63 protein-coding genes and 1 pseudogene (2 of these 64 only partly in view) are annotated in these 54637 nt (G+C 67.4%); 29 read left to right on the top strand and 35 right to left on the bottom strand.

The annotated features are described in order from the left end of the window. Window positions 1–115: the 5' portion of an ATP-binding protein gene (locus HF877_RS01770; RefSeq protein WP_169619398.1), read on the bottom strand. Its footprint begins 1064 nt before the window's first position; only the first 115 of its 1179 coding nucleotides appear in the window; the start codon lies at window positions 113–115; its stop codon lies off the left edge, out of view. 153 nt (window positions 116–268) lie between these two features. Beyond that, window positions 269–1018: a phosphoglyceromutase gene (locus tag HF877_RS01765; RefSeq protein WP_169619396.1), complete on the bottom strand. Its 750-nt coding sequence runs from the start codon at window positions 1016–1018 to the stop codon at window positions 269–271. Between the two features lie 141 nt (window positions 1019–1159). Here HF877_RS01765 and HF877_RS01760 point away from each other — a divergent pair, with 141 nt between their 5' ends. Beyond that, a complete protein-coding gene (locus HF877_RS01760) occupies window positions 1160–2965 on the top strand; it encodes an FAD-dependent oxidoreductase (RefSeq protein WP_169619394.1) in 1806 nt (601 codons plus the stop codon). Between the two features lie 76 nt (window positions 2966–3041). Here HF877_RS01760 and HF877_RS01755 read toward each other — a convergent pair whose 3' ends face one another. From HF877_RS01755 to HF877_RS01730, 6 genes and pseudogenes are all read right to left on the bottom strand, one after another. Continuing rightward, window positions 3042–4628: a 4-coumarate--CoA ligase family protein gene (locus HF877_RS01755; RefSeq protein ID WP_169619392.1), complete on the bottom strand. Its 1587-nt coding sequence runs from the start codon at window positions 4626–4628 to the stop codon at window positions 3042–3044. Between the two features lie 211 nt (window positions 4629–4839). Next, a pseudogene (locus HF877_RS01750) lies at window positions 4840–5166 on the bottom strand (transglycosylase family protein); the annotation flags it as partial. 395 nt (window positions 5167–5561) lie between these two features. Then, the gene (locus HF877_RS01745; protein ID WP_169619388.1) at window positions 5562–6092 is read right to left on the bottom strand and encodes a YbjN domain-containing protein; all 531 of its coding nucleotides are present in this window, start codon (window positions 6090–6092) and stop codon (window positions 5562–5564) included. Beyond that, entirely contained in the window at window positions 6089–7423 is a 1335-nt protein-coding gene (mshA, locus tag HF877_RS01740) for a D-inositol-3-phosphate glycosyltransferase (protein WP_169619386.1), read from the bottom strand. The genes HF877_RS01745 and mshA overlap by 4 nt, the downstream gene beginning before the upstream one ends. 82 nt (window positions 7424–7505) lie before the next feature. Further along, a complete protein-coding gene (locus HF877_RS01735) occupies window positions 7506–8336 on the bottom strand; it encodes an alpha/beta hydrolase (RefSeq protein WP_169619384.1) in 831 nt (276 codons plus the stop codon). 5 nt (window positions 8337–8341) lie between these two features. Next, on the bottom strand, window positions 8342–9523 hold the full coding sequence (locus HF877_RS01730) for an MFS transporter (protein WP_240951929.1): 1182 nt from the start codon (window positions 9521–9523) through the stop codon (window positions 8342–8344). Window positions 9524–9650: 127 nt separating this feature from the next. Between HF877_RS01730 and HF877_RS01725 the strand changes: the two genes are divergently transcribed. Both HF877_RS01725 and HF877_RS01720 read left to right on the top strand, forming a co-directional pair. Then, window positions 9651–10424 (top strand): PIG-L family deacetylase, encoded by a 774-nt coding sequence (locus HF877_RS01725; protein WP_169619380.1) that lies wholly within the window; start codon window positions 9651–9653, stop codon window positions 10422–10424. Between the two features lie 36 nt (window positions 10425–10460). Next, complete coding sequence (locus HF877_RS01720; RefSeq protein WP_169619378.1) at window positions 10461–11531, top strand: tocopherol cyclase family protein; 1071 nt, start codon at window positions 10461–10463, stop codon at window positions 11529–11531. 26 nt (window positions 11532–11557) lie between these two features. On the opposite strand, the gene HF877_RS01715 is transcribed toward HF877_RS01720, so the two are convergent. Next, the gene (locus HF877_RS01715) at window positions 11558–12868 is read right to left on the bottom strand and encodes an ROK family protein (RefSeq protein ID WP_169619377.1); all 1311 of its coding nucleotides are present in this window, start codon (window positions 12866–12868) and stop codon (window positions 11558–11560) included. A 345-nt stretch (window positions 12869–13213) separates the two neighbouring features. Here HF877_RS01715 and HF877_RS01710 point away from each other — a divergent pair, with 345 nt between their 5' ends. Further along, window positions 13214–13951 carry an N-acetyltransferase gene (locus tag HF877_RS01710; RefSeq protein ID WP_169619375.1) on the top strand — a complete coding sequence of 246 codons (738 nt, stop codon included), beginning with the start codon at window positions 13214–13216 and terminating at the stop codon, window positions 13949–13951. Between the two features lie 78 nt (window positions 13952–14029). Next, a complete protein-coding gene (locus tag HF877_RS01705; RefSeq protein WP_169619372.1) occupies window positions 14030–14779 on the top strand; it encodes an SDR family NAD(P)-dependent oxidoreductase in 750 nt (249 codons plus the stop codon). Between the two features lie 20 nt (window positions 14780–14799). Here the strand turns inward: HF877_RS01705 and HF877_RS01700 are convergent, their stop codons facing one another. After that, entirely contained in the window at window positions 14800–15846 is a 1047-nt protein-coding gene (locus tag HF877_RS01700; RefSeq protein ID WP_169619611.1) for a UDP-N-acetylmuramate dehydrogenase, read from the bottom strand. 71 nt (window positions 15847–15917) lie between these two features. On the opposite strand from HF877_RS01700, the gene HF877_RS01695 reads away from it, so the two are divergent. Genes HF877_RS01695 through HF877_RS01685 form a run of 3 tightly spaced genes read left to right on the top strand, consistent with a single transcriptional unit; the run spans window position 15918 to window position 17777 of the window. After that, on the top strand, window positions 15918–16427 hold the full coding sequence (locus tag HF877_RS01695) for a DUF2505 domain-containing protein (protein WP_169619370.1): 510 nt from the start codon (window positions 15918–15920) through the stop codon (window positions 16425–16427). Window positions 16428–16480: 53 nt separating this feature from the next. Next, window positions 16481–16981 (top strand): DUF2505 domain-containing protein, encoded by a 501-nt coding sequence (locus HF877_RS01690; protein WP_169619368.1) that lies wholly within the window; start codon window positions 16481–16483, stop codon window positions 16979–16981. 7 nt (window positions 16982–16988) lie between these two features. Next, window positions 16989–17777 carry a class I SAM-dependent methyltransferase gene (locus tag HF877_RS01685; RefSeq protein WP_169619366.1) on the top strand — a complete coding sequence of 263 codons (789 nt, stop codon included), beginning with the start codon at window positions 16989–16991 and terminating at the stop codon, window positions 17775–17777. 16 nt (window positions 17778–17793) lie between these two features. On the opposite strand, the gene HF877_RS01680 is transcribed toward HF877_RS01685, so the two are convergent. Next, window positions 17794–18411, bottom strand: a complete 618-nt coding sequence (locus HF877_RS01680) for a type IV toxin-antitoxin system AbiEi family antitoxin (RefSeq protein ID WP_169619364.1) — start codon at window positions 18409–18411, stop codon at window positions 17794–17796. Window positions 18412–18514: 103 nt separating this feature from the next. On the opposite strand from HF877_RS01680, the gene HF877_RS01675 reads away from it, so the two are divergent. Next, the gene (locus tag HF877_RS01675) at window positions 18515–19267 is read left to right on the top strand and encodes a DUF2993 domain-containing protein (protein ID WP_169619362.1); all 753 of its coding nucleotides are present in this window, start codon (window positions 18515–18517) and stop codon (window positions 19265–19267) included. 7 nt (window positions 19268–19274) lie between these two features. Here the strand turns inward: HF877_RS01675 and deoC are convergent, their stop codons facing one another. Beyond that, window positions 19275–19940 (bottom strand): deoxyribose-phosphate aldolase, encoded by a 666-nt coding sequence (gene deoC / locus HF877_RS01670; protein ID WP_169619360.1) that lies wholly within the window; start codon window positions 19938–19940, stop codon window positions 19275–19277. Between the two features lie 64 nt (window positions 19941–20004). On the opposite strand from deoC, the gene HF877_RS01665 reads away from it, so the two are divergent. The 3 genes from HF877_RS01665 (at window position 20005) to purU (ending at window position 22382) form a co-directional block, all read left to right on the top strand. Continuing rightward, window positions 20005–20541, top strand: a complete 537-nt coding sequence (locus tag HF877_RS01665) for an N-acetyltransferase (RefSeq protein WP_169619610.1) — start codon at window positions 20005–20007, stop codon at window positions 20539–20541. 104 nt (window positions 20542–20645) lie between these two features. Next, window positions 20646–21437 (top strand): class I SAM-dependent methyltransferase, encoded by a 792-nt coding sequence (locus HF877_RS01660; protein ID WP_296549650.1) that lies wholly within the window; start codon window positions 20646–20648, stop codon window positions 21435–21437. A 57-nt stretch (window positions 21438–21494) separates the two neighbouring features. Further along, window positions 21495–22382, top strand: coding sequence for a formyltetrahydrofolate deformylase (gene purU / locus HF877_RS01655; RefSeq protein ID WP_169619356.1), 888 nt, complete (start codon window positions 21495–21497; stop codon window positions 22380–22382). A gap of 45 nt (window positions 22383–22427) precedes the next feature. Here the strand turns inward: purU and HF877_RS01650 are convergent, their stop codons facing one another. From HF877_RS01650 to HF877_RS01625, 6 genes are all read right to left on the bottom strand, one after another. Beyond that, on the bottom strand, window positions 22428–23468 hold the full coding sequence (locus HF877_RS01650; RefSeq protein WP_169619354.1) for an alpha/beta hydrolase: 1041 nt from the start codon (window positions 23466–23468) through the stop codon (window positions 22428–22430). 95 nt (window positions 23469–23563) lie between these two features. Beyond that, on the bottom strand, window positions 23564–24511 hold the full coding sequence (locus HF877_RS01645) for a diiron oxygenase (protein ID WP_169619352.1): 948 nt from the start codon (window positions 24509–24511) through the stop codon (window positions 23564–23566). Between the two features lie 112 nt (window positions 24512–24623). Next, window positions 24624–24914: a DUF2516 family protein gene (locus HF877_RS01640; protein ID WP_169619351.1), complete on the bottom strand. Its 291-nt coding sequence runs from the start codon at window positions 24912–24914 to the stop codon at window positions 24624–24626. A 67-nt stretch (window positions 24915–24981) separates the two neighbouring features. After that, window positions 24982–25911, bottom strand: coding sequence for a heparin-binding hemagglutinin (locus HF877_RS01635; RefSeq protein WP_169619349.1), 930 nt, complete (start codon window positions 25909–25911; stop codon window positions 24982–24984). Window position 25912: 1 nt separating this feature from the next. Further along, a complete protein-coding gene (locus HF877_RS01630; protein WP_346765044.1) occupies window positions 25913–26335 on the bottom strand; it encodes a helix-turn-helix transcriptional regulator in 423 nt (140 codons plus the stop codon). Window positions 26336–26528: 193 nt separating this feature from the next. Then, window positions 26529–27782, bottom strand: a complete 1254-nt coding sequence (locus HF877_RS01625) for a DUF445 family protein (RefSeq protein ID WP_206036429.1) — start codon at window positions 27780–27782, stop codon at window positions 26529–26531. A gap of 114 nt (window positions 27783–27896) precedes the next feature. On the opposite strand from HF877_RS01625, the gene HF877_RS01620 reads away from it, so the two are divergent. Genes HF877_RS01620 through HF877_RS01610 form a run of 3 tightly spaced genes read left to right on the top strand, consistent with a single transcriptional unit; the run spans window position 27897 to window position 29909 of the window. Then, the gene (locus HF877_RS01620; RefSeq protein WP_169619345.1) at window positions 27897–28637 is read left to right on the top strand and encodes a TetR/AcrR family transcriptional regulator; all 741 of its coding nucleotides are present in this window, start codon (window positions 27897–27899) and stop codon (window positions 28635–28637) included. Window positions 28638–28694: 57 nt separating this feature from the next. Then, a complete protein-coding gene (locus HF877_RS01615) occupies window positions 28695–29021 on the top strand; it encodes a DUF4873 domain-containing protein (protein WP_169619343.1) in 327 nt (108 codons plus the stop codon). 27 nt (window positions 29022–29048) lie between these two features. Next, a complete protein-coding gene (locus tag HF877_RS01610; RefSeq protein WP_169619341.1) occupies window positions 29049–29909 on the top strand; it encodes a polyphosphate kinase 2 family protein in 861 nt (286 codons plus the stop codon). Window positions 29910–29972: 63 nt separating this feature from the next. On the opposite strand, the gene HF877_RS01605 is transcribed toward HF877_RS01610, so the two are convergent. Continuing rightward, a complete protein-coding gene (locus HF877_RS01605; RefSeq protein ID WP_169619340.1) occupies window positions 29973–30194 on the bottom strand; it encodes a hypothetical protein in 222 nt (73 codons plus the stop codon). A 213-nt stretch (window positions 30195–30407) separates the two neighbouring features. Between HF877_RS01605 and HF877_RS01600 the strand changes: the two genes are divergently transcribed. Then, window positions 30408–30869 (top strand): DUF6328 family protein, encoded by a 462-nt coding sequence (locus tag HF877_RS01600; protein ID WP_169619608.1) that lies wholly within the window; start codon window positions 30408–30410, stop codon window positions 30867–30869. 38 nt (window positions 30870–30907) lie between these two features. Here the strand turns inward: HF877_RS01600 and HF877_RS01595 are convergent, their stop codons facing one another. The 3 genes from HF877_RS01595 to HF877_RS01585 all read right to left on the bottom strand — a co-directional run bounded on the left by HF877_RS01595 (window position 30908) and on the right by HF877_RS01585 (window position 33360). After that, entirely contained in the window at window positions 30908–31462 is a 555-nt protein-coding gene (locus tag HF877_RS01595; RefSeq protein ID WP_169619339.1) for a dihydrofolate reductase family protein, read from the bottom strand. After that, window positions 31459–32439, bottom strand: coding sequence for a helix-turn-helix domain-containing protein (locus HF877_RS01590; RefSeq protein ID WP_206036428.1), 981 nt, complete (start codon window positions 32437–32439; stop codon window positions 31459–31461). The genes HF877_RS01595 and HF877_RS01590 overlap by 4 nt, the downstream gene beginning before the upstream one ends. Window positions 32440–32502: 63 nt before the next feature. Beyond that, window positions 32503–33360, bottom strand: a complete 858-nt coding sequence (locus HF877_RS01585; protein ID WP_169619338.1) for an SDR family oxidoreductase — start codon at window positions 33358–33360, stop codon at window positions 32503–32505. 75 nt (window positions 33361–33435) lie between these two features. Between HF877_RS01585 and HF877_RS01580 the strand changes: the two genes are divergently transcribed. Beyond that, window positions 33436–34476: an iron-containing redox enzyme family protein gene (locus tag HF877_RS01580; RefSeq protein ID WP_169619337.1), complete on the top strand. Its 1041-nt coding sequence runs from the start codon at window positions 33436–33438 to the stop codon at window positions 34474–34476. Between the two features lie 31 nt (window positions 34477–34507). Here the strand turns inward: HF877_RS01580 and HF877_RS01575 are convergent, their stop codons facing one another. The 5 genes from HF877_RS01575 to HF877_RS01555 form a co-directional block, all read right to left on the bottom strand. Next, a complete protein-coding gene (locus HF877_RS01575) occupies window positions 34508–34777 on the bottom strand; it encodes a hypothetical protein (protein ID WP_169619336.1) in 270 nt (89 codons plus the stop codon). A 76-nt stretch (window positions 34778–34853) separates the two neighbouring features. After that, the gene (locus tag HF877_RS01570) at window positions 34854–35942 is read right to left on the bottom strand and encodes an NAD-dependent epimerase/dehydratase family protein (RefSeq protein ID WP_346765034.1); all 1089 of its coding nucleotides are present in this window, start codon (window positions 35940–35942) and stop codon (window positions 34854–34856) included. 19 nt (window positions 35943–35961) lie between these two features. Continuing rightward, window positions 35962–36501 carry a DNA starvation/stationary phase protection protein gene (locus HF877_RS01565; RefSeq protein ID WP_169619335.1) on the bottom strand — a complete coding sequence of 180 codons (540 nt, stop codon included), beginning with the start codon at window positions 36499–36501 and terminating at the stop codon, window positions 35962–35964. A 93-nt stretch (window positions 36502–36594) separates the two neighbouring features. Continuing rightward, window positions 36595–37398 carry a cytochrome c oxidase assembly protein gene (locus HF877_RS01560; RefSeq protein ID WP_169619334.1) on the bottom strand — a complete coding sequence of 268 codons (804 nt, stop codon included), beginning with the start codon at window positions 37396–37398 and terminating at the stop codon, window positions 36595–36597. After that, window positions 37395–37889, bottom strand: coding sequence for a DUF2243 domain-containing protein (locus HF877_RS01555; protein WP_169619333.1), 495 nt, complete (start codon window positions 37887–37889; stop codon window positions 37395–37397). The genes HF877_RS01560 and HF877_RS01555 overlap by 4 nt, the downstream gene beginning before the upstream one ends. A gap of 190 nt (window positions 37890–38079) precedes the next feature. Between HF877_RS01555 and HF877_RS01550 the strand changes: the two genes are divergently transcribed. Continuing rightward, window positions 38080–38235, top strand: a complete 156-nt coding sequence (locus tag HF877_RS01550) for a DUF6131 family protein (protein WP_169619332.1) — start codon at window positions 38080–38082, stop codon at window positions 38233–38235. Between the two features lie 138 nt (window positions 38236–38373). On the opposite strand, the gene HF877_RS01545 is transcribed toward HF877_RS01550, so the two are convergent. From HF877_RS01545 to HF877_RS01530, 4 genes are all read right to left on the bottom strand, one after another. Beyond that, window positions 38374–38529, bottom strand: coding sequence for a CDGSH iron-sulfur domain-containing protein (locus tag HF877_RS01545; protein ID WP_169619605.1), 156 nt, complete (start codon window positions 38527–38529; stop codon window positions 38374–38376). A gap of 85 nt (window positions 38530–38614) precedes the next feature. After that, window positions 38615–39232, bottom strand: a complete 618-nt coding sequence (locus HF877_RS01540) for a HemK2/MTQ2 family protein methyltransferase (RefSeq protein WP_169619604.1) — start codon at window positions 39230–39232, stop codon at window positions 38615–38617. Between the two features lie 254 nt (window positions 39233–39486). Next, entirely contained in the window at window positions 39487–41076 is a 1590-nt protein-coding gene (locus tag HF877_RS01535; protein WP_169619331.1) for an NAD(P)/FAD-dependent oxidoreductase, read from the bottom strand. Beyond that, the gene (locus HF877_RS01530; protein WP_169619330.1) at window positions 41073–41531 is read right to left on the bottom strand and encodes an SRPBCC family protein; all 459 of its coding nucleotides are present in this window, start codon (window positions 41529–41531) and stop codon (window positions 41073–41075) included. Before HF877_RS01530 ends, HF877_RS01535 begins: the two co-directional genes overlap by 4 nt. A gap of 180 nt (window positions 41532–41711) precedes the next feature. On the opposite strand from HF877_RS01530, the gene HF877_RS01525 reads away from it, so the two are divergent. Both HF877_RS01525 and HF877_RS01520 read left to right on the top strand, forming a co-directional pair. Continuing rightward, a complete protein-coding gene (locus HF877_RS01525) occupies window positions 41712–42629 on the top strand; it encodes a PfkB family carbohydrate kinase (RefSeq protein ID WP_346765033.1) in 918 nt (305 codons plus the stop codon). Further along, window positions 42626–43435: a 5'/3'-nucleotidase SurE gene (locus tag HF877_RS01520; RefSeq protein ID WP_169619328.1), complete on the top strand. Its 810-nt coding sequence runs from the start codon at window positions 42626–42628 to the stop codon at window positions 43433–43435. Before HF877_RS01525 ends, HF877_RS01520 begins: the two co-directional genes overlap by 4 nt. A gap of 93 nt (window positions 43436–43528) precedes the next feature. Here the strand turns inward: HF877_RS01520 and HF877_RS01515 are convergent, their stop codons facing one another. Continuing rightward, a complete protein-coding gene (locus HF877_RS01515; protein WP_169619327.1) occupies window positions 43529–44710 on the bottom strand; it encodes a zinc-dependent alcohol dehydrogenase in 1182 nt (393 codons plus the stop codon). A 146-nt stretch (window positions 44711–44856) separates the two neighbouring features. Between HF877_RS01515 and HF877_RS01510 the strand changes: the two genes are divergently transcribed. The 5 genes from HF877_RS01510 to HF877_RS01490 all read left to right on the top strand — a co-directional run bounded on the left by HF877_RS01510 (window position 44857) and on the right by HF877_RS01490 (window position 49558). Continuing rightward, complete coding sequence (locus HF877_RS01510; RefSeq protein ID WP_169619326.1) at window positions 44857–46398, top strand: FAD-dependent oxidoreductase; 1542 nt, start codon at window positions 44857–44859, stop codon at window positions 46396–46398. Between the two features lie 64 nt (window positions 46399–46462). After that, window positions 46463–47035: a type 1 glutamine amidotransferase domain-containing protein gene (locus HF877_RS01505; RefSeq protein WP_169619325.1), complete on the top strand. Its 573-nt coding sequence runs from the start codon at window positions 46463–46465 to the stop codon at window positions 47033–47035. A gap of 88 nt (window positions 47036–47123) precedes the next feature. After that, window positions 47124–47276 carry a hypothetical protein gene (locus HF877_RS01500; protein ID WP_169619324.1) on the top strand — a complete coding sequence of 51 codons (153 nt, stop codon included), beginning with the start codon at window positions 47124–47126 and terminating at the stop codon, window positions 47274–47276. Window positions 47277–47330: 54 nt separating this feature from the next. After that, the gene (locus tag HF877_RS01495; RefSeq protein ID WP_169619323.1) at window positions 47331–48749 is read left to right on the top strand and encodes a trehalose-6-phosphate synthase; all 1419 of its coding nucleotides are present in this window, start codon (window positions 47331–47333) and stop codon (window positions 48747–48749) included. A gap of 134 nt (window positions 48750–48883) precedes the next feature. Next, entirely contained in the window at window positions 48884–49558 is a 675-nt protein-coding gene (locus HF877_RS01490; protein WP_169619322.1) for a PAS and ANTAR domain-containing protein, read from the top strand. A gap of 84 nt (window positions 49559–49642) precedes the next feature. Here the strand turns inward: HF877_RS01490 and HF877_RS01485 are convergent, their stop codons facing one another. Beyond that, window positions 49643–49888 (bottom strand): DUF6480 family protein, encoded by a 246-nt coding sequence (locus HF877_RS01485; protein WP_169619321.1) that lies wholly within the window; start codon window positions 49886–49888, stop codon window positions 49643–49645. Window positions 49889–50173: 285 nt separating this feature from the next. Here HF877_RS01485 and HF877_RS01480 point away from each other — a divergent pair, with 285 nt between their 5' ends. Then, on the top strand, window positions 50174–50533 hold the full coding sequence (locus HF877_RS01480; RefSeq protein ID WP_169619320.1) for a hypothetical protein: 360 nt from the start codon (window positions 50174–50176) through the stop codon (window positions 50531–50533). 32 nt (window positions 50534–50565) lie between these two features. Here the strand turns inward: HF877_RS01480 and HF877_RS01475 are convergent, their stop codons facing one another. After that, on the bottom strand, window positions 50566–50931 hold the full coding sequence (locus HF877_RS01475; protein WP_346765032.1) for an anti-sigma factor antagonist: 366 nt from the start codon (window positions 50929–50931) through the stop codon (window positions 50566–50568). Between the two features lie 475 nt (window positions 50932–51406). On the opposite strand from HF877_RS01475, the gene HF877_RS01470 reads away from it, so the two are divergent. The 3 genes from HF877_RS01470 (at window position 51407) to HF877_RS01460 (ending at window position 53314) form a co-directional block, all read left to right on the top strand. After that, on the top strand, window positions 51407–51952 hold the full coding sequence (locus HF877_RS01470) for a GNAT family protein (protein ID WP_169619318.1): 546 nt from the start codon (window positions 51407–51409) through the stop codon (window positions 51950–51952). Window positions 51953–52103: 151 nt separating this feature from the next. After that, entirely contained in the window at window positions 52104–52535 is a 432-nt protein-coding gene (locus HF877_RS01465) for an ATP-binding protein (RefSeq protein ID WP_169619317.1), read from the top strand. After that, on the top strand, window positions 52532–53314 hold the full coding sequence (locus tag HF877_RS01460; RefSeq protein WP_169619316.1) for a SigB/SigF/SigG family RNA polymerase sigma factor: 783 nt from the start codon (window positions 52532–52534) through the stop codon (window positions 53312–53314). The genes HF877_RS01465 and HF877_RS01460 overlap by 4 nt, the downstream gene beginning before the upstream one ends. Window positions 53315–53393: 79 nt before the next feature. On the opposite strand, the gene metE is transcribed toward HF877_RS01460, so the two are convergent. After that, window positions 53394–54637, bottom strand: partial view of a 5-methyltetrahydropteroyltriglutamate--homocysteine S-methyltransferase gene (metE, locus tag HF877_RS01455; protein ID WP_169619315.1) — the 3' portion only. 1048 nt of this gene lie beyond the right edge of the window; the window shows 1244 of its 2292 coding nt (coding positions 1049–2292); the start codon falls outside the window, past its right edge — the gene reads right to left on this strand; the stop codon is at window positions 53394–53396.

The raw sequence follows: 54637 nt of genomic DNA, 5'->3' as shown, positions 1-54637 counted from the left end.
CGTCGTCGCGCTCGGCGGCGCGGCGTCGCCGGGTCGATTGCGACACCGCCAGCGCGAGAACGGCGCCGAGGACCGCGGCAACGATTGCCAGCAGGACCGCCTGCGTAACACTCACGATGAGAATCGTAGTAACACCGGCACGGCGGACGACACCGGGTCGATGACGTTCACTGCACGTCACGCCCTTTTTTGCGGGCATTGTCCGGTTGTTCATCCACCGTTTGCCGTGCCCGCACGAGACGTGTCGCGCGCGGGCACGGCGGCGGCACTACTTCTTCGCGCCCTGGTTGGCGACTGCCGCGGCGCCGGCAGCGGCGGCCTCGGGGTCGAGGTAGGTTCCGCCCGGGTTGAGGGGGCGAAGGTTCTCGTCCAGGTCGTAACGGAGCGGGATGCCGGTGGGGATGTTCAGGCCCGCGATGTCCTGATCGGAAATACCGTCGAGGTGCTTGACGAGCGCACGCAGCGAGTTGCCGTGCGCGGTGACCAGCACCGTCTTTCCGGCGAGCAGGTCCTGCGAGATCGTCGACTCCCAGTACGGGATGAACCGCTCGACGACGTCCTTCAGGCACTCGGTCAGCGGAACCTCGTCGAGATTCGCGTACCGGACATCGGTGTCCTGGCTGTACTTCGAGCCCGGCTCGATCGGCGGCGGCGGCGTGTCGTAGCTGCGGCGCCACAGCATGAACTGCTCTTCACCGAACTCGTCCTTGATCTCGGACTTGTTCTTGCCCTGCAGCGCGCCGTAGTGACGCTCGTTGAGTCGCCAGTCCCGGACGACGGGGATCCAGTGCCGGTCGGCGGCGTCGAGGGCGAAGTTCGCGGTGCTGATCGCACGGCGCAGCAGCGACGTGTAGACGATGTCGGGCAGGACACCCTGTTCCGCGAGCAGCGCGCCGGCACGCTTGCCCTCGGCGACGCCCTTGTCGGTGAGGTGCACGTCCACCCAGCCGGTGAAGAGGTTCATCGCGTTCCATTCGCTCTCGCCGTGGCGGAGCAGAACCAGTGTTCCGATACTCATGGTCCAATCCTGACACGGTGCGACGTCGATTTCGCCCACGGGAGGGCCAATCATCGGCCATATTTGACAACGTGCGTTGCCAATGTCGTCACGGGAACGCACCGCACGGCTGTCGCCGTCGTCGCCGAACTGGGGGGTTCCATGTCCGACGCACGCCTGTCCCGTCGCTCCGTCCTCACCGCCTTGGGTGCGCTCGGCGCCGCCGCCGCGCTGCCACCCGCTGCCGGGGCCGGTCCGCCGGGGGCGGGGGCGCCCCACCCGGTGCGGAGGGCGCCCGCGGTCCATTCGACCGGCCGTCGCGTCGCGATCCTCGGCGGCGGAATGGCCGGACTCACGGCCGCCCACGAACTCGTCGAGCGCGGATTCGACGTCACCGTCTACGAGCCGACGGCACTCGGCGGCAAGGCACGCAGCATCCCGTCCCCCGGCACCGGCAGTGGCGGCCGCCTCGACTTACCGGGAGAGCACGGGTTCCGGTTCTTCCCCGGCTTCTATCAGCACATCCCGGAGACGATGCGGCGAATCCCGTTTCCCGGCAACCCGAACGGAGTGTTCGACAACCTGGTGTCGGGCCCGGCCTTCCGGATGTCGATGCCCGGAGGCCCGGACCTCACCGCACCGGCTTCGATCAGCCCGCTGCGACTCGACGTCTACGATCTCGACTCACTGCAGCAGTCGCTCGGTGCCGCGTTCTCCCTCGGCGGTGCCATCCCCCCACACGAACTCGCGGTGTTCGCACGCAAACTGGTGATGTTCCTGACCAGTTGCCTCGAACGCCGCAACGACGAGTGGGAACACCAGACGTGGTCGCAGACCCTGGAAGCAGACGGCAAGTCGCAGGGCTACCGCGACATCCTCGTCTCCGCGCTGACGCGGCAACTCGTCGCGGCCCGTCCGCAGACGGTGTCGACCCGCACGATCGGCATCATGGGCCAGGCGTTCGTCTGGAACGCGCTGGGGACCGTACCGTCTTACGGGCACCTCGACCGCCTGCTCTCTGCACCGACGAACGAAGCCTGGATCGACCCGTGGGCAGCGCTCCTGCGCGAGCGCGGGGTGAAATTCGAAATGGGCTGGCGTGCAGATCAGTTCGACCTCGCGGGCGGCAGGGTCACCGCGGCCCGGGTTGCGCACTCCTCGGGGAATCGTGCCGTTGCCGACGCCGACTGGTTCGTCGCGGCGATGCCCGTCGAGCGCGCGGTGCCGCTGTGGTCTCCGGCCGTCCTCGACGCCGATCCCCGGCTCGAACTCATGCGCAACCTCACGACGGACTGGATGGTCGGTATCCAGTACTTCCTGCGTGCACCCACCCGAATCGCGCAGGGACACGTGGCCTATCTCGGCACCCCGTGGGCACTCACCTCGATCAGCCAGGCACAGTTCTGGCGAGGGGATTTCGCCGCGCGGTACGGCGACGGGAGCGCCCACGACTGCCTGTCCGTCGACATCTCCGACTGGGACACTCCCGGAATCCTCTACGGGAAAACCGCCAAGGAGTGCACCCCCGACGAGATCGCCCGCGAGACGTGGGTGCAGATGCAGCGCTGCCTCAACGATGTCGGCGAACCCGTGCTGCGCGACGACGACCTCGTCTCGTGGTTCCTCGATCCGGGGGTCCACTGGAACGCCGCGAGCGGACACAACACCAACGACACGCCGTTGCTCATCAACACCGCCGGCTCGTGGAAGAACAGGCCGGACGCCCACACGGCGATTCCCAACCTGTTCCTCGCCGGCGACTACGTGCGGACGGACATCGACCTGGCCACCATGGAATCAGCGAACGAGTCCGCGCGTGCCGCCGTCTCGGCCCTGCTCGTCGCCTCGGGATCCACGGCGCAACCGCCCGCCATGCACCGCCTGCACGAACCTCCGGAACTCGAGCCGTTCCGTCGCGTCGATGCGGACCGCTTTCACGCCGGGTTGCCGCACATCCTCGCAGGGTGACGAAGGTCCCCGGACAGGGCCCGGACGCAGCGACGAGGGGTCGCACGCGCGTCCGGACCCTGTCCCGTTCCGGTTCCTACGCGGACGGGACGCGCAGATCCTTACGGAGAATCTTGCCCGCGGCAGATTTCGGCACCACGTCGATGAACTGCACCTGCCGGACCTTCTTGTGCGGAGACACGCGCTCGGCGACGAACTCGATCACGTCCTGCTCCGTGAGAGACGAATCGGGCTGCCGCACAACGAACGCCTTCGGAATCTCTTCGCCCTCGTCGTCGGTGACACCGATCACGGCAGCATCCGCGATCTGCGGATGGGTCAGCAGCAACGCCTCGAGTTCGGCGGGCGGCACCTGATAGCCCTTGTACTTGATGAGTTCTTTCAGCCGATCGACGATCCTGACGGCCCCCTGCGCATCCACGGTCGCGATGTCCCCGGTGTGCAGGTACCCGTCCGCATCGAGAGTCTCGGCGGTCGCCTCGTCGTTCTTCAGGTATCCGGCCATGATGTTGGGGCCCTTGCACCACAGTTCGCCAGGCTCGGAGACTCCTTCGCCGGTGGGGTACTCGACTTCCTCACCGGTCACGGGATCGACGATCTTGCATTCCATGTTGGCGACCGCCGGCCCGACAGAATCCAGTTCGGTCTCGTTGTCCGAGAACGGGATTGCGTGCGACACCGGACTCATCTCGGACATTCCGTAACCCTGCCGGACGTTGCAGCCGAGCCGCGCCGCGACCGCACCGCCCAGCGCCTTGTCGAGCGGCGCCGCGCCGGAGAACACGGTGTGGATACTCGAGAGGTCGTACTGGTCCACCAGCGGATGCTTCGCGAGCGCCACCGCGACCGGCGGGGCGATGAACACGTAGGTGCATTTGCGGTCGGCGATGAGACCGAGGAACTCGACCAGGTCGAATTTCGGCATCGTCACCAGCGCTGCCCGATTCGACAAGGCCGCATTGAGGAGCACAGTCATGCCGTAGATATGGAAGAACGGCAGCACCGCCAGCACCCTGTCCTGCGGTCCGATCCCCATGCGCGGATTGATCTGGCACACATTGGCGACCAGGTTGCGGTGTGTCAGCATGACGCCCTTGGGGCGGCCGGTGGTGCCGGAGGAATACGGCAGCACAGCAAGATGCGTCGCCGGATCGAAGCTCACGTCGGGAGCCGCAGCGCGCTCGGCGAGCAGGTCCCTGAGCGACGGATGACCCTCTGCGCCATCGAGAACGATGAGCATGTCGTCGGGGATTCCCACAGCCTTCGCCGCTTCCGCTGCCTGCGGCAGGAGCGGCGAGACCGTCACGAGAGCCTTGGCCTCGGAGTCTTCGAGTTGCTTGACGATGTCCGCGGCGGTGTACAGCGCGTTGATCGTAGTGGCGGTGGCACCGGCACGCAGGATGCCGTGGAATACGGAGGCAAACGCCGGAACGTTGGGTGAGAGCAGGCCCACGACGTCTCCGACCGCGATACCCCGGGCGGCGAGCGCACCGGCGATCCCGTCGACCTGGCCGATGAGGGTGCGATAGTCGGTCACGTCCCCGGACGGGCCGTCGATCAGCGCGGGCCGATCGAGATCGGCCTCGTCGATGGACCCGAAGAGGAAGTCGTAGACGCTGAGGTCGGGTATCTCGACGTCGGGAAAAGGGCTGCGGAAACTCATGTGTTCTCCTCCGAGCGGATCTCGAGGGCACGCAGGTGCCGTACCGTCGGGGCAACGATACCGCACGACTGTGAGAGACCTCACAGCAGAATCGTGCCCCTGATCACCGGAAGAGACCGAGCCTGAAAAAGGACGAAAAGCCCTGCACGCGAACTATTTCGCGTGCAGGGCTCGTCACAAGCTGGGTTGTGCGCTCTCGACCCGAGGATCAGAGGTACTGGCCGCAGACCGGCCATGCGCCCGGACCCTGGCCCGCGAGCACGTTCTCCGCGATCCGGATCTGCTCCTCACGAGACGCGTTGTGCGCGTAGCCCGTACCGCCGTAGGCCTCCCAGGTGCTCTGCGAGAACTGCAGACCGCCGTAGTAGCCGTTTCCGGTGTTGATCGCCCAGTTTCCGCCGCTCTCGCACTGCGCGACGGCATCCCAGTTACCGGAGGCTGCGTTCGCCGTTCCGGTACCCAAGGCGAAGGGGGTGGCGACGAGTGCTGCGGTGGCAGCAACGGTACCGAGGGTGCGCTTGATGTCGAACTTTGCCATGTGAAATGAATCCTCTCGTGGCGTTGCTCGCGAGACGGCATATGCCGGGCAATCCGGTCGGTCGGTGCCGCTCCGGTGATCGCGTGTCTCGCTCTGCCCTGAGCTTGTGAATCCGAACAACCCGCGGGGCAGAAAGCTGCGGCGGGGCCGGTGCGTAACGCCCGTTGATTTCGGGCCTACAACGACGGTAAGCGCTCATCACGGAGCGGTCACGTCGCAGTTTTCTTGCACGGACGTTCAGGAAATTCGGACACAGGAAGGTAACTTCCCAGGTCGAGCGGAAAATGCGCGGCCCGAGGAATCGGGTTCACGCCGCCGTTATGTGAGCAGCGTCACATAAAGGACTACCGCATGCCTCGCAAATCGGGCGCGGATCACGGCTCGGTGGAGTCGGTTCAGGCCTCGTTGTTGCGCGATGCGGGGTCGAAAGGAGTACCGGTCTGCTCCTCGATCAGGTGCCGGAACGGCTCCAGATTGCGCAACGGTTCACCGCGCGAGACGCGCCACTCCCACTCCCGCTTGATCGACGAGACGAAACCGAGACCCACGATGATGTTGAAGTCGTAATCCGCGGCTTCGAGGACCTGGCCGAGTACCGCGTCGAGTTCCTCGGGGGTCACGGCGTGCTCGGCGATCCGCCCGACGAGGTAGATGTCGCCCGCTTTGTCGAGCGTGTACGCCACCCCGTAGAGGCGGCGGTTCCGGCGCAGCAGATACCGGAAGACTTCTTCGAAGTTCTCGTCGGGCTTGCGGCAGACGAACGCCTCGACGCGCACACCGTGGTTGCCCGCCGACAGCAGAACCGTGGTCTTGAGTTTGTTCTCGCCCGGCAGGTCGACGACGACGTGACCACCTTCTTTCCGGGAGAACTCGATTTCCCGGTCCCGCAAGGTGGATTCGATGCGTTCGATCAACTGCTCGGTCATGCCTTGACTCCCCCGGTGCGCCGCAACTTCCACAGCCCGCGCTGCCGTCGCAGTGCGTGCTCGCTCGTCCCGAACGCCCGGTTTCGTCTCATGCCTGCCTTCCGGTAGCTGTCGATCAATCCTTCTGCCGTGTGTTCCCAGGAAAAGCCCTCGGCATGCTTCGGCGCTGCGGCCGCGAGAGTTCGCAACCGCCCGGGGTCGCTCACGAGCGACCGTAGGGCCGCCGCCCAGTCGTCGGTGCGGTGCCCGTCGACGAGCACACCGGTCTGCCCGTCGCGGACCGCGACGCCGAGTCCGCCCACGTTCGCCGCGAGCACCGGAACGCCGCATGCCTGCGCTTCGATGGCCACGAGACCGAAAGATTCCGAATAGCTCGGCACCGCAACGAGATCGGACGCGCGGTATACCTGCGCGAGGCGGTCGGCCGGCTGGGGTGGCAGAAAGGTGACACGCGAGGCGATGCCCAGTTCGGAGGCCAGCTCGATCAGCGCATCAGGACGTTCCAGCCCGGTACCGGACGGTCCGCCGACGACGAGCACCCTCAGCGGAAGATCCGGGGCGTCGGCGACGGCACGCGCGGCCGCCCGAAGAAGCACATCCGGCGCCTTGAGCGGCTGGATGCGTCCGACGAAGGTCACGACGGTCTCACGGGGATCGAGCCCGAGTTCCGCACGCGCCGCGTCGCGGTCGCCGGGGCGGTAGCGCGACAGGTCGGCCCCCGGAGCCACCACGTCGATGCGCGACGGGTCGGCCCCGTAGATCCGCACGAGCTGGGCCGCTTCGTCGGCGGTGTTCGCGACCATGCGGTCGGCTTCGGCGACGACCTGTTGTTCGCCGATCTGGCGGGCGGCGGGCTCCGGGCTGTCGCCGGCGGCGAGCGACGCATTCTTGACCGCTGCCAGGGTGTGCGCGGTGTGGACCAGCGGCACGCCCCACCGGTCGCGCGCGAGCCAGCCCACCTGACCGGAGAGCCAGTAGTGAGAGTGGACCAGGTCGTAGTACCCCTGCGGGTGACGCGCTTCCTCGCGGAGCACTCCCGCCGCGAACGCGCACAGCTGGGTGGGCAGGTCGTGTTTGTCGAGGCCCTCGAACGGCCCCGCCGCGATGTTGCGGACCAGGACGCCGGGCGCGGCCTGCTGCACGGCAGGAACCGACGACGACGTGGCCCGGGTGAAGATCTCCACCTCGATACCGCGACGTGCGAGCTGGATCGCGGTCTGCAAGACGTATACGTTCATGCCTCCCGCGTCCCCTGTGCCGGGCTGCGCCAGCGGGGAGGTGTGAACCGAGATCACGGCCACGCGTTGCGGACGGCTGGGCTGGGAGGTCACCCCTCCATACTGCCCTGCGGCAGATCGACGCGAGCAGCGACCTCGTGCACGAGCGCCGTCGGCGCCCCTCCGGGCACTGCCGCTATCGGGACTGCGCGAACCGCGTCACCTCGTCGACGAACCGGTCCGGATCCTCGACGAACGGTCCGTGGCCGACTCCGTCCCAGATGGAGGTGGTCCCGCGCGGCACCAGCGAGGCGACGTGGTGCGCGGCCGAGACGTCGACCACCGAGTCGTCCGAACCGTGGAGCACGAGCACCGGCACCTCGAGGTCCGACAGCAGGTCGTCGTTGCTCACGGTCCGGGCGAACAGCGCGGAGCGAACGCGCGGCGGGGTACTCAGACTCGCGCCGAGCAGGGCTTGCGACGCGACTCCCGTGCCTTCGGCCGCACCGGTCAGGGCGTTCCCGAACGAGCCCAGCGCGCTCACTGCGTCGCGCGGGTCCTCCGACATCGCACCCGGGATCGCGGCACGCATCGAGGGGCCGACCCGCCCGCCCTTCTCGCCGCGGCCGAGGCTCGTGACCGCGCCGACCAGGATGACGGCGGCGACGGCGGCGGAACCGTGCGCAGCGAGATAGTCGCAGATCACGAGGCCGCCGTAGGACCAGCCGAGCAGGAGGGCGGGGTTGCGCTCGGACACGCCCTCCGCGGCGAACACAGCATCGACGTCTCCGGCCCAGGCCTTGCTGTCGTCGTAACCGCGCTCGGGTGCCCCCGAGTATCCGTGGCCGCGAAGGTCCACGGCGATCACCCGGAAGTTCCGGGCGAGCGCGTCGAGGACGCCGTCGCCCCAGCATGTCGAGGACTGCGCCCAGCCGTGCAGGAGCACGAGCGGTGGCGCATCGGCGGGGCCGAACGCGCGGTACACGAGTGGGGTGCCGTCGGCGCTGAGGACTTCGCGGACTGTCATGCGCGTCACTGTATCCGGGACCGCAGATGGATCCCCGTGGCGCAGGCCACAGCGACCAGACCTGCGGCGATACCGACTCCGAACCCCGCGGTGACGCCGACGTGATCGATGACCTGGCCGACTGCCGCCGACCCCAGGGCCACACCGACGCCGAGGCCCGCGACGGTCCACGTGATGCTCTCCGTGAGCTGACGCGCGGGCACGATCTGCTGAGTCAGGGAGGTGGCGACGATCATGGCCGGCGAGATCGCGCAGCCCGCCATCAGATAGAGCACCGCGAGGACGGGAACCGTGCCGGCGAGCAGCAGCGGCCACAGCAGGACGGACAGCGCCGCCGTCGCGATGAGCAACTGCCGTGCCGGCGCGGAATGCGCCACCCGCGACCCGAACACCAGGCCGCTCAGGGCCGAGCCCGTCGCGAACAGCGCGATCACGAAGGTCGCGGCGCCGGGCGCGTCCCGCTCGGCGGTGAACGCGACCGCAACGACGTCGATCACAGCGAAGACCACACCGATCGCGACCATCATCGCGATGATCGCCAGCAACGCGGGCAAGCGGAGCAGCTTGACGCCGGGCGTGTCCGAGCGGTGCCGATGCACGGGCGGTTCGGTCTTTCGCAGCCCCGCGAGGGTGAAGGTTCCGACGAGCAGCAGGATCGCGGCGAGCAGCGGGCCGGCTTCGGGAAACACCGCCACTCCGAGCCCCACCGACAGCACCGGGCCGACGATGAAACACACCTCGTCGATCACCGCTTCCAGCGCGAACGCCGTCCGGAGCCGGGCCGTACCGCCGTACAACTCGGTCCATCGTGCGCGGACCATCGCGCCGATCGTAGGCATCAGACCGGCGGGGAGCGCACACACGAACAGCAACGCGACGGGAGCCTCGAGGCGCACGCCCGCGAGCATTGCGACGATCGCCGTGGCGCTGACGACCGCGGCAGCGGGCAGTACCCGGCGTTGCCCGTGCCGGTCCACGGCCCGCGACACCAGCGGTGTGAACAACGCGTACGACAAGGCGAACACCGCGGACAACGCGCCGCCGAGTCCGTAATTGCCTCGCAGCTGCGAGAACATGGTGACGATTCCGATTCCGACCATTGCGATCGGCAACCGCGCCACGAATCCGGCCGCGCAGAACGCCACCGATCCCGGCGCGGTGAACAACTCGCGGTACGAGCCGCCCAGCCTCTGTGACACGTGTGCTCTCGTTCTCTTCTCTGATGGGATGTCGATATGCCCGGCCCTCGCCGTCCCGGGTCGCTTCCGGCCCGGGTAACCCCACGGAACAGTTATCCGTGCCAGCATTCACGGTATGGGCGTCCTCTTATGCTTTCACGCGCACCCCGACGACGAGGTGTTCACCACAGGCGGTGCGATGCGGCGGGCGGCCGACGCGGGGCACCGGGTCGTACTCGTCGTTGCCACCGACGGTGCACAAGGCGAGCACCCGGACGGGCTGCTCGCCCCGGGAGAGAGCCTCGCCGACCGACGGATCCGCGAAGTCGAACGTTCCGCCGAGGCCCTCGGAGTGTCGCGGCTGGTCACTTTCGGGTACGCGGACTCGGGGATGGCGGGCACACCGGCCAACGATGCCCCCGGCGCGTTCGCTCGCGTCGACGTCGAGGAGGCGGCGGCGCGCCTCGCAGCCGTGATCGAGGAGGAGCGTGCCGACGTGGTGACGATCTACGACCCGAACGGGGGGTACGGGCACCCCGATCACATTCAGGTGCACCGCGTCGGTGTCCGGGCGGAGGCACAGACCGGGCATCACGCCGTGTACGAGTCCTCCATGAACCGTGACCACCTGAAGCGGCTGTTCGCGGCGATCCCCGACATGGCGGAGGGCGCGCGGCCGCCGGACCTCGACGCATTCGGCCTGCCGGAGAGTGAACTGACCACCGCGGTCGACGTGTCCGCAGCGATCGCCGCCAAACGTGCGGCGATGCACGCACACGAGTCGCAGATCGGCGATTTCGGCCCCATGCTGGGTATGAGCGACGAAGAGTTGAGGGCCGCGTTCGGCACCGAATGGTTCCGGCTGCGGGGGGCTCCGCCCGGTCTCCACGAAACTTCGCTTCCACTCTAGAGATACGACGTGCCGTACCGACGAGAAGGAGAACCGATGGAGCATCGAGGACGCCGAGCGACGCGTGAGAGCAACAACAGGTCGCTGCTCGAGCGCTATCGTGCGACCGGCGCAGATCTTCCGTTCGGCAACCCGCTCGTCGCGCACGGCGTCGCGATGGAGGGCTACTTCTGGCGGTTCACACAGCCCGACACCGGGCGGGTGATCATCGCACTGTGCGGCGTCAACCGCTCCGACGACGGGCATTGGGCAACTCTGGGTCTCGCCGCGCATCCCAACGGATTCCTGCGTACGACTACGCATCCCGAAGCGGCAGCGGACGTGGCGCAACTGGGAGCGACAGCAGGATCGGCATTCCGTGGTGACCCCGACCGTGTCCTGATGGACCTCGGTGAGGACGGTCGACTCGACGTCCGGATCGTCCCCACCCTCCCCTGGCCCCGGCGCCGATTCGGCGGGTCGAGCGTGTTCCAGACGGTTCCGGCATTGAATCAGTATTGGCATCCGTGGCTTCTCGGGGCCCGCGCCGAAGGGTACGCGGTACTCGGGGACGAGAAGTGGGACCTCGACGGCGCACAGGTCTACGGCGAAAAGAACTGGGGTAAAGGCGGTTTCCCCGAATCGTGGTGGTGGGGACAGGCGCAGGGATTCACCGATCCCGAGGCGTGTGTGGCGTTCGCCGGCGGTCAGGTGCACTCCGGCCCCCTGCGTACCGAGGTGACCGCCGTCGTCGTGGCGCTGCCGGGCGGACCGGTGGTGCGACTGGGCAATCCCGTGACCTCGCCCGTGCGGGCCACCGTCACGGACGAGACCTGGTCGCTACAGGGACGGAACCGCCGGTGGAGTATCGAGATCGAGGCGACCTCATCCATCGGATCGGCCCACGTACTCCCGGTTCCGCTGCCCGCCGAGCGGCGCAACGTACCCGGGGCGATCGAACATCTCGCGGGATCGATGAGTGTCACCGTGCGTGAGCGCGGGAAGACGGTATGGTCCGGCGAGTCTCGGCTTGCCGCACTCGAGCACGGCGGTCTCGACCGGGCCCGAGCCGAACTGGACCGGCGGGGAGCGGACTCCGCCGCCACGGACGGACCCCCCTTGCTCTGACGGGCCGTGTGCGAACCGGGTTCGGGTTACCCCGCCGCTCGTCGCATGGCGGCGAGCGGGTCGGAGTACAGCGAACTCAGCGACACCACCCCGGCTGCGTGCGCCTGCACCCGGTTTCCGAACCCCGTGATGCGGATGTCCTTGCGGGGCAGGGTCGACGACCGAGCGAATGCATCGGCGACGTGCGGCACCGCGGCCGGGTACTCGGTGAACGCCTGACCACCGAGGATCACGCGGTCCGGGTTGAACAGATCCCGGAGCATCCCGACGGTGCGCCCGAGGACGGTGGCCCGCTCGACGAGCAGATCGTGGGCGGGCGCCGACCCTGCCCGCGCGAGGCGATACACGGCCTGGACGGTCGTCTCGTCGCCGTCGCCGAGAATCCCGTCGGCGCGCGCCCGTTGTGCGACCGCGTGGTCGCTCACCGTCGCCTCGAGGCAGCCGGTGGCACCGCAGGCGCACGACGCGGACGAGCCGGTGGGCAAGTGCGATATCGACCCGGGCCCACCGGCCGGCGTGTGCACCTTGCCGTCGAAAGTGAGGGCGACGCCGGCCGTTTCCCGTGCGTAGAAGTACAGGCTCGTGCCCTTGAGGTCGGCGGCGTCGCGGTCGCGGGTCAGAAGAAGTTCCGAGGCCGCCATCGCCTCGACGTGTGCGGCGACGGACACCGGCAGACCGAACCCACCCCCGACAACCGCACCGACCCGCGCACCGGACCATCCCAGGCGAGGGTGGTCGGCGAGCCCGGTCACCGAATCGACGCGGCCTCCCAGCGCGACGCCGACCCACAGGGGCGTCCGACGGTGCCAGCGGGCCGCAAAAGCTCTGGCGCTGGCGGTGATCGACGCGAGCGCGAGGCTCTGGTCAACGGTCGGGGTCGGCACCTCGACGGCCCCGATGATGCGCCCGCGCAGATCGCTCGCGACGATGCCCGTGGTCACGGCACCGATGTGGATGCCGACGGTGAGATACCGCTCGTGATCGACCTCGACCGGCACCCGGGGGCGGCCGATCGCACCGGACTCGACGAGGTCGGCGCGTTCGCGCAGCAGGCCCGCGGCGAGGAGCGCCGAGACCTGGCGGTTGACGGTGGCGATGCTCGACCCGGTGACCTTCGCGATGATGTCGCGGGAGATCGGGCCGCGCTGGGCGGCGACCCGGAAGACCGAGGCGCCCGTACCGTCGGCGATCTTGAGATCGGGTGGAACGATCCTGACCTGCTGCGAGGTGCGAATCGTAGTGCGGCTGCGGGCCGGTGCGACGGTGCGCGAACCGCTACGTGGTGCGGACGGGCGCGGAGAGAGAAGTGCGGACGGGGAGAGAGTGGGAGCGCTCACTGCTGTTCCTTGCTGCTGGCCCCGGGCGTGATCGGCATCCGGGAAGGGCGAAAGACGAAGGTCGACGCACCGAATACCGACGACGTGTGGCCACGTCCGGTGAAGAGATCCGTGAGAACGGGATCAGGATCGGCGCGGAGTTACTTTCCGCAGCAGCGACAACAGAGTTCGCGCGCCAGAGGCAGCCGTGATCCCAACGCGGCGGTCACGTATGTGACGCGCGGAGTGGAGGTAGGGCCGACCGACATGGGGTCGAACTTATAACCAGAACGAACCTGTGTCCAGTTGCGCGGCAGGCCAGGGGGTCGGTGCCACCCTCCAGCAGCTCGAGGGCATGATGGTTTCGTGAACTTGCGCTGCGTCGTCCTGGCCGATGAACCTTCGCTGGAGGAGGCCATGTGGGCGATGCCGAGTTCGTGGCCCGAGTTCATGCTCCACGACCCGATCGGCAACGGCTACTACGCGGCGCTCGACCTGTTCGCCGAGCACGTGCTCGTCTGCTTCGACGAGACCGGCGATGTCGTCGCCAAGGCGTTCTCAGTGCCCTTCCACCTCGACGGTGGTGATCTCCCGGCCGACGGCTGGGATGGGGTGGTCCGCCGCGGCCTGGCGGGCCGGCTGCCCGGCGGCCGTGAGCCGAACGCCGTCTCCGCTGTCGAGATCGCGGTCCGGCCGGACATGCAGGGCCACGGCCTCTCCTCCCAGGTGCTGGCAGCGCTGCGCGACAACGCCCGCCGCCTCGGGTACGCCGAGCTGGTGGCACCGGTACGGCCCAGCGGCAAGACCGACCCGCACCAGCCGATGACCGAGCACGCCGCGGCCGTACGCGCCGACGGACTGCCCGCCGACCCGTGGCTACGGGTGCACGTGCGCGCCGGAGGCAGGATCGACCAAGTGGCGTCGCGCTCGATGGTGATCCCAGGGACGCTCGAGGAGTGGCGTGCCTGGACGGGCCTCGCCTTCGACCGGACCTGCCCGGTGGAGGTGCCGGGCGCGCTCACGCCCGTCTACTGCGACGTCGAGAACGGCACGGCGGTCTACGTCGAGCCGAACGTCTGGGTGCGGCACCGCACGGGTGCCTGAGCGGTCGGTTCAGGTCGTTGCCGAGGCGGCGTCCCCGTCCGGGGACCCTGCGGGGTGCACAACATTACGATCGGAGCCATGACCATCTCCCCCGATTCCCGCATCGCCGTCGTCACCGGAGCATCGTCCGGCATCGGCGAGGCCACCGCCCGCACCCTCGCCGCCCAGGGGTTCCACGTCGTGGTCGGAGCACGCCGACTCGACCGGCTCGAGCGACTCGCCGACGAAATCGGTGGCACCGCACTCGAACTGGACGTCACCGACGAGGATTCCGTCGATGCCTTCACGACCGTCATTCCCCGTGTCGACGTCCTGATCAACAACGCGGGCGGCGCGAAGGGACTCGCGACGGTCGCCGAAGCCGACGAGGACGACTGGCGCTGGATGTGGGAGACCAACGTCCTCGGCACGCTGCGGGTCACCAAGGCGCTCATCCCCAAGCTCATCGCCTCCGGCGACGGGCTCATCGTCACCATCACCTCGGTTGCGGCGCTGGAGGCGTACGACAACGGCTCGGGGTACACCACCGCGAAACACGCCCAGGCCGTACTGCACCGGACGCTGCGCGGCGAACTGCTCGGCTTGCCCGTGCGCCTGACCGAGATCGCGCCCGGCGCCGTCGAGACGGAGTTCTCCTTGGTGCGCTTCGAGGGCGACCAGGAGCGTGCCGACAAGGTGTACGAGGGGATCACCCCCCTCGTCGCTCAGGACATCGCCGAGATCATCGGCTTCGTGGCGTCACGGCCGTCGCACGTCAATCTCGATCAGATCGTCGTCAAGCCACGTGACCAGGCGAGCGCAGGACGTTTTCACCGCACCACGGAGTAGTCCGGCGGACCGAGTCCGCTTCAGATCTCACAGCCGACGGTGACGGGTTCGGGGTGCAGGCGCACTCCGAACACGTCCTCGACGCGATCCCGGATCTGCCGCGCGAGCGCTAGGAGATCCGCGGTCGTCGCGTCACCCCGATTGGTCAGTGCGAGAGTGTGTTTCGTGGACAAGCTCGCGGGCGCCTCCGGCCCGGGAAATCCCTTCGCGAATCCCGCGCGCTCGATGAGCCACGCCGCCGACAGCTTCGTGCCCCCGTCCGCGGGGTACTGCGGAATACGAACGTCCGGTCCGACGCGAGAAGCGATTGCCTCGAGCACTCCGCCGAGGCGCTCGTCCGGCACGACCGGATTGGTGAAGAACGACCCGGCACTCCACGTGTCGTGGTCGGCCGGATCGAGCACCATGCCCTTGCCGCGCCGCAACCCCAGCACGTGGTCGCGGACCTGTGCCGTGGGTCTGCGTTCACCTTGCTCCGCGCCGAGCGCGACCGAGAGTTCGCGGTACCCGAGCGGTGCACTCATCCCGTCGGCGCGCACATCGAGTTCGATTTCCAGGACGACGGCGTGGTCCGAGTGCTTGAGAATGCTCGTCCGGTAGCCGAGTCCCAGAGCGGCGGGCTCGACCCACCCGGTCTCACCCGTGCGACGGTCGAGCAGCCGCACCCGACGCAGGAGCGACCCGACCTCCACGCCGTAGGCACCGACGTTCTGCACCGGTGTCGCACCGGCGGATCCGGGAATCCCCGACAGGCACTCGAGCCCGCCCACTCCGGCGGTCACGGCCGCCTCGACCACGGCGTCCCATACAGCCCCGGCCTCCGCGCGCACCACCGACTCGGTCACGGTGATCTCGCCGGTCGCGATGCGCACCACGACACCGTCGAAGCCGTCGTCACCGATCACCAGGTTGGAGCCGCCGGCAAGCAGCAGAACAGGCACCTTCTGCTCGTCGAGGAGGCGGATCACCTCCACCAGCACGTCGGTGGAGGTGCATTCGACGAGGTATTCTGCGGGCCCTCCGAGACGCAGCGTCGTCAGGGTGGACAGCGGTACATGTTCGGAAATCACGGCCCCCGCGTCGGCGAGCCGTGCCCTGAGTCGTGGATCGAGCACCTGCAAACGGTAGCGTGCCCCGCATGGGCAGCCCTATCGACCACTCTGTGACCTACTCGTTCTCGCCGGCAGCGGTGCACGCGGCGTTCGTCGACCCGCAGTACTGGCACACCCGATTGACGGAGGTGGGCGGGCCCGGCGCAGCAGTGGAGTCGGTCGAGACCGGCGACGGCACCATCGACCTCACGCTGCAGCAGGCCATTCCGGCCGAACAACTGCCGAGCGTCGTGACGAGCATCCGGCCGGGCGACCTCGTGATCCACCGCCAGGAGTCGTGGGGTCCGCTCACCGGTGACCGCGCGCAGGGCACGTTCTCCGCACGGGTCGACGGCATGCCCGGACACGTGGAGGGCACCTTCACCCTCCAGGGCGACGGCAACGAGTCGATGGTCGTGATCGAGGGCCGGGTCGAGGTGAAGATCCCTTTCCTGGGCTCCAAGATCGAAGGTCTCATCGTCGACGAACTCGTCGGCCTGTTCACCGCGGAACAGACCTTCACCGCGTCGTGGCTCGAAGGCGACCGCTCTGCCTGACGGTCCGACCACGATTTCGTCGTAGCCTGGGCCGGGCGGTACCCTGACCTGCCGTGTCCCGGCGTATCGACTACTCTGCCCGCTTCCCGTATCCACCGGAGCGGGTCTACGGGGCGCTCGCCGACCGCGACCACTGGGAAGCGCGCACCCGCGAGATGCGCAAATACTCCGAGAATCACGTCGAGGAATTCACGGTTTCCGAGAGCGGCATCCACGTCGTGCTGCACCATGTCATCCCGCGTGCCGACCTTCCCGATCTTGCCCGGACCGTCATGAAAAAAGACATGGTGATCACCCGGACGGAAAGCTACGGCCCGTTCGGCGAGCGCTCTTCGGGACGCTACGAAGCGTCCGTGCCGGCCGGCCCCGGGCGGCTGACCGGCACGATGGACCTCTTCGGTCACGAGGACGGGACCACCCTGCGCACCACGTCCGAAGCAAAAGTCCATCTGCCGCTCGTCGGCGGAAAACTCGAAGACCTGATCTTGACCAATCTCGTCGAGGTGTTCGCCGTCGAAGCGGCGATCACCACCGACTGGCTCGGCCGGCAGTAGCCCGGGGGTGCGCGAACAGCGCCCGGTCGGTGTCGTCACTCGCGGCACCACCGGGATCAACAGATTGCGGCGCAGCGACCGCTGGGCGATGCACGACCCCACCGTTGTGGGCGCGCTCGCGGAGGCAGCCCATCCCCTGGTGGTCGATCTGGGTTACGGCGCGATGCCGGTCACCACGCTGGAGTTCGCGGCCCGTCTCCGGACGGTGCGCCCCGATGTGCGCATGGTGGGCCTCGAAATCGATCCCGACCGGGTGGTACCGGGGCGCGACGGGGTGGAGTTCGCGCGTGGCGGGTTCGAACTCGCGGGACTACGCCCGAACCTCGTGCGCGCATTCAACGTGCTTCGGCAGTATCCGGAAGATGCGGTGGATTCGGCCTGGGCACAGTTACGAGCCGGACTTGCCCCCGGCGGGCTGCTCATCGACGGAACCTGCGACGAGCTCGGCCGCCGTTGCGCGTGGGTCCTGCTCGACGAGGACGGTCCGCTCTCGCTGACCCTGGCATGGAGTCCCTTCCATGTGTCCACGCCGTCGGATGTCGCCGAACGACTCCCGAAGGCCTTGATTCACCGGAACATCCAGGGTGAAGGCATCCACGAGTTGTTGCAGGCAGCGGATCGGGCATGGGCCACGGCCGCTCCGTACGCATCCTTCGGTCCTCGGGTTCGGTGGCGCGCGACGCTCGAGCATCTCCGCGAGCAAGGGGTGCCGGTGCAGGCGCAGCGCCGTCGCATGCGCGATTGTGTGCTGTCGGTGCCGTGGAGTGTCGTCGCCCCCGCGATGGCCCCGGTGTAAGCGAGACTGCTGCCGGTCAGCCGGCGGACAGCAATGCGAGTGCGATGCGATCGGCCACGGTGGCGGGCTCCCCTGCGACCGCGGCGTGCAGTTCGTCGGAGTCGACACGCCCGAGTGTGATCGCGTCTCCCACGAGTTCGTCGAGCACCTCCTGCGACACTCCGCCGGCCGCGAGGTCCACAGCGGTCCGCGCGGGCGTCGTGACACGGAAACATCCGACGACTTCGCAGTCCCGGTCCGACAGCACCCGATGGTGCAGCGCCAGCCGGTTGCTCGGGACCGTGCGCTGATCCAGCGTGGACAGGTGCAGGAAGCGCGGCTGCAGGTGCCCCATGCCGTGCAGGTCGGCGGCGCTCTGGTGTGAGACGACCGCGGCGCCTTCGTACCAGGCACACCACCGTGCGAATTCGTCGAACTTCGTCTGCGGACTGTCGCTCATCCGAAACAGGTCGGTGTCGATCCGGATCCACAGACCCGCTTCGATGCGGGGCCGGAAGCCGTCGGTACCGATACCGTTCCCGGTAGCCTGACGCGCGGTGAAATACCCGGCCTGAGCCACGGCGAGCTGCCGCAACAGGCTGTCGGGATCGACCTGCCCGGATGCGCCGCTCTCTGAATCCGCCCACCCTGTCATGGCCGCCAGCCTACCGAACTCCTGTGGTGTAGCTCACAGATTCGGGCCAACGAGTGTGCGTGTGCTCATAGCTTCCTCAGACTTGTGCTGAACAATCTCGACCATGACGCAAAGGAACCGCACCCGACTCGTCACGATCGCCGTCGTTCTCGTCGCCGCCCTCGTCGCGGTACTCGTGGGCGCCGAGGTCTACGTCCGCAATCGCGCCACGACCTGCCTGGCTCAGTCGTTCGAGAGTGAACTCGGTACCGGTGTGGATGTGGACCTGAGCTGGAAACCTGTCCTGTTGCAGCTCGTCGACAAGCAGGTTCCGTCCGTCACCCTCGACAGCGACGACACCGCGTTCGGCCCCGCCGAGGAGATGCAGGTGCACGCGGTCGTCCGGAACGTGGACCTGCGAGACTCCGCGGAGGGTGCCGGCACCATCGGAAGCTCCAGCGCCGAGGTCACCTGGCCCACCAGCGGCATCCTCGCGACCGTGCAAGCGCAGTCGGTGGGCGGACTGGTCAGCGATGTCACCGCCGATCCCGCCGCCGGGACGCTGACGTTCGTCGTCGGCGGGGACGGTCTCGCCGAATTCACGGTGCGGCCCACCGTGACCGACGGAGCGGTCGCCGTCCAGACGGTCGACGCCTCGGTTCTCGGCTTCGGGTTGCCGACCTCGCTCGTGGACGGGATCGTGGAGATCCTGACCTCGGGGCTGCAGCAGTACCCGCTCGGGATGAAGGCGACCGCCGTGTCCGTCACCGACGCCGGCGTCGAACTCACCCTCGAGGGCGGCAGTTACGTGCTCCCGGAGAACCCGGAAGGAGCACAGCAGCAGCAGGACCAGGGTTCGTGCGGCGTGCTCGTGTGACAGGCGGTCAGTCGGGCAAGCCGTCGAGGACGGCCCGGCTCCCCGAAAGCCCCAGGCGCGTCGCGCCCGCTTCGATCATGCGGACGGCGGCGTCCGCCGTGCGGATTCCGCCGCTCGCCTTGATACCGAGACGGCCACCGACCGTCTCCGCCATCAGCCGCACAGCATGCTCGGTGGCACCACCGGCGGGGTGGAAACCCGTCGAGGTCTTCACGAAGTTCGCCCCGGCATTCGCGGCCGCGCGGCACACCTCGACGATCGCCTCGTCCGACAACGCAGCGGATTCGATGATCACCTTGAGCACTGGATCGAACCCGATCGCCTCACGCACGGTGAGAATGTCCGCGAGAACCGCGTTGTAGTCCCCTGCCACAGCCGCGCCGATGTCGATCACCATGTCGACCTCGCGGGCCCCTTCCTCCACCGCGAGCCGGGCTTCCGCCCCTTTGATCAGCGAGTGGTGCTTGCCCGAGGGGAAACCGGCGACGGTCGCGATCACCAGGCCCTCGGCACGGAGCGGAAGCATCGAGGGCGACACGCACACCGCGTACACGCCGAGTTCCCGGGCTTCGTCGACGAGGGCGCGCACCGCCTGCGACGACGCCTCCGGAGCCAGCAGGGTGTGGTCGATCATCGCGGCGACCCGCGAGCGGGTGAGCGTGGTGTCGGACATGACGCCAGCTTTCCACACCGCAAAAGAGGTTGCCGGTCACGCGCGGTGCGGCCAGACTTGCGGGGTGATCATTCGCCGGGAACTGCCGTCGGACTCGGGTGCTGTGTACGAGGTTCATCGCCGGGCCTTCGCCGCCGTCACCCCGCCCGGCCTCGTCCCGGTCGAGCCCGGCCTCGTCGACACCCTCCGCGCCGGGCCCCACTGGCTGCCCCCGTTCTCACTGGTGTGCGAGCACGCGACGAACGGCATCGTCGGTCACGTCTGTGCGACCCGCGGCGATGTCGGCGGGTATCCGGCCCTCGCGCTGGGGCCGATCGGGGTACTCCCCGACATGGCAAGGTTCGGGATCGGTTCGGCTCTGATGCACGCTGTGCTCGGTGCTGCCGACGCGCTCGACGAGTCGATCGTCGTGTTGCTCGGCCACCTCGACTACTACCCGCGGTTCGGGTTCGTGCCCGCGGCGGATCTCGGGATCACCCCCGACGTTCCGGAATGGGCGTCGCACCTGCAGGCGCGCCCGCTCACCGGCTACCGGCCGGAGATGACGGGCGAGTTCCGGTATCCGTCCGCGTTCTACGAACTCGGCGGGGCAGGGTCGTGAACACCGAGGAGAATCGTCCACCCGATACCGGGGCGAACCACCCGGATGGCAGCGGAGTCGCCGAGACCGCGCGCACGTTCGATGCCGCGAGCACCGACTTCGAGATACTCACGCCCACCTTGTGGGGACCGGCCGGCCAGGCGCTCGTCTTCCAGCTCGGAGTCGGTGCCGGGGACACCGTCCTCGACGCCTGTTGCGGCGCCGGCGCGTCGGCTGTTCCCGCCGCGATGGCGGTCGGGCCCACCGGGCGGGTACACGGTGTCGACCTCTCCGACGACCTGCTCGAGCGCGGCCGCCTGGTCGCCGAGACCCGCGCCCTGACCAACATCGATTTCGTGTGCGCCGACGTCACCCTGTGGGAAGCGCCCTCCGACGTACCGGAAGCCGGTTACGACGCCCTCGCGATCTCCTACGGAGTGTTCTTCCTCCCGGATATGGACGCCGCGTTCTCACGGCTCGTGGGCCTGGTTCGGCCCGGTGGACGCGTGGGGGTCACGGTATGGCGGGCGGACGCGATGAGCGACCTGCGGGACGCGGTCTTCGAGGTCGCCGCCCGGCACTCCCCCGAGTTCGCCGAGCGCGCGCCGCAATACGACCGCTCACCGCTGCGCCGCATCGACACCTCGACCGCACTCGAGACGTGGCTCGCCGCCGCCGGTACCCACTCGGTCGAGGTCCGGACGTTGTCCAACCTGATCCCGGCGACCGAGGACCTGTGCTGGGCGCTCGTCGCGGGCACCGGATGGCGGATGGCATTGTCCGGATTGGATGCGGGGCAGGTGGACTCGGTGAAGCAGGACCTGGCCGAGACGATCACCGCGCGGGGTATACACACCGTCGACGCCACTACTCTCGTCGGCACCGCGACCGTCCGGCGCCCTCCGCCGCCGATGTGAGGCCGAAGGACCCCGTCCGCGGAAAACGGATTCGGGGCACCTGAGAGAATCGGATCCATGACGCTTGCTTCCTCGACCGACAACCGCCGCTACGTCCTGACCTTGGGCTGCCCGGACACAACCGGGATCGTCGCCCGGATTTCGACCTTCCTCGCGGACGTCGGCGGTTCGATCATGGAAGCGGCGTACCACGCCGACCAGGACAGTGGCTGGTTCTTCACACGCCAGGCTGTGCGCGCCTCGTCGATCCCGTTCTCGATCGAGGAACTGCGCGCCCAATTCGCCGCGGTCGCCGAGGCCATCGGCCCGGAAACCGAATGGACACTCTCGGACACCGGCAAGCGCAAGCGTGTCGTGCTTCTCGTCAGCAAGGAAGCGCACTGTCTGCACGACATCCTGGGCAGGGTCGCGGCCGGCGAACTCGAAGCCGATGTGTGCGCGGTCATCGGGAATCATCCGGAACTCGAGTCCGTCGCGCGACGGCACGGCATCGATTTCCATTACGTGTCGTTCCCGAAGGACCCCGCCGAGCGGGGACCGGCGTTCGAACAGGTACGCAAACTCGTCGACGCCCACGATCCGCACGCGGTGGTGCTCGCTCGCTTCATGCAGGTGCTGCCGCAGTCGCTGTGCGAGCACTGGGCGGGTCGCGCGATCAACATCCACCACAGCTTTCTTCCGTCGTTCATCGGCGCTCGCCCGTACCACCAGGCGTTCACTCGCGGCGTGAAGCTGATCGGGGCGACCTGCCACTACGTGACCGCCGAACTCGACGCCGGGCCGATCATCGAGCAGGACGTCATCCGGGTCAGCCACAGCGACAGCGTCAACGACATGGTGCGCCAGGGCCGCGACGTCGAGAAGCTCGTGCTCGCCCGCGGATTGCGCTGGCACCTCGAGGATCGAGTTCTGGTGCACGACAGCAAGACCGTGGTCTTCAGCTGATTCCGGCCGTCCCGGCGCTCGCTTCCGCCCCTCGGCGCCGGCCGCTCAGCCGACGAGCGCCTGCGCCTTCCCCACGAGATGCAGCAGTTCGTCGTTGACGCGGTCGATCGCCTCGACCGAACTCATGTGGCCCACACCGTCGAGCACGACCAGCCGCTCGAGGTTGCCTGCTTCTTCGAGTACGGCGGCGAGTCGCCGGGCATGGACGGGCGGGGTGAGGCGATCGGCGGTGCCCACGAGGACGGTGGTCGGCACCGTGAGGTTCTGCAGGCCCTCGTGGATGTCGAGTGCACTGAGTGCGTGTCCCCAGCCGCCGCGGGTGCGCGGCGGGCAGCCGAGCACGATCTGCTGGCAGAAGGCCACTTCCGCGCCGCTCGCGTTCGGCGACAGCGCGATGTAGCGCAGCGCCCGGGTGGTCACGGACGATTCGACGAGCGGAACGGTCGCACCCATCACGCGCCGGGCGACCGGCACGGGCACCTTGGGAAAGCGCTGGGGTAGCGGCACGATCGCCGAATCCGCGACGAGATTGTCGGTGCCGGTGCTTGCCAGCAGTACACCGGCGACGCGACGGTCGACCTGGTCGGGATACTTCTCGGCCCACGCGATGATGCTCATGCCGCCCATGCTGTGGCCCGCGAGAATCGCTGTGCGCCCGGCCGGCACGGTGGCGTCGAGCACCGAGTTGAGGTCGTCGGCGAGCACGTCCGCTCCGAGAGGCCGTGCGCCCGCGTCGCTGTTGCCGTGGCCTCGCTGATCGTAGACAACCACCCGGTAGTTCTCCGCGAACGCGTTGATCTGCGGAGTCCAGTACGCCGCGTTGCACGTCCAGCCGTGGCAGAAGACCAGGGTCTGCGCCTCGGGATCCCCGTAGGCCAGTACATTCAGGCGTGCCCCGTCGTCGGTCTGGACCTCGATCGTGTCCGGCTCGAGGGACGGGGGCGAGAGAAGCGCGTGCGGCGAGACGTCTTCCGCGCGGACGACGGTGCGTCGCCGCCGCCGTGAGGCGGCCGCCCCTGCCGCGACTCCGACGGCGAGTGCCACTCCGGCTGCAATCGGCCACGTCGTACGGGACGGCTTCTTCACTGATCGTTCTCCTGTTGTGTTGTCGTGCGGGTGCGGTGGTGTACCGGGCGCCAGAGGGCCGGGCCTCAGAGGACTGTGTCTCAGAGGACTGTGTCTCAGAGGACGTGGGCCTTGCGCAGCAGAAGTGTCGACGGGCCGCCGACCAAGCCCACCTCGTCGAGGAACTCGATCGTGCGGCGGGTCCCGAGCCGCAGCCTGTCCTGGTAGTGGGTGTTCGCCCGCGCTGCGGCTTTCGCCTCGGCGACGTCCAGTCCTGCTGCGGCGTACACGCGGTCGTTCACCAGGCTGGTGACGACGAAGTAGGCGCTCACACCGAGATGGAGACGGATCCACGCGCGCTCGAGCCGTGTGGCACGCCCCGCTCGGCGCCGTGTCTCCTCGCGGGCGTAACGGATGTGCCGTGACTCCTCGACGACGTGGATGTGGCTGACCGTGCGGGTGAGTGGCTGAACCCGTTCGTCCCGCATGAAGTCGCGCTGCATCATGTCGAGGATTTCCTCGGCGAACAGGGTGCCACCGTAGGCGAGGGCGCCGTTGGCCACCGCTTTGAAGATGCGCCCGCCTTCCCGGATCCAGCGCTTGGGCCGGTACGAGGGCACGCCGAACCGCTGTGCCGACCGCGCGAACATCACGGAGTGCCGGCATTCGTCGGCGATCTCGGTGAGCCCGAACTGGACGTACGGCGTCGACGGGTCGCGGCGGTAGAGATCGCGTACGAGCATCTGCATGAGGATCATCTCGAACCAGATGCCCGTACCGGCGATGCTCGCCGCTTCGTGGTTGGTGAGGGTGATGCGCTGTTCCTCGGTCATGCGTTCCCACAGGTCGGTGCCGTAGAGGCTGCACCATTCGGGGGTCATGCCGTATCTGCCCTCGAGCATGGGGGCGTCCCAGTCGATCTCGAGCGCCGGATCGTAGGACAGTCGCGCGGACGACTCGAGAAGCCGCTGCGCGGTCTCCTGCCGTTCGGCGTCGTGCGTGTTGTCGCTCGTCGCGGCAGCGGCGTGGGTGTCGCGTGCTCGGTTCGTGCGGGTGAGAGTCATGGCCGACCGCCTCGTCTCGGAGATTTACCCGTTACTCGAAGTGTCATTATCTGGATCACACTTGTCAAGGCACGAGCGGTCCTGAGCGACCGGGAAGCGGTGACCGAGCGGGCTACCAGCGGCGGCGCTGAACCTCTTCGACGCGCGGCCGTACATCCACGAGGTACACGCACACCGCGACGACCGCGATGATGCCGAGCAGGCCGACAGCGCCGAACAGGATCAGCACCAGCAATGCTGCGACCAGGATGCCGAGCCATACGGGCTTGGTGAGCTTGTCGACGGCGGGAAATGCTTCCTTGGGCTGGCGAACAGCATGGAAGAGCGCGAACCCGGCTCCCGCGATCGCGATGACCTGCAGTACGAGGATGATCAAACCGGCGAGAGAATCGACATTCGTCACTCCCCCAGTCTACGAGAACCGGCTCCCGCGCGGTGAGGCGCGGGAGCCGGTCGGAACGGGCCGGCCGTCAGGAGCCGCTGGACTTGCGCGGCGCGGCCTTCTTGGCGGGCGTCTTGCCTGCGGGACGAGCAGGAGCCTTGGCCGCCGGCTTCGCCGGAGCCTTCGCGGCCGGCTGTGCCGGGGCCTTCGCGGCCGGCTGCGTGGGAGCCTTCGCGGCCGGCTTTGCCGGAGCCTTCTTCGCGGGCGTCGTGGTGACGGGCGTTACCGGCTCGGGCGCCACCGCATCCTCGACCGACTCGGTGATCTCATCGGCGGTCTTGCCCACTTCGGACTTCGCCGAGTCGACGCGGTTCGCGGCGTCGGATCCGGCCTCTCGCGCCTGATCTCCGAGTTCGAGCACCCGGAGCGCGGCTTCGTCACCGGCGTCGGAGATGGCTTCGCCGACGCCTTCGCTGGTGTCGGAGATCCGGCCGGCCGCCAGACCCGCGAGCTTGGCAGCCTGTTCGCCGACCGCACGCGTCTGGCGCGCCACTGTTCCCAGCGTTTCTTCGGTGAGCTCGACGGCATCTCCGAACGCTGCCTCGGCCCGCTCGAGACCTTCTTCGACGGCGGGTTGCTTGCGGAGGCGCTCGATGGTCTGCTCGCCACGCTCCGCGAGAGCGGTGTAGAGGTCGGACGCCACCTTGAGGTACGCCTCGGCCACGCTGCGCAGCTCGTCGGCGGTGAATCGCTCTCGCAGCTCTGCGATGTCTTCGGGGAGTTCGGAGGGCAGACCCGCGAGGCGTTCCCGGAGGGACTCGACGGTCTCGGTCAGGTCGGCCGGAAGGGTGTTGAGCTTCTCGCGCGCGGTCCCGACGCGGTCGTTCACGTCGACCTGTGCGTTTTCGGCGCGCTCGCGAACCTGCGCGACGACGTCGGCCACCGCGTGCACGACGGCATCGCCTGCGCCGACGGCCGCGAAGAGTGAGGTACGGATTGCTGCGTTCGGATCGGTCATGTCAGTTCTCCTCGTCGAAGTCTGTCTGGTGCCGGATGTCGCTCCCGGCTTCTGGTGCCGTCTCGGTGAGAGCCGCCTGGTTCTCACGGCAGAACGAGTCGTAGATGTCGAACAGAACTTGCCGCTGCCGCTCGGTCAGGAGCGGATCTCCCAGAAGCGCATCCCGAAAGGCACTCTGGGGCCGGTCTTCGAGAATTCCGGCCCGCACGTAGAGCACCTCGGCCGACAACCGGAGCCCCTTCGCGATCTGCGCGAGCACTTCGGCCGAAGGCTTGCGCAAGCCACGCTCGATCTGACTCAGGTACGGGTTGCTGACGCCGGCCAGCTTCGACAGCTGCCGAAGCGAAACCTGCGCTCCTTCTCGCTGCGCCCGTATGAAGCTTCCGATGTCCTGCGCAGCAGAATTCACCACGCGTGCCGCAATATCCCCCGGCCCGGCGCTGCTTCCGTCCGCGACACCGTCGCCGGTGTCGGGGCGGTCGCTCGGGCTCACTGCACTGCTCGCACTCTTGCCGGTGCCCGGGTGGGGGTCGTCTCGACTGTCATCGGTGGACACGACTCTCACGGTACGCACGGGTGCTAGCTGTAGCAAGCACTCTGCTAGCAAGTGACCGGGATCACGCGAACAGCAGCTCCGAGATCGTGTAGATGGCGAGACCCGCCAAGGAACCGACCACGGTGCCGTTGATGCGGATGAACTGCAGGTCCCGGCCCACCGCGAGTTCGATCTTGCGACTCGCTTCTTCCGCGTCCCACCGCTCGACGGTCTCGCGGATCACCGAGGTGATCTCGTCGGCGTAGTTGGACGCGACGAAGCGCACCGCGTCGAGCAACCAGCCGTCGACCTTCGTGCGCAACTCGTGATCCTCCCGCAGCCGGACACCGAGAGCCATGACGTTCTCGGCAACCTTCGTGCGCAGCGTGCTGTTCGGATCGTCGACCGAATCGAGAATCATCCGCTTCGCGGTACGCCACGTAGCCCCCGCCAGCTGGGTCACTTCGTCGCGGCCCATGATCTCGGCCTTGACCTTTTCGGCTTTGGCGATCGTCGCCGGGTCGCTCTGCAGATCACGTGCGTAGTCGGCGAGGAACTTGTTGACCGCCAGGCGCACTTCGTGGTCCGGGTTGGATCGGACCTTCCATGTGAACTCCACGAGTTCACGGTGGATCCTCTCTCCGAGCAGCAGGTCGACGAACTTCGGCGACCACGACGGGGAATCCCGGCTGATGACCCGGTCGATTGTTTCCTGGCTGCCCATAGCCCACTGGTGTGCGCGTTCGGCCAGCATCTCCACCAGGGGCAGATGCCGATTTTCTTCGACGAGTTCGGAGAGCACGCGCCCGAGCGGCGGTCCCCATTCCGGTTCCGCGATCCGCTTGACGATCGTGTTGTCGATGATCTGCTGGATGTCGTCCTCGCGCAGCACACCGACCACTCCACGCAGGACCGTGGAGGTTTCCTTCGCGACGCGCTCCGCGTGCGCCGGTTCGGCCATCCATGTCCCGACACGCAGGGGAATCTGCGCCGATTCGACTTTCGCCGAGACCACCTCGGGCGCCAGGAAATTGGTGCCGACGAACGAACTCAGGCTCGCGCCGAGCTGATCCTTCTTCTTCTTGATGATCGCGGTGTGCGGGACGGGAATGCGCATCGGATGCCGGAACAGCGCGGTGACGGCGAACCAGTCGGCGAGCGCGCCGACCATCCCGGCCTCCGACGCGGCGCGCACATACCCCACCCACGGACCCGCCCCGCGGGTCTCCTGCCATCGACAGAACAGGTAGATGACGGCAGCCACGACCAGGAACCCGGTTGCGACCGTCTTCATCCGGCGGAGGTCGCGGCGTTTGACGTCATCATCGATATTCATGAACTGCACCCCTCGATTGTGCCCAAGTTCTGCCCTGCGGGCGCGAATGCGCGACGCATGACCGGTGCGGGCGAGGCGCTCACCGTAGACTGAGCCGACGATCGAACCGAACGGATGTGCCGCACAGTGTCAAGCAACCTGCCCCAGACGCCTTCGTCCTCCCGCACCACCGAGGACCTACCGACGAAGCAGGACGGCCGTAAACGCCGGTGGCACGAACACAAGATCGCCCGGCGCGAGGAGCTCGTGGACGGCACCATCAACGCCATCCGGGCGCGCGGGCACGACATCGGCATGGACGAGATCGCGACCGAGATCGGTGTCTCCAAAACCGTTCTGTACCGGTACTTCACCGACAAGAACGACCTGACGAGCGCGACGATGATGCGGTACGTCGAGACGATTCTCGCCCCGCGCATCTATGCCGCTGTCGCCGAGGATCTCGACGAATACGCACTGACCCGAGTGGCGATCTCGGCGTACGTCGAAACGGTCGGCACCGATCCCGAGGTCTACCTGTACGTCATGTCGAACAGTTCGTCTGCGAGCCGTGACGTGGTCGCCGACTCCGAACGGATGATCGCCGAACTGGTGGCGACCGTCCTCGGTGAGCGGCTTCGTCTGCTCGAAATGGACTCGGGCGGGTCGGTGCCCTGGGCGTACGGCATCGTCGGTTCGATCCAGCTCGCCACGCACTGGTGGATTTCGAACAAATCGATGACAGCCGAGGACCTGATCGACTACCTCACGATGATGGTGTGGGGCGGCATCACGGGAATTGCCGCAGTGGCGGGTTCGCCGAAGCGGTTCAAATCCCAGCCCCATCCGCTGCTGCCCGAGGATCCGGCGCGCTGAACGGACATCCCCCGAACCGCTTTACTGTTACCAAGAGTTGCACGTATAGTCCGGGGCATGTCAGAGCCTGATACCGACCACGACGACGCCGCCGGCTACCGAGGGCCCGCCGACGTCGTGGTGGCCGACGAGCGTGCGACGATCGACGTGCAACTGTCGGGCCGCTTCGATCCCCTGCTCGGCCGCCATGTGTGGCGCGGCAGGCTACGACGCCTCGCGGAGTCGCTCCCGCCCGGAACCGAACTCCGTCCCGGAACCGAGGTGACCATCACGGTGCCCGGATCCGACGGGCCGGCAGTCGCCCGCATCACCGAAACGGACCTGTGGGGCAGTCACATGGTCGACGGCATCTCCAGGCCGCCCTACGGAGACCATCCCGCCTGATGCCCCGCCGTATGGCAGGCTCGTCGCATGGGAACGAAAAACGAAGCGCCCTGGCACACTCCGGTGGTCAAGGCGTTGCGAGCAGGTCCCGGAACCCGCGTCGCCGAACTCGACACGAACAGCACACCGGGATTCGACGGTGACAAGGCCCTCGGGGAACGCCTCCTCGAGGAACGCGGCGCGGTCCTGTCCGACCTGCAAGGAAAGCTGTTCGCCAACGGACGCAGCGGAGACCCCCGGTCGGTGCTGCTGATCCTGCAGGGGATGGACACCGCAGGCAAAGGCGGCATGGTGCGCCACGTCATCGGCCACGTCGATCCCCAGGGAGTCGACCACACCGCGTTCGGAGTCCCCACCCCCGAAGAGAAGCGCCACCATTTCCTGTGGCGCATCAACAAAGCCCTTCCCCGAGGTGGCCAGCTCGGCGTGTTCGACCGGTCGCATTACGAAGACGTACTCGTCGCACGGGTGCGATCCCTCGTTCCCGAGAATGTCTGGCGCAGGCGGTACGACGAGATCAACCAGTTCGAGCGGGAGATCACCGACACCGGAACCACCATCGTGAAGGTGGCCTTGTTCGTCTCGCTCGACGAGCAGAAGAAGCGGCTCACGGAACGGCTCGAGCGACCCGACAAGTACTGGAAATACGACCCGTCGGACGTGACCGAACGAGCCGTCTGGCCGCAGTACCAAGAGGCCTACCAGGACATGCTCGACAAGACGAACACCGACCTCGCGCCGTGGTACGTCATTCCGTGCGACCGCAAGTGGTACAGCCGTATTGCCGTCACAGAGTTGCTGATCGACGCGTTCGAGCGGCTCGACCTGGACTGGCCCGAACCGACATTCGATATCGAGGTCGAGAAACGGCGACTCGCGGAGGCCTGACCGGCCACCGCGAGTTGTGATTGCACGTCAGAAGCTGTGGGCCTGTCAGAAGAGGGAGGCCCGTCAGAAGAGGTGTGGCGTGTCGAGGTGTTTCCTGCGGTCTCGCCGGACGGTTCCGGCCATCATTCCGACTGCCAGCGCCAAGGCCACGAACACCGCGACGGTGCTGGCCAGAGCCCCTGCCTCGTGGCCGCTGCCCGCGGCGAACAGCGCCAGGGCGATCATCAGTACTGCGATCAGCACCAATCCGTATCCGACCCACGCGACAAAAAGGTTGAGCTTCATGGCCGAACTCCCTCCCAGCGGGTGGTGTCATCCGTCCCCGCCGACGCTACCCGCGCGTGAGCGAGGTCACAAGGTGGCACCATACGATCGTATGTACGCTCCGCGCTCTGCGCTCCCCCCGGTCGCCCCGTGACCACCCCGGACGACACGGGTGACCCCGGTTCCAGGTTCGGTCGCGAGGCGGTAGGCCCGGACGGGCGCAACGAGACGCCCATCGAACGCCTCGACCGGAACTGGTCGAACCTCCTCCAGGAACTGCGGGTCGTGCAGACCGGCGTCCAGGTGCTCACCGGCCTGCTGCTCACCCTGCCGTTCCAGGCCCGATTCGACGACCTGTCCACATATCAGTACGGCGTCTACCTCGTGACGTTGCTCGCCTCCGTCTTCGCTACGGTGTTCCTCGTCGCGCCCGTCGTGATGCATCGCATTCTGTTTCGCCGCGGACAACTTCCGCGACTCGTTGCCACCGCGCACGTGTTCACGCTCGCCGGCATCGTCTTTCTCGGTGTTGCCCTCACCGGCGCAGTCGTCCTCGTGGTCGGAATCCTTCTCGGTGACATCGTCGCCCTCATCATCGGAGGAGTGACCACCCTGCTGTTCGTATGGGCGTGGTTGCTGTACCCGTGGCGGTTCCGCGTCCGTCCCCGGGCACACAGCCCGATCGACGGGTCCTGAGCCTCCCGTCGTCGGCGCGCCGGTTCCCGGTGAATGCGTCAGTGCGCGTCGCGCAGCACGTCGTAGCGGAGCACCGCGAACTCTCCGTTGCGATCGAGTTCTCTCAGCCGCATCTCGACATGCCGGGGCAGCAAGGGTTTACCCGCACCGATGGTCACCGGAGCAATGGAGACGATCACTTCGTCCAGCAGACCGTGCTCGGCGAACTGGCCCGCCAGATCTCCGCCACCGACCATCCACAGGTCCCGTCCACCGGCCGCGTCGGCCATCTCGGCGTAGACCTCGCGTACGTCGCTTTGCGTGAAGCGGATGTCCCCCGGCCCGTTCGGTCCGCTCGCGACCGGAAGGTCGCTTCGGTGCGTGAACACCCAGCACGGAATGTCGTACTGCCATTTATCGATTCCCTCATGGTCGAGCACCCAGCGATAGGTCGTGGATCCCGTCACCATCGCTCCGATCCCCGCGATGAACTCCTGATACCCGGCAGGGCCTCCCTCGTCGATCTCTCGCGAAAGCAGCCAGTCGAGCGAATCATCGGCTGTCGCAAGGAAACCGTCGAGAGTACTTGCGGTGAAATAGCTCATGCGGGTCATGGCGTGGTCCTTTCCGGTCCGGGTGCGAATGCGGCAGAAGTGAAGTGCCAGTCGAGGGGATCGCCGTGGTCGACGCTGCGGCCGGCGGCTCGAAGCATGTGACGGACGAGTTGCCTCCGATGCGCCGAGAACGTGAGCACGTGTGCGACGACTCCACCGAGGACGAAGCTCTGCGGCGGCTCACAGAGTGCGTCGATCAGCCGGTCGCCCCATGCTCCGCGGCGGTCGATGTCCCGCACGGCGTCGGCCCATCTCGTCGCGACCTCGTCGAACCGGCGGAGGAGGGATTCCGGGTCGTGCCCACCACGGTCGGGTTGGTCGTCTCCCGCCATCGATGCGAGCCAGATCTCCTTGGTCCACACGAGATTCCCGAGCACGCGTCCGATCGACTCCTCCGGACCGTCCCATTCGAGCACCACGAGTCCGGGAAAACGATTGCGCTCGTATTCCGGCTCGTCGAGTTCTCGGGCGAGTTCGAGCAGCGCACGCGTGTCGTCGAGGTCGTGATGCACGAGGTGCGCCACGACCTCCGAGCCGGAATGCCTCCCGGCGGAGACGGTCCCGTCCTCGAGCCACAGGTTCATGGGCGGGTGGAAATGCACTCCGTTCGGTGCCGTGAGCCAATGAGCACGACCGTCCTGCGACGACGTCCTCGTCGTCGCACTGGGTGGATATCCGTACGCGCGTGCATACGCGCGCCCGAACCCTTCGACGCTGCTGTAACCGGCCCCGAACGCGGCATCGGTGACACCGGCGCCGTTGGCCAGTTGCCAGGCCGCGCGTTCGAGCATCACTCTCCGCCGCAGGGCCACCGGGGACTCCCCGGTACCGACACCGAACTGGCGTGTGAAGTGCCAGGGGGACGCGTACGCCCCCTGCGCCATCTGTTCGAGGTTGACGTTGTTCTCGTCGAGCACCGCGTCGAGGAGTTCACGTAAGCGGTCGCGCCGGGGCTCGGACAGCCGGGTTTCGGACATAGGACAAGTCTGACGACCTTCGTGCGGTCGCGCTTGACCGTTCTTGCCGAATCCCGCCGGCAGTCACCCGGGCAGCGTCTCACCGCCGATAGGAGCCAGCACTTCCCCGCTGTAATAGGAGGACATCGTCGCCGAGGCGAAGAAGACGTACGACGGCGCGATCTCGTCGGGTTGCGCGGCCCTGCCGTACGGTGCCTGCTGACCGAACTCGGACACCTTCTCCGCGTCCATCGTCGCGGGAATCAGCGGGGTCCACACCGGTCCCGGCGCGACACAGTTGACTCTGATCCCCCGGTCGCTCAGTGCCTGCGCGAGCGAATAGGTCAACGCGATCACGGCGCCCTTGGTCGCCGAGTAGTCGATCAGTGTCTTGTTCCCGCGCAGCCCGTTGATCGAGGCGGTGTTGATCACGGCGCCGCCCCGGGGAAGGTGCGGCAGCGCCGCCTTGGTGACATGAAAGAAGCTGTCGATATTGACGGCGAAGGTCCTTCGCCACTGTTCGTCGTCGAGTTCCGCGAAGTCGTCGACCGGCTGCTGGGTACCGACATTGTTGACGACGATCTCCAGACCGCCCATGGCGGCCGCGGCCTCGGCGACAACCGTGCGGCAGTGAGCCGGGTCCGCGAGATCTCCCGGGTACAGGTGACATGCGCGTCCTTCCGCCTCCACGAGAGCGGCGGTGTGCTCGGCATCCTCCTGTTCCTCCAGGTAGGCGATCGCCACGTCCGCACCTTCCTTCGCGAAGGCCACCGCGACCGCCCGGCCGATCCCGGAGTCACCACCGGTGATCAACGCTCGCCGGCCGGCGAGCAAGTCCCTGCCGCGATAGTCGCGCATCTCGTCGCGGGGGCGTTCCGCCATGTCGGTCGTATCGCCCGGATAGTCGATGGTGTGCGGTTTCCGTTCCTTGTCGTCTGCCATAGCGAGCGGTTACCCCCTGCGCCGGTGGGCACACGTATCCGTTTCCGCCGGGCCCGCCAGGGGTAACCGGCACGTATGTCTGATGTGATCCGGCCGTGTGACCTGTCCGCCGCTTCTCTGCCGACCCCGCGGGGGCCGATCTCCGCCGCCGTCGTCGAACGGCTGGCCCGTCCCGCCGACGCCGCGGCCTGGCAGATCGCAGTTGGTGAGCCCGACCCGTACGGCGACGACGTGCAACTGGCCCTGACCGTGCTCTACGAGTTGCACTACCGCGGTTTCGACGGTGTCGACGCGTCGTGGGAGTGGGCGCCGGGACCCCTGGGACTGCGCGCCGACCTCGAGCGTCTGTTCCTCGCACAGTTGCGCGCCGACGTCCCGGTCGGCGACGACACGGACGCGACGTTCGACGCGCTCTACCGCGAGCCGAAGGACGCCTGGGGCGTGTCGCACGAACTGGCGGAACGCGGTACCTGGGACCAGACCCGCGAGTTCTTCGTACACCGCTCGATCTACCACCTGAAGGAAGCGGATCCGCACGCGTTCGCCATTCCTCGCCTGCGGGGCCGTGCGAAAGCGGCACTCGTCGCGGTCGAATTCGACGAATACGGCGGTGGTCGCGCCGACAGGATGCACTCCCGCCTGTACGCCGATCTGCTGAAAGCGGCCGACCTCGACGAGCGCTACCTCGGCTATCTCGACGCCGTGCCGGCCGTCACCCTCGCGACCGTCAATTTCATGTCGCTCTGCGGGCTGCACCGGGCGCACATGCCGATGCTCGTGGGGATGTTCACCGCTGCGGAGATCACCACGGCTCCGAGTGCCCGGCGGATGGCGTCGGCCCTGGAACGTCTCGGCGCAGACCCCGCGTGCGTCACGTTCTACACCGAGCACATCGAAGCGGATGCCGTGCACGAACTGGTGCTTCGGCACGACGTGGTGGGTGACATGATCGCGGCCGACCCCCGCTGCGCGAGCGACATCGTGTTCGGCGCGGAGGCGGCGGAGTTCCTCGAAGGCCGCCTCGCACACCACCTGCTGGACAACTGGTCGAAGGGTTCGACGACGCTTCGTGCGTCCCTCGACGAAATCGCTCCGGTGGACCAGCCCGTGAGCTGATCCACCGGAGCGGTCCGACGGGTACGCCGCGTCAGTCGAGGACGCCCGGCTCGTGGGTCGGGGTTCCACCCGAACCGTGGAGCCGGCGGTGACGGAAATTGATCGTGATCAACGCCGCGCCGGCCGAGAGGAGCGCCGCAGCGATGACGACGGCAACCACCGTCCAGCCGGCGAACCCGTCTCCTGCAGCGAAGAGCGCCATGGCGACGACAGCAATGCTCGCAAGAACGCACGCGTAGCCGATCCATCCCGCTACCCGGGAGCCGGTGGTCGGCGGCTCGTGCCTCGATGTGTTGGTCATAGTGGTTTGTACCCCTTCGTGCGGCCCGACAAAACTCGGGCGATCGAGAAACAAGCTCCCCCACAGTGTGATCCGGTCAAGGCGGAATCCGGCGCCCGATCGGGCCGCGCCCGACAAGCACAGCGAGAAGTTCCCGCGCGGTGCGCGCACGCAACACCGGACTGCAGGTTCCGCCCCGCGCACGCATGCCGGCGATCGTCTCCGCCCAGACGGCGGGACCGGAATGCCGCGGCGCCCAGCCGAGCACTGCGGACGCCCGCTCGCATCCGAGCATGGGAGTGGCGTATGCCAGGTCGACCCACCCGCCCTGAACCGGCTGAAGTCGCGCGTGCCAACCGGCGTCGGCCACCGCGGAGAGCAGTCGTGCGGGAACGTGGACGGTGGAGCAACCGAACGGTGCGGCGAAGTCTTCGGCGCCGACGGGCACCGGCGAGGCCAGGTTGACCGCGCCCACCGCACGACGTCGGAGTGCCGAGTCGATTGCCGCGGCCACGTCGTCGGCATGCACCGCGGGGATCGTGAGTCTCCGGTCGACGGGCAGCACCGGGACGTGGCGGGTGATCGCGGACGGCACCGCGTCCGGCAGCACGTATCGGGCGAGGCCCGACCCCGCTGCGTATTGCCCGATGAACCCCGGGCGTAACCGCAGCAGATCCGGCGCACCCGGCACACCCGACAATTCGTCGAGCACCCTTTCGGCCGCCACCTTGTACACGCTGTAGGCACAGCCGGGTATTCCCGTCGTCGGCCAGGACTCGTCGACGGGCCGGCCGTACGATCCCGGCGAGTACGCCGCGCCGGAGGACATGTGCAGCACGTGCGGTACGCCGGCGTCCGCTGCCGCCGAATACACGGCGCGTGTTCCCTCGACTGCGGTGCGCCGCAAGTATTCTCGCCGGTGCGACGGCTGGAATCCCCAGGCAAGGTGGACGACGGCATCGGCGCCGGACATCAGCCGCCGCAGCACCCCGTACGACTCGGGCTCCGCGAGGTCGACGCGACACCAGCGCGCAGAAGAATAGGGGCCGCGCGCCGGAGGTATCCGGCGCGCGACCCCTGTGATCTCGGGAGGTTCGGGCCACTGCGCGAGACGACGCAGCAGCGCGGATCCCACATTGCCGCTGGCCCCGGTCACGATGATTTTTGCGACCGCGGCATCCGGCACGAGAGAATCCTGTCTCCGGTCAGCGGACCTTGTCGGCCGCTTCCTTCTCGGTCGAGGCGTTTCCGTGGGCCAGGGCCCCGGCAGCGTTCTCCAGGTGCGCACGCACGAACCACTGGAACTTCTCGAGCTGACCGGTGTGCCCGATAAGGACGTCTTCGGTGATCGGATCGAGTTCGCCGACTTCCTCGATGGCCTTACGGTTGTCGGTGATCACCCCGTCGTAGACGAGGTCGAGCGCGGCGAGGTGAGCCTGAGCAGTGTCGCGGCCCACCGAGTAGTCGTCCCATGTGCGGTTCTTCTCGATAGCTCCCGGCGTGCCCTTCGGCGATTCACCGAGCGTCGCGATGCGTTCTGCTACTTCGTCCGCGTATCCACGCACGAGTTCAACCTGGGGATCGATCATCTCGTGGACGCCGATGAAGTTGGGTCCGACAACGTTCCAGTGAATGTGCTTGAGAGTGAGATGCAGGTCGTTGTACGCGCTCAGGCGCTGCTGCAGGACACCGGCAACTTTCGTGCCGTTCTTGCCGCTCAAACCGGGCACCGTGTATTTCGACATGATTGCGATCCTCCAAGTGCTTTTGTTTGGGTGGCCATCGCATACCCCGGAAACGGCACTGCTCAAACCCTTCGCACGAGTAACCGCTCACTGTCAGGTCGTGCGGAGAAGGTCCGGCGCGGACATCTCGGGCCGGCGACGAGCACGTGCCGCCCACCGATGACACAGCAGCACGACCAGAGCCAGTTCGAAGGGCAATCCCCCGTAGTACATGATCTGGCTGCCCATTTCGGCCTGCTCTGCGGAGACGCCGGGAGGCGCGTCCGCGTACAGCGTCTTCGCGAGGATGTTGTGGGCGGCAATGGACACCACCAGCACTGCGGCCCGTAAGCCGAACGATGTGCGGTGAGGAGAAGGGTCCACTCCCACCAGCGAATAGGTGTACAGGTACCCGGCTGCGACGATGTGGAACTCGATCAGCCACATCACCCACGTTCCGCCGTGCATGTAGTCGAACAACCATGTCCGATAGAGAAGCCACAGCCCGCCGACGTTGAGTGTCGCCGCGACGAGCGGGTGGGTGAGCACTTCACAGGGCCGGGAGCGCAGCACCCGGGAGACGCGTCGGGCCTCGCGCAGAGGGAGCACGCGCAGCGCGAGGGTGACCGGTGCGGCGAGCACCAGCAGTAGCGGTACCGCCATGCCGGCTACCACGTGGGACACCATGTGACCCGCGAAGTCGAAGGATTCGTTGGCCGCACCGTGGCCGTGCTGCGCGCCGTGGCCCTGCGCCGGGCTGTCCGCGGATGCGGAGTTACCCCACACCGCGGCGAGCGCGAGCCAGCCCACCGTCCAACCGGCGGTGCGCGCGAGCGACCACGACTTCGCCGCCGCGGCTGCCGCCCAGTAGGCCAGCACCGCGCAGATCGCCACGCCCCAGACGACGAACGGCATCATCGCGATGCCGTCCTCACCGGCTCCTGCCGGTACGTGGACGCGATGATCGCGCCACCGCACACGAGCAGCACCGCGGCAAGGATGTTCCACGTCAGGTCGTACGGGAGAAGATCGACTTCGTATCGGATCTGGTGAAGGCCCATCAGCTTGTGCTGCACCAGGCCGTCGTACAACTGGAACGCACCCACCGCCGTCACGAAGCCGCCCACCAGGGCTCGCACCCACAACGTCCGGTCACGGATCGCCATGACCACCAGGTAGAAGCCGGCGACGGTGGCGAACCAGCTGAACGCGTGGAACAAGCCGTCCGACACCAGACCCGCCGACGTGGTGGACCGGTCGTAGAAGTGATGCCAATGGAGTATCTGGTGAAAGATCACCTCGTCGGTCATCGCGACCGCGCCCAACCCGAGGAACGCGCCCGCCAGCAGACTCCTGCCTCTTTCGGGCCGACGCTCCACCGTCGCACCCTCGACTTCGCTTTTGGTCATGACCAGGGGACTACCCCCGGTTCGGGCGGTCAATCCCTGCGGGAGACCATTGGCGCGACGCCCTCCGGTGCACCCCGCTCGGCCCGCACACAGAATTTTTTGGGGCGTGTGTTTCGATGCGGACAATCCGGGTATTCAGGACTTGGATCCGGAGCCGCTCGGCATCGGACAAGACAGCGAGGTGGACGCAATGATTGTTCTGGGCCTGATTCTTCTCGTGGTCGGATTCTTCACCGGGATCTCGATCCTGACGACACTGGGTGTCATCCTCCTGGTGATCGGCGTCATCATGGCAATCCTGGGAGCCTCCGGCAAGGCCGTCGGTGGTCGCGCCCACTGGTATTGATCCTTAGAACAGTCGAAGTCCGGACGCTACGGCGTCCGGGCTTCGGCTGTTGTGCGGTATCGGCAAGACACAAAAAGAAAGCCCGTTCGCCGGCACCCGATCACATGTTCGGGAATCCCGCGTTCGGGCTTTCTGCGGTTATCGGTCCCGGGACCGTATCGGCCGGCGATGACTGGTATCGCACAGCGGATACAACTCGCTACGCCGACATCGGCACACTGCCACGACGAACCGGTCCGATTCCGTCACGGACCCGTCCTCGGTCTCGATCCGAACCGGACCGTTCACGAGCATCGGTCCGCCTTTGACTTTGCGGACGACCGTGACGTCCTCTGCGCTACCGGTGGTCGCGTTCACCACGTGGCGGCCACCCTCGCTCTCAGTGCCTGCCTGCACGGATCACCACCACCTCTTCGGTATCGATGCCCTGTTGTGCCAGCTCCACTTCCTGGAGATAGCTCAGGCGACTCTGCAGGACCGGTCCGAACGGGATGCGTTCGCGGGCCACGACCGAGCCCGAAAGGCCGGCGGCGCGCACACGCTCGAGTGTTTCGTCTACCCCGGTGAATTCCGAGTGCACGAGCAACGCGAACCCGCGCGGAGACAAGAGCCGGGGCAAGGAGTCGCACAACGGGTCGAGCACCGATCGCCCGTCCGGACCGGCATCCCAGCGCGGATCCTCACTGCCCCGGCCGTCGTCCGGCACATAGGGCGGGTTGGAGAGAACCACGTCGAACGGACCGTGTTCCACGGCCACATCCAGACTTCCTCGAAGTACCGAGATCGGCAGCCTCCGCGACAGGGCATTTGCCCGCGCGGTGAGAACCGCCCTGCGTGAAATATCGAGCGCAGTCACCGCCCCGGCCCCCGCCCTGGCGGCTGTGATTGCGAGAAACCCACTCCCGGTACAGAAATCGAGGACTTTGGCGTCCTGTGCACCTCCGGCGTCGCGGAGCGCCCGCGCAAGAAGAAACGAATCCTCTTGGGGGCGGTACACGCCGGGCAGACGCCACACTCGAGGGGAATCCGGACGGTCGAGGACTGGAGAAGTGGTCACAGCTACATCACCCCGGGGTTCGATGTGCGGAGTCGACGACTACGCACCAGCCAATGCCTGAGCCGACCGTGCGGAGGGCGCATCTTCCCGTCGACGACGCCCACAACGCGCCATCGAGCGGGTATTCGGTCATGGCCGCGAATACCCGTACCCCAGATCCGCGAAACCTGCCGTTTACGACCACGACTTCTCGGTCAGGACATCACCCGGCGCCCCAGGGCGTGCAGGCCGCGTCGCAGCGGCCCCGTCGCTCGCTGATCCTGCAGTGCGGCATCGGCGGCGTTCCAGCCGCACATTCCGTGTACGCCGCCGCCGGGGTGTGCTCCCGCGCTGGCCAGATACAGCTTGCCCACCGGGGTCCGCGACCCGCCGAGTCCTGGCGCGGGACGAAGGAACAACTGCTGGTGGATCTGCGCGGTACCACCGTTGACCGCTCCACCGACCAGGTTGGCGTCAGCCGCTTCGAGATCGGCGGGACGCTGCACGGTCCGGCCCAGAATCGTGTCCCGGAATCCGGGCGCGTACGCCTCGAGCTGGGCGTCGACCCTCTCGGCGAGAAGGTCCGCGGACTCGTCGTCGGTGACGCCGCGGGGCAGGTGCGTGTATGCCCACGCACTTTCGGTCCCGGCGGGCGACCGGGTGGGATCCGTCGTCGTCATCTGCCCGAAGAGCAGGAACGGAGACTCCGGAACCACCCCTGTCGACAGATCCGCCGACCAGCGGACCATCGCGTTCGAATCGGCACCGACATGCACGGTGCCCGTCCGGGACAACGACTCCGACCGCCACGGCACAGGACTGTCGAGCGCGTAGTTCACCTTGACCACGGGCGTGTCCCATTCGAATCCCTGCAGGTCGGCACGGGCACGCTCGGTGACGGAGGAACTCGCGAGCAACTTTCCGTACAGCGCGGGCGCCGACACGTCCGCGAGTATCGCCCGGCGGGCCTTCACCCGTCGTCCGCCCGCAGTCCGCACCGCTACGGCGGTTCCGTCTTCGACGTCGATATCGGTGACGCGATCGCCACATCGGAGCTGCACGCCGGCATGTTCACCGCGGCGGACCAGAGCGTCGGTGAGGGCACCCGCACCGCCGACCGGACACGGGAAACCCACGTCCTGGGCGAGCATGGTCAAGAGGTAACCCATCACGCCGCTGCCCGGGGCGTCGGGAGGGATATCGGAATGCATGGCATTGCCGAGCAGGAGCAGGCGGGCTGCATCTCCGCCGAACAATTCCTCGCTCAGGCGACGGACGGGAAGCGCCAGCATCCTGGCGAAGCGCAGAGATTCCGCAGGCCCGAGTGCGCGCAGCAGTGACGTCGAACCCCGAACCGGCGGGAACGGGGAAAGAAGCAGCTTCAGCAGTGAACCGCGCACCGTGTTCCACTGCTCGACGAGCGTCATCCAGGCTTCCCCGTCACCGGCGCACCGGCGTTCGAGATCGGCGGCGGTGTCTTCGGCACGGCGCGAGACCACCACCGCGTCCTCGTCCTCGGGACCGAGCGGATGACCGAACGAGTTGGGCGACCGGCTCCAGCTCAAACCGTGGGACTCGAGGTCGAGTGCGGCAAAGGCGGGCGACACCGCTCCGAGCGGATAGAACGCGCTGAACAGGTCGGTCCGGAAACCCGGATGGAGTTCGGCGCTGCGTACGGCACCGCCGGGTTGCGGTTGTTCCTCGAGCACCAGTACGTCCCAGCCGGCATCCGCGAGTGCCGCCGCTGCGGTGAGCCCGTTGGGACCGGCACCGATGACGACGGCATCGACAGTTTCGGTACTCATCGCGCGGGCCCCGAGGGAGTCGCACGTTGCGCGAGGAGCGTCAACCGGGACAGGCACTCCCGATTCCGCGGCCATACCGCGGATTCCTGTACGAACTCGGGCAGCATGCTGGGGAGCCCGCTCACGACGTGCTCGGACATGGTGATCGTCGACCCGGCTCCGGACGCGGGTTCGATCGTCAACCGGATCTCGGCCTGGCCGAAAGCCCAGGCGCGTGCACGCAAGACGAGTTCTCGTTCGGGGGTCGCCGAGAGAACCTCGGTGCGGTCGTCGAGCAGCACGGGCCACAGTCCGACGGAATGATGGATGCGGCTGCCGACGGCCGGCCAGGTCGCGTCGACCTTCCGAATGCGGGAGGCTCCGACGACCCACGTCGCATAGCTCCACCCGTCCGCCAGGACATCCCACACCCGGCTCGGCGAAGCAGTGGTCTCCTTGCGTGCGACTTTGGTCATCCCCGATTTCCCTCCTCGTCCGCGGTCCGTGCCGGGGGCATACCCGCGACCGCTCCGGCCCACACCGGCGCCTCGCGCGCGGGTGTGAGACGAGAAGCGGAGGGGTACCTGAGCGACATGCCCGCAGACAGAGAAGAACCCACACAGTCCGACGACGCAAGACAGGGAGCATCTGCATTCGTGTTCGCTCCCTCACCCCTGCTGACGGTCACGATCGAAAAAGCGCCGAGCGGGAGCACAGAACTGCACGTGCATCCCGGTGGACAGGGTTTCTGGATCGGCCGGATGGCATCCATCCTGGGCATGGACGTACACCTGTGCGGCCCCTTCGGCGGTGAGTCCGGCGGCATTCTCGTCGACCTCATCGGCCGCGAAGGCATCACGGTCCATCCGGTGTCTTCCGCCTCCGACAACGGCTCGTACGTCCACGACCGTCGCGGCGGCGAACGCGAAGTGGTCGTGGAGGTCGAGCCACCCACGCTCACCCGCCACGAGACGGACGACCTCTTCAGCGCCTCGCTCGGCGCAGGCATGTCCGCCGATGTTGCGATCATCGGCGGGCCGCACTGCGACGACGCCGTACCCACCGAGCTCTACACCCGCCTCTGCGCCGACCTGTCCGCCCTGAAGATCCCGGTCGTGGCAGATCTCTCGGGCCCGACCCTGACCGCCGCGCTGGAAGGCGGGGTGTCGCTGCTGAAGGTGAGCCACGAGGACCTCATCGAAGACGGCCGCGCGGCCTCGGAGGACCTCGACGACCTCATCGCCGCCATGCACTCGCTGCACAAGGAAGGTGCCGGAAGCGTCGTGATCTCACGTGCGGCCGATCCGGCGATCGCACTGCACGACGGGGGGGTCTGGGAGGTCGAGGCGCCCCCGGTGCAGTCGGTGGACCACCGTGGCGCCGGCGACTCGATGACCGCGGGCCTCGCCGTCGGCTATGCCGACGGACTCCCGTTCGAGCAAGCTCTCCGGCTCGGTGCCGCCGCCGGCGCAGTGAACGTCACGCGACGAGGACTCGCCACCGGTCAGCGGCACTCGATCGAGAAGATGACCGAGAACGTGCAGGTGCGACGACTGGAGAAGGACCACACATGAAGGCGCTGATCGTCAACGACGACGGAATCGACAGTCCCGGGCTGGCCGCGCTGGCCCGGGTCGCCGTCGCGGCGGGCCTCGACGTGCAGGTGGCAGCACCCCACATCGAACGAAGCGGCGCCAGCGCAGCGCTGAGCGCCCTCGAGGACGACGGAAAGCTGAAGGTGTCGCGGCGGTCCATGCCGGAGCTTCCCGACGTGGACGTTCTCGCGGTCCACGCGTCCCCGGCATTGATCACGTTCGTCGCGTCGTACGGCGCCTTCGGTGACACTCCCGACCTCGTTCTGTCGGGGATCAACCTCGGGCCCAACACCGGTCGCGCGATCCTTCATTCCGGAACCGTGGGCGCCGCTCTCACCGCGGCGGCTCACGGGGCCCGCGCGGTCGCGTTGTCGCTCAACGCATCCGATCCCTCGTCGTGGGAGACCGCGGAATACATCGCCGAACGTGCCGTGCGATGGTCGATGGAGCACGGGGAACCCGGCGAGGTCCTCAACGTGAACATCCCCGATGTTCCGGTCGAGGAACTGCACGGGCTGCGCGAGGCCCAGCTGGCCGAATTCGGTGCGGTTCAGGCGGAGATCTCCGACTCGGACGAGGACTACGACGATCAATACGATGACGACGACACCCGCACCGTGACCATGTCCTTCAAGGCCATCGACATCCACGGGCCGGACGACACCGACGCCGTGTTGCTCAGCCGCGGGTGGGCCACCGCGACCGTCCTGCAGATGCCGTTCGAGATGGCGGGGTCCGATCTAGGCGACCTCGGATTCTCCCGGGACGGTGTGTCCCCTTCCTGAGCCCGCGTCTCCCGGCACTCGAGCACAACACCGACGGCACCGCGCCCCACGTGGATATCCACGTGGGGCGCGGTGCCGAGTGCGGACGATCGATTACGGATGCAGGGCGATCTTGATCGCGCCGTCTTCCTTGCGCTGGAAGATCTCGTACGCGTGCGGTGCCTCCGCCAGGGACAGCCTGTGCGTCGCGAAGGTGTCCACTCCGAGCGGATCGTCGTCCGTCAGCAGCGGAAGAATCTCCGGCACCCAGTGGAGGACGTTGGCCTGACCCATGCGCAGCCGGATCTGCTTGTCGAACATCGTCATCATGGGCATGGGATCGGTCATCCCGCCGTACACGCCGCTGAGCGAGATGGTGCCGCCGCGTCGCACGATATCGATGGCCGTGTACAGCGCGTGAAGCCTGTCCACTCCTGCTTTCTCCATCAGCGGTTCCGCGATCGCCGAGGGCAGGAATCCTGTCGCCGTCTGGGCAAGCTTGGCCACCGGCGACCCGTGCGCTTCCATCCCCACCGCGTCGATCACCGAGTCGGTGCCGCGACCGTCGGTGCGGTCGCGGATGATGTCGCCGAGATCGCTGCCCGCCTCACGGAGGTCGATCGTCTCCATACCGCGGGAAGCGGCACGAGCGAGCCGTTCCGGCACCAGATCGACCGCGATCACGCGCGCACCCCGGTGCATGGCGATACGTCCTGCCATCTCGCCGATCGGCCCCAGCCCCAGCACCGCCACCGTGCCGCCGTCCGGAATGTTCGCGTATTCCACCGCCTGCCAGGCGGTGGGCAACACGTCCGAGAGGTAAGAGAAACGGTCGTCCGCCGGCCCGTCGGGAACCTTGATGTGAGTCGAGTCGGCCAGGGGAACACGGAGATACTCCGCCTGTGCACCCGGCACGCTGCCGTACAGCTTCGAGTATCCGAAAAGTGCTGCGCCACTCCCCTCTTCGCGAACCTGAGTGGTTTCACACTGCGACTGGAGCCCGTGGTCGCACATGAAGCAGCTGCCGCACGATATCTGGAACGGGATGACCACTCGGTCTCCCGGAGTCAGGCTGGTGACACCGGCGCCGACTTCTTCCACGATCCCCATCGGTTCGTGCCCGAGAATGTCGCCGGGCGTCATGAAGGCGCCGAGCACCTCGTACAGGTGCAGATCCGACCCGCAGATGTTGGTGGTCGTGACTCGAATGACGGCGTCGGTCGGCTTCTCGATCTTCGCGTCGGGGACATTGTCGACGCTGACCTTTCGACGACCTTGCCATGTCACTGCCTTCATCGGGAACTCCTCCGCTGTGGACTGCACGTGTTTTCCGGCTACCCGGCCCCCGCCGGGGTTAACCGCGCCGATCGGGGTATCCGCCGGGCACGAGATCCCGGATCGACCGGCACACCCGCCCGACCCCACCACGAAGGAGATCGCACGTGACGTCATTGTGGCTCGCACGAGACGCCGAGGCCGGCACCCACAGCAGCGACGAGTGGACGCAGCGACGCGAGGTGTACGACACCGTCGTCGTCGGCGCGGGGCTGACAGGCGTCGTCACCGCCTTGCTGCTCGCCCGGTCCGGGCAGCGCGTCGCCATCCTCGAAGCACGTGATATCGGGGCGGTGACCACCGGCAACACCACCGCCAAGGTGAGCCTCCTCCAGGGGACCGCCCTGTCACAGATCTCGCGCCGGCATTCCCGCCCGGTCGTGCAGGCGTACGTGGACGGCAATCTCGGCGCCCAGCGGTGGATCGCCGAGTTCTGCAAGCACAACGACGTGGCAACGGAGACCGCCGACGCGTACACGTACGCCGTGAGCGGCGAGAGCGTGGGCTCGGTCGAGGCAGAACACCGCAGTTGCCGCGCGGCGGGCCTGCCGACGCGAACCGTGACCGACACCGAGTTGCCCTATCCCGTCGCCTCGGCGGTCGTGCTGCCGAATCAGATCCAGTTCGACCCCATGCCGATGCTGCGCGCTGCTGTGCGCGAACTCCGGGCGAACGACGGCGAGGTCTTCACCGGGATCCGCGCCGTGTCGGCCTCGGCGGACAGCGGCGGCTGCACGGTCGAGACCGAGTCCGGAAGCGTGCGCGGCGCGCACGTCGTACTGGCCACAGGCATGCCGATCCTGGATCGAGGCGGGTTCTTCGCGCGACTCGAACCGGAACGCTCGTACGCCTGCGCGTTCGAGGTGGCAGAGACACCGCCCAGCGGCATGTACCTGTCGGTGGACTCGCCCACCCGCTCGATCCGGACCGCCCCCGCGGCGAATCCTCGGAGCGCCTCCTCGTCCGGCAACGACCACCCTCTGCTGCTCGTCGGCGGCAACGGCCACGTGGTGGGCCGGCACAAGGGATCCACCCGTGCCGCTGTCGCGGACCTCATCGCGTGGACGCAGCGGCATTTCCCGGGAGCGAAGCCCGTCGCGCGATGGTCCGCGCAGGACTACAGCACGCTCGATTCGCTGCCGTACGTCGGTCCACTGCTCCCGACAACGGACCGCCTCTGGGTCGCGACCGGCTACGGCAAGTGGGGTATGACCAACGCGGTCACCGCCGCGCACCTGTTGAGCACCCGGATCACCGGTGAACGCGATCCCGAGATCGAGGCGTGGGCTCCCGGGTATTCGGCGTGGAGCCCGTCCCAGCTGTTCGACGTCCCGAGCGCGGTGAAGCTCAACGCGGGCGTGGGCATCAACCTCGCCCGCGGATGGTGGAACGCGGAGACCAGCTCGGACTCCTCGACCGCACCCGGCGAGGGCGAAGGACGCGTCGCGCGCGACTGCGGCCTTCCCGTCGGCATATCCACGATCGACGGCCGGACCCAGCGGGTGTCGGCGGTGTGCCCGCATCTCGGAGGGGTACTGCGATGGAACGACGAAGAGGCCTCCTGGGACTGTCCCCTGCACGGATCTCGCTTCGCCGCCGACGGCACCCGGCTCGAGGGACCGGCGACGAGTGACCTGAATCGCCGCTGACCGCGACGTTTCCTGACACACGGCCCGGGGTATCCGGGTCCGGATCGAGAAAGGCACGATAGATATGACTACAGCGGAACAAGGCCGTCTCGCGGGACGCAGGATTGCGGTCCTCGCCACCGACGGTGTCGAAGAGGTAGAGCTCGTCGAGCCATGGAAGGCCGTCGAAAAAGAAGGCGCGACACTCGAACTGTTGTCGCTCCGGACCGGCGAGATCCAGGCGATGCAGCAGGATGTGAACGAAGCCGGCAAGTACCCCGTGGACCGGGCGGTAGCCGACGCGAACGTCTCCGATTTCGACGCACTGCTGCTTCCGGGCGGCACCACCAACCCGGATCATCTGCGCCAGGATCCCGACGCTGTCGCCTTCGTGCGGGACTTCGTGCAATCGGACAAGCCCGTCGGCGTGATCTGCCACGGCCCGTGGACGTTGGTGGAAGCCGGAGTCGTGGACGGCCGCACGTTGACCTCGTATCCGAGCGTGCGCACCGACATCCGGAATGCCGGTGGAACCGTCGTCGACAAAGAGGTGGTCATCGACCGGAACCTGGTGTCCAGCCGGAACCCGGACGACCTCCCCGCATTCTGCGCAGCCGTCATCGACGTGGTCGCCGAGGCGGGTTCGGGTAGCTCCTGACCGAGACGGATGACGGAGAAACCCGTCCGACAGCGCACGTGCCCAGTTGTGAGAAGTACTTGTTGTGAGAAGAAAGGACCCCTCGACGATGGTTGAGGTCCACGCACTGCCCGACCCCGCTGCGGCGACGCCCTCGCCCGCCGCGGTCGGGGCACGTTTCAGCACCGCCGAAATCAAGCGCCGCATCGACGCGATGTTCGACGAAGTGCAGGCCGTCGAAGTGGAGCGGCTGGAGGCGTGACTTCCCAGCTCACGCAGCCTGCCGCCCGCATACCGATGCGAAAGTTGAACAACGATGAGTGAGACGTCCTCCAACCGATTCGTGGTCGTGGCCAACCGGCTTCCGGTGGACCTGGAGACCCCGCCGGACGGTGGGCCAGGGGTGTGGCGTCGGAGCCCCGGCGGGCTCGTGACGGCGCTCGAGCCGGTCCTCCGTTCCGCCGACGGCGCGTGGGTCGGCTGGCCCGGCACCCCCGACGTCGACCTCGACCCGTTCGTCGAGGAGGGCTTGACCCTTCATCCGGTGCGACTGAGCGAAGCGGAAGTCACGGAGTACTACGAGGGCTTCTCCAACGAGACGCTCTGGCCGCTCTACCACGATGCGGTGATCGCGCCGACGTTCGACCGCGCCTGGTGGCGCACCTACGAGAAGGTCAACCGCCGGTTCGCCGAGGAGGCCGCTCGGGCGGCAGCGCCCGGCACCACCGTGTGGGTTCACGACTACCAGCTTCAGCTGGTCCCGCGGATGCTTCGCGATCTGCGCCCCGATCTGAGGATCGGGTTCTTCCTGCATATCCCGTTCCCTCCCACCGAATTGTTCCTCCAGCTGCCGTGGCGGAAGGAGATCCTCGAGGGACTCATGGGTGCCGACCTTGTCGGTTTCCACCTGCCCGGCGGCGCCGAGAACTTCCTGTACCTCGCCCGGCGGCTGCTCGACCTCCCGAGCTCTCCTCGGGGCACCACCGGGGGCGGCACCATCGATCTCGGGGATCGACGCGTGCGGGTCGGCGCGTATCCGATCTCGATCGATTCCGCACAGCTGCGCGACCAGTCGGTCACGGCCGCAACGAAACTGCGCGCCAAGGAGATACGTGCGGAGCTGGGCGACCCGGAGACGATTCTCCTGGGTGTCGATCGGCTCGACTACACCAAGGGGATCAGCGTTCGGCTCGAGGCATTGCGCGAGTTGCTCGTCGAGGGCACGCTCGACCCCGAAAAGGTCGTCATGGTCCAGCTCGCGACCCCCAGCCGCGAACGGCTCTCCGCGTACGCGTCCTTGCGCGACGACATCGAACGGCAGGTCGGAAACATCAACGGCGAGTTCGGGCAGCTCGGACGGCCCGTGGTGCATTACCTGCACCGGCCCGTCGATCGCGACGAACTGGTCGCGATGTACGCCGGGGCCGACGTCATGGTTGTCACCCCGTTCCGCGACGGTATGAATCTCGTCGCCAAGGAGTACGTGGCGTGTCACGGCGACGGGAGCGGAGCGCTCGTGCTGAGCGAGTTCGCGGGGGCCGCCGCAGAGTTGAGGCGTGCGCACGTGGTGAACCCGCACGATCTCGAGGACGTCAAACGTGCCGTGGTGAACGCCGTGGGAGAAGACCGGGCGAGCGCCGCGCGGCGAATGCGCTCCATGCACAAACACGTGATGGCACACGACGTCGACCGCTGGGCGAATTCGTTCCTGTCCCACCTCACCGAGGATCACTGACCGGTCCGGACAATTTGTGACACGGGTCGCATTATCAGCTGTGACCGACGTGCCCCATAGATGCCGTTTGGTTCGCCACCGCCTCACTCGAGGCGGTGGCGACGACGCTCGGTGTGTGCCGCATAATCGGACATATGACGGACCGCAGCATCCCGGAGGAGCCCGCACTGGCCGGGCACGCCGGAGACGGTGCCACCCAGCATGTGGGTAGCTTCAGGTACTTGCTCGCAAACGACGCATGGGAATGGTCGGATGCCGTCGCGAGGATGCACGGCTACGAGCCCGGAACCGTCACGCCGACCACCGACCTGCTTCTTCAACACAAACACCCGGACGACAAAGAACACATCGCGATGCTTCTCGACGCGGTGCGTTCGGCGGGTGAACCGTTCAGTAGCCGGCACCGGATCATCGACACCGCTGGGAACGTGAAGCGTGTCGCCGTGATCGGGGACCGGCTCGTCGACGAGGACGGCACCCTGCTCGGCACCTCGGGCTTCTATCTGGACTTGTCCGATGCATTCGAGGAAGAGGTCCGCGAGGGTGTCGACCTGGCGGTGAACGCACTCGCCGAATCCCGCGCCGTGATCGAACAGGCCAAAGGCGTCCTCATGCTCGTGTACTGCATTTCGCCCCAGCACGCTTTCGAGGTGCTGGCCTGGCGGTCGCAGGAAACGAACGTCAAACTCCGGGTACTCGCCGAGCAACTCGTCGCCGACATCACTGCGGGCCCCGGGACCGAAGCGATGAGCCGGACGGAGTTCGACCACCTGCTCATGACCCTGCACGAGCGCGTCGGGAACGAATAGCGGGAGCCGCCCTCCGTACGGCTCCTTCGTCCCCGACCGCCGGCAGACAGCGCAGAGCGGCCGGACTTCAGCGCCGGACGGCGCTCAGAGCAGCACCGCGACGATGACCGCCACGAAGATCGCCACGATCACAGCGATGGAAACGAGTGCGACCCACCCACTGACGGGGAAGTGGTTTCTCGTTTCCGGTTCCGGTGCGGACAACCCAGAGGTCTGACCGGATTCGGGAGGGGTGGAACCGGGGCTGACCCCGCCGCCCTGCTCGAGATCGGGTGTCGACGCCGGATCGGGATCGGTATTGCGGTGTGGTTCGGGATCGGAGACAGTCACACATCCTCCTCGGATCGTCGCTTCGGTTCGTGATCGGCAGGGAACACCGACAGCGGGATCGCCGCCCTGCCCGACCGTTCCTCCGGAGTACCCGGGACCCGCTGTTCGAACCGCACCGACAGCATCCGGCTCGATGCGAGTGCTCTGCGCCGGGGATTACTTACCCGCGTGTGGGGTAGTCGTTGTGTAGTGCCCCACCACGGACGAACCGGCTCGGGAAGGCCGCGTCACGGCGGTGTGGCGCACTGGAACGCGATCGAAACTACCTACAACACAGGATATTCCATGACACCTGAGGTCAAGAACCCCCGGAACGACTCACGGCTCGCACGGACAGCGATGTGGTACGCCGCAGGCGTGATTGCGCTTGCCGCCGTCGTCGCGGCCGGTGTGATCGTGTGGGCAAGCCTGAATACAGGCGATACCTGCGCCGACGCGGACTTCGCGGTCTGTACCGACCCCGCGCGCGCGATCCTCGCATTCGGCCCGGTTCTGATCTTGCTCCTCGGTGGGCTGGGCGCTTTCGTGCAGACCTTCCGGGTCTGGCAGGCGGCCGGCCGGTGGCAGATTTGGCATGGCACCGGATGGGCGCTGTTTGTACTGATGGTGCTCTACGCGGGCTTTGCCGCAGGTATAGCAGTGTGATCCCGCTCGACCTCCCCCCGGAGTCGCCGGGCTCAGGACGCCCGGTCGAGCCCGAGCGTCGCGAGAGCATTGTCGAGCGACGGGTGCGCGACGACGGGGATGGTGGCCCCGAGCACGCGGAACAAGCGGTGCACGGGCCTGCTCCCTACCAGTGCCCAGTGATACCCGCCCTGCTCGCAGCGTGTCTCCAGGTGTTCGAAGACCCTGAGGCCGGCAGCACCGAAGAAGTCGACGTCGGAGAGGTCGAGGACGATGCGGGACGTTTCCAGGTGTCGGGCGGCGAAATCACGCAACGCGTGCGCATTACGGATGTCGATCTCTCCACGCACCCTGATCTGGATGACGTCGGAGCCGATCGGGAGGGCACTGAATTCTGCTCCGAACCACTGCTCGACCACGACGTCGGAGGGTGCAGGGCATACCGACCACGTAGCCGCGGTCGACCATCGATGAGGCGATGCGATTCGCTGAGAAACTGTCATGACACTTCCCAACACAGACGATGTTGTTAAGCGCGACGACAGCGGTGGCACTCCGGCTACCTACCGAAAAACCTCGCGGCCGCGTGGCGCTTCCGAGTTCCCGGCTGTGTGCTCAACCTTCCCAAACACTAGTGCAACCGGCGCCAGCTCTCAACCGCCGTCCGCTGTCCCGAGTGGCCCTGACCTCACATAGATCGGCGGTCTCGCCCCTCGATCCACGACCGGCCGACGGCGTGGCCTTCGCGCGCGGCGAGAATCTGCGCGCGGGTGTCGACCCGGGGCGCGCCGGAGCCGCTGTCGAGATGTGCAGCGCCGGAAGCCTCTTGGTGTGATCCTGACGACCGGCTTCGTGGTGTGGACCGCGTGCTCGTCACGTTGTTAGGGTCGCGGCGTGCCCTTCCGATTGCCGTTGAGGACCGACCGGTTGCGCCTGCGACTTCATCGCCCCGATGATCTCGATTGGATGGTAGCGGTCCACTCCCGGCCGGACGTCGCACGCTTTCTGCTGGACGATCCGTGGACCGAGGCTCGCGGGGCAGAGGTTCTGGACAAGCGTCTGGCGCGCACCGACCTCGACGGCGAGGAGGGGGCCGTAGCGCTGATCCTGGAGCACGACGGCGCGCCGGTCGGCGATATCTCGCTCTGGCTCACCGATCGCGAGCACCGGTCGGCCGAGATCGGCTGGGTACTCGATCCGGCCCACACCGGTCGCGGATTCGCTCGCGAGGCGGTCCGGACCGTCCTCACAACCGGGTTCGACCATGGCCGGCTGCACCGCGTCGCCGCTCAGATGGACGCTCGCAATACGCCTTCGGCTCGACTGGCAGCTGCCGTCGGGATGCGACGGGAGGCTCATTTCCGGCAGGACTTCTGGAGCAAGGGCGAGTGGACGGACAGCTTCGTGTACGCCGTACTGGCGTCGGACCCCAGGCCGTGACTCGGCGGGGGAACCCGCCGTGTAAGTGACTTTCGCTGCTCATGAGGTAGGCGGGAGGTTGAACACGGGGCGGTGTGGGTAGCCTTGCCGGGACACCTCAAGGAAACGACCCCCTGACCTGCTTCGACCCCCTCATGGAGATCAAAACCTCATGGCCAATTCCGCGTCGATCGAATCGGCACGAGACCACACCACCCCGGTAGTCGAACTGCGAGTTCAGGCCGACCCCGCCCAGCTGTCCGTACTTCGCGCGGTCGCTGCCGCAATCGCGCTGCAACACGACTTCGATCTCGATACGGTGGCCGACGTGAAACTCGCCGTGGACGAGGCCGCGACCCGTCTCATCATGGGCGCGCCGGATGGCGCGACCCTGTCGTGCAGCTTTCAACTGGTGCCCGGCCGGCTCCGTATCGCCTTGACCGCCCCCACCGCGAACGCCAACGCGGTCGGGCAACCCCGTTCGTTCGGGTGGCACGTGCTCAACTCGCTGACCGACTCCATCTCGGTGTCGTCGGAGGATCACGGGGACGGCACCCTCTCCACCATCGACATGTCCATCGCAGAAGGTAGTGCCGCTCGGTGAGCCGAAATCCAGCACGATCGAGCGACGAGTACGCCGACGTAACCGAAACCTTGAGCAAGCTCCTGACGCTGAGTCAGGACGACCCGGAACGGTCGGCGATCCGTGATGCGGTCGTCGAGCGCTGCCTGCCCCTCGCCGAGCACATCGCGCGCCGATTCGACGGGCGAGGCGAAGCGTTCGAGGACCTGCTTCAGGTCGCGCGCCTCGGCCTCGTCAATGCCGTCGACCGCTTCGACACCGAACGCGGGTCCGACTTCGTGTCGTTCGCAGTGCCGACGATCATGGGTGAGGTCCGGCGTCATTTCCGCGACACCGGATGGGCCGTGCGCGTTCCGCGCCGCATGAAGGAACTCCACCTCTCCTTGAGCAAGGCGACCTCCGAACTCTCGCAGCACCTGGGCAGGGCCCCAACAGCAGCGGAACTCGCGGCGGAACTGGGGATCGACCAAGAAGAGGTCATGCAGGGCCTGGTCGCCGGCAACGCATACCAGACCGTGTCCGTGGATCGTTCGTCCCCGTCGGGTGACGACGGCCTGACCCTGGCCGACACACTCGGCGACTACGACGCAGCGCTCGACGAGGTGGAGAACCACGAGGCACTGCGTCCACTGCTCGAGGCGCTTCCCGCCCGCGAACGCACGGTGGTTCTGCTCCGGTTCTTCGGCAACATGACCCAGACGCAGATCGCCGAGCGTGTCGGGGTGTCGCAGATGCACGTGTCTCGCCTGCTCACCAAGACGCTCGCGCAACTGCGCGAGCAACTCGGCGACAACTTCTGATCACAGATAACCCTCGACACCACACCGCCCCCGACCGGAATTCCGGTCGGGGGCGGTGCGGTGTCGGGCGAGTTGGCGACTACCCGGCGTTCGAGGACGCCCGGCGCCGGAGCCTGCGTGCCGCGGCCACGAGGTTCCGCAGCGACGGCTCGAGCTGCCAGTAGTGACGCGTCTTGAGCCCACCGTCCGGGTTTGCCCACAATCGGTCGAGCTCCACGGATTCCGCTGCCTCCGAGAGCAGTTCGTCGAGCTCGTCGATGTCGGGGATCCGGGCGGACCGGGATTCGTACACACCCGGTCCGACACCGTGGGACAGTGCCCTGTCCTTGATCGCTTCGAGCACCCAGCCGATGGACCGCGTTGCCACGATGGCGGTGACGTCCGCGTCCAGCCGTTCGATCGCGTCGACCACCGACTCCTGACCAGAGTAGGTCAGGTGCGTATGGATCTGCGTCTCTGGCTTGGCGCCACCGGTCGCGAGACGGAACGCGTCGACCGCCCAGTCCAGGTACTCGGCCCGGCCGTCCTGCCGCAGCGGAAGCAGCTCGCGGATAGCGGGTTCGTCGACCTGGATGATCGCGATGCCCGCTCGCTCGAGATCTGCGATCTCGTCGCGGATCGCGAGAGCGAGCTGATCGGCCGTTTCGTGCAGAGGCTGGTCCTGCCGCACGTACGAACGAGCCAGCATGGTGACCGGGCCGGTGAGCATTCCCTTGACCGGCTTGTCCGTCAACGACTGAGCGAACGAAATCCACTCCACCGTCATCGGCTTCGGCCGCACGATGTCGCCGTACAGAACCGGCGGACGAGTACAGCGCGAACCGTAGGCCTGCACCCACCCGTAGTGGGTGGTTGCGAAGCCCTCCAGCAGTTCGGCGAAGTACTGCACCATGTCGTTGCGTTCGTGCTCACCGTGCACGAGCACATCGAGTCCGATGTCCTCCTGGAGACGGATGGTGGATTCGATCGTCTCCTGGATGCGCTTGACGTACTCCTCCCACGACAGCCGTCCCTGCCCCAGCTCGTACCGAGCCTTGCGGGTCTCGTCCGTCTGCGGGAACGACCCCAGCGTCGTGGTCGGCACGGGCGGAAGATTCAGCCGTGCCTGTTGCGCAGTCCGTCGCTCCTCGTACGGTGCGCGATGGCGATGCTCGGGCGTGAGCGCGTTCATCCGGGCTCGGACGGTGTGCTTCTGCTTGAAGTGCACCGACACCGGCGGCCTCCGCCACCGTTCCTCGGCGCCGGTGGTCAGCGCCTTCGCGAGCGAGACCACCTCACCGACCTTCTGCTTCGCGAATGCGAGGCGGTCGGCGACATCGCCGG

Origin of the sequence: Rhodococcus sp. BL-253-APC-6A1W, from assembly GCF_012843405.1 — a bacterium.
Taxonomy (GTDB): domain Bacteria; phylum Actinomycetota; class Actinomycetes; order Mycobacteriales; family Mycobacteriaceae; genus Rhodococcus.
This window is presented reverse-complemented; position numbering and strand designations above follow the sequence as displayed.

Bases quoted from the DNA above. Each gene is read 5' to 3' on its own strand.
- HF877_RS01765 (WP_169619396.1), bottom strand. From the start codon at position 1,018: ATGAGTATCGGAACACTGGTTCTGCTCCGCCACGGCGAGAGCGAATGG.
- HF877_RS01760 (WP_169619394.1), top strand. From the start codon at position 1,160: ATGTCCGACGCACGCCTGTCCCGTCGCTCCGTCCTCACCGCCTTGGGT.
- HF877_RS01755 (WP_169619392.1), bottom strand. From the start codon at position 4,628: ATGAGTTTCCGCAGCCCTTTTCCCGACGTCGAGATACCCGACCTCAGC.
- HF877_RS01745 (WP_169619388.1), bottom strand. From the start codon at position 6,092: ATGACCGAGCAGTTGATCGAACGCATCGAATCCACCTTGCGGGACCGG.
- HF877_RS01735 (WP_169619384.1), bottom strand. From the start codon at position 8,336: ATGACAGTCCGCGAAGTCCTCAGCGCCGACGGCACCCCACTCGTGTAC.
- HF877_RS01725 (WP_169619380.1), top strand. From the start codon at position 9,651: ATGGGCGTCCTCTTATGCTTTCACGCGCACCCCGACGACGAGGTGTTC.
- HF877_RS01720 (WP_169619378.1), top strand. From the start codon at position 10,461: ATGGAGCATCGAGGACGCCGAGCGACGCGTGAGAGCAACAACAGGTCG.
- HF877_RS01705 (WP_169619372.1), top strand. From the start codon at position 14,030: ATGACCATCTCCCCCGATTCCCGCATCGCCGTCGTCACCGGAGCATCG.
- HF877_RS01695 (WP_169619370.1), top strand. From the start codon at position 15,918: ATGGGCAGCCCTATCGACCACTCTGTGACCTACTCGTTCTCGCCGGCA.
- HF877_RS01680 (WP_169619364.1), bottom strand. From the start codon at position 18,411: ATGACAGGGTGGGCGGATTCAGAGAGCGGCGCATCCGGGCAGGTCGAT.
- HF877_RS01675 (WP_169619362.1), top strand. From the start codon at position 18,515: ATGACGCAAAGGAACCGCACCCGACTCGTCACGATCGCCGTCGTTCTC.
- deoC (WP_169619360.1), bottom strand. From the start codon at position 19,940: ATGTCCGACACCACGCTCACCCGCTCGCGGGTCGCCGCGATGATCGAC.
- purU (WP_169619356.1), top strand. From the start codon at position 21,495: ATGACGCTTGCTTCCTCGACCGACAACCGCCGCTACGTCCTGACCTTG.
- HF877_RS01645 (WP_169619352.1), bottom strand. From the start codon at position 24,511: ATGACTCTCACCCGCACGAACCGAGCACGCGACACCCACGCCGCTGCC.
- HF877_RS01635 (WP_169619349.1), bottom strand. From the start codon at position 25,911: ATGACCGATCCGAACGCAGCAATCCGTACCTCACTCTTCGCGGCCGTC.
- HF877_RS01625 (WP_206036429.1), bottom strand. From the start codon at position 27,782: ATGAATATCGATGATGACGTCAAACGCCGCGACCTCCGCCGGATGAAG.
- HF877_RS01620 (WP_169619345.1), top strand. From the start codon at position 27,897: ATGTGCCGCACAGTGTCAAGCAACCTGCCCCAGACGCCTTCGTCCTCC.
- HF877_RS01615 (WP_169619343.1), top strand. From the start codon at position 28,695: ATGTCAGAGCCTGATACCGACCACGACGACGCCGCCGGCTACCGAGGG.
- HF877_RS01610 (WP_169619341.1), top strand. From the start codon at position 29,049: ATGGGAACGAAAAACGAAGCGCCCTGGCACACTCCGGTGGTCAAGGCG.
- HF877_RS01605 (WP_169619340.1), bottom strand. From the start codon at position 30,194: ATGAAGCTCAACCTTTTTGTCGCGTGGGTCGGATACGGATTGGTGCTG.
- HF877_RS01595 (WP_169619339.1), bottom strand. From the start codon at position 31,462: ATGACCCGCATGAGCTATTTCACCGCAAGTACTCTCGACGGTTTCCTT.
- HF877_RS01590 (WP_206036428.1), bottom strand. From the start codon at position 32,439: ATGTCCGAAACCCGGCTGTCCGAGCCCCGGCGCGACCGCTTACGTGAA.
- HF877_RS01585 (WP_169619338.1), bottom strand. From the start codon at position 33,360: ATGGCAGACGACAAGGAACGGAAACCGCACACCATCGACTATCCGGGC.
- HF877_RS01580 (WP_169619337.1), top strand. From the start codon at position 33,436: ATGTCTGATGTGATCCGGCCGTGTGACCTGTCCGCCGCTTCTCTGCCG.
- HF877_RS01575 (WP_169619336.1), bottom strand. From the start codon at position 34,777: ATGACCAACACATCGAGGCACGAGCCGCCGACCACCGGCTCCCGGGTA.
- HF877_RS01565 (WP_169619335.1), bottom strand. From the start codon at position 36,501: ATGTCGAAATACACGGTGCCCGGTTTGAGCGGCAAGAACGGCACGAAA.
- HF877_RS01560 (WP_169619334.1), bottom strand. From the start codon at position 37,398: ATGATGCCGTTCGTCGTCTGGGGCGTGGCGATCTGCGCGGTGCTGGCC.
- HF877_RS01555 (WP_169619333.1), bottom strand. From the start codon at position 37,889: ATGACCAAAAGCGAAGTCGAGGGTGCGACGGTGGAGCGTCGGCCCGAA.
- HF877_RS01550 (WP_169619332.1), top strand. From the start codon at position 38,080: ATGATTGTTCTGGGCCTGATTCTTCTCGTGGTCGGATTCTTCACCGGG.
- HF877_RS01545 (WP_169619605.1), bottom strand. From the start codon at position 38,529: ATGCTCGTGAACGGTCCGGTTCGGATCGAGACCGAGGACGGGTCCGTG.
- HF877_RS01535 (WP_169619331.1), bottom strand. From the start codon at position 41,076: ATGAGTACCGAAACTGTCGATGCCGTCGTCATCGGTGCCGGTCCCAAC.
- HF877_RS01530 (WP_169619330.1), bottom strand. From the start codon at position 41,531: ATGACCAAAGTCGCACGCAAGGAGACCACTGCTTCGCCGAGCCGGGTG.
- HF877_RS01520 (WP_169619328.1), top strand. From the start codon at position 42,626: ATGAAGGCGCTGATCGTCAACGACGACGGAATCGACAGTCCCGGGCTG.
- HF877_RS01515 (WP_169619327.1), bottom strand. From the start codon at position 44,710: ATGAAGGCAGTGACATGGCAAGGTCGTCGAAAGGTCAGCGTCGACAAT.
- HF877_RS01505 (WP_169619325.1), top strand. From the start codon at position 46,463: ATGACTACAGCGGAACAAGGCCGTCTCGCGGGACGCAGGATTGCGGTC.
- HF877_RS01500 (WP_169619324.1), top strand. From the start codon at position 47,124: ATGGTTGAGGTCCACGCACTGCCCGACCCCGCTGCGGCGACGCCCTCG.
- HF877_RS01495 (WP_169619323.1), top strand. From the start codon at position 47,331: ATGAGTGAGACGTCCTCCAACCGATTCGTGGTCGTGGCCAACCGGCTT.
- HF877_RS01490 (WP_169619322.1), top strand. From the start codon at position 48,884: ATGACGGACCGCAGCATCCCGGAGGAGCCCGCACTGGCCGGGCACGCC.
- HF877_RS01480 (WP_169619320.1), top strand. From the start codon at position 50,174: ATGACACCTGAGGTCAAGAACCCCCGGAACGACTCACGGCTCGCACGG.
- HF877_RS01465 (WP_169619317.1), top strand. From the start codon at position 52,104: ATGGCCAATTCCGCGTCGATCGAATCGGCACGAGACCACACCACCCCG.